The sequence below is a fragment of the Paenibacillus sp. FSL R10-2734 genome (genome assembly GCF_037963865.1).
Classification (GTDB): Bacteria; Bacillota; Bacilli; order Paenibacillales; family Paenibacillaceae; genus Paenibacillus_AQ.
Genome location: NZ_CP150170.1, coordinates 5420823 through 5478493 on the forward strand (window position 1 = coordinate 5420823; position 57671 = coordinate 5478493).

Sequence of the window (57671 nt, forward strand, 5' to 3'; positions counted from 1 at the left end):
TGCTCCAGTTATAATGACGATCTTATCTTTGAGTCGCATCACTTTGCCTCCTTATCCTACTCCTTAGCTTGAAAGTTTCCGGGCAATAGACCACTCACCCCTGGCTTAGCCATAAACAATCCGCCAGCAAACGGATAATCGCGCAGCTCCTTCTCGTGCATCCCAATTCTCGCAGTTGTAATGTAGAGCTCTGTTAAATCACTTCCGCCAAAAGTACATGAGGTCACCAGCGATGCTGGAACTCGGATAAGTCCAATTTGCTCACCCGTATGCGGGTTCCATCGTGATACACAGCCGCCGCCCCAATGAGCAACCCAAAGCATGCCTTCGCCATCTATCGTCATTCCATCTGGATATCCTTTAGTCGTAGGGATTTGGAACGCTACTCTTCGGTTACTTATACTTCCAGACTCTTCATCATAATCAAATACATCTACCTGCCTCGTCGGTGTATCAATGTAATACATCTTGCTTCGCGTATAGTCCCAAGCCATTCCGTTCGAACAGCCGATGCCGGATAACACTTGGCGAGTGAAGCCATCAGGCTCTACAACGTAAAAGCCTCCGGAATCCGGCGCTTCGTCGTTCAGGCTTATCGTTCCCACCCACAGTCGGCCTTGTCGATCACATTTGGCATCATTCAATCGGTTGAGGGGTATCTCCGCTTCTATTGAAGTTAGCTGAACAAGAGAATCATCCGCTTGAGAGAGATAGACTCCATCCTCCATAGCCAATGCAAGTCCCCCCGAAGTAGTTGGAATCACTGCGCTGATCATCCGGTCGAAGGAGCGGACTATTTCATTACCCGTGATCCGGTTGTATATTCTAAGCTTTCTTCTCGTAACATCAACCCAGTAAAGCTGATTGGATTCGGCATCCCAATGCGGCCCTTCACCAAGCTCAGCCTGAGCATCAACAATCAATTCTGCCTGAAATTCTGTACTTTTCAAAACGTTCACTCCTTCTTATTTCTATAGCTCACTACCATTCGCCAAATGTCCACCATCCACACGAATGGTTTCTCCCGTTACATAGGAGGCTTCGTCAGAAGCCAGAAAAAGAAATACATTCGCGGCTTCCCTAATGGTTGCCGCTCGTTTCATCGGTGTATGCTCCGAGTACGCTGGGAGCTTCGAAGCTTCGCGCAGCTTGCGGTCGAGGGGTGTATCCACGAATCCCGGTGCTACTGCGTTTACCCGGATCCCATATGGCGCCAGCTCCACTGCCATAGATTCGGTTAGCAGTACAACAGCAGCCTTAGAAGCATTGTAATGCGCGAGCTCGGAGCTTGCCGCCAGACCATTTTTGGAGCTCATATTAATAATGGCGCCACCGCCACCCTGAGAAATCATTTGTCTTACTGCAAGCTGCCCGATTAAAAACACGGCCCTTACATTGATATCAAATACTGCATTCCAGTGCTCAACCGAGATATCGAGAAAGTGTTCACGAAAGGCGATTCCGGCATTGTTCACTACAATATCTATCCCCCCGAACCTTTCAAAGGCTCGGGCAACGGATTGTTCCAGCTGTGACACATCGCGAAGATCACATATCTCCACTGCAGCCTTTTCACCATAATCCTTCAAGGTTTCAAGGGCAGTAAGAAGTTCACCTTCACTTCGGTCCAGCAAGACCACCTGAGCGCCTTCTTCCAGAAATCGATGGGCGATTCCGAGTCCAATCCCTCTTGCTGCCCCTGTGACCAGCGCTCTTTTACCAGCCAGCCTCATGTTCATCACTCCCTCGGTTCTTGATCAAAGCACTCCGTATTTATCGTAGACCTGTCGCAAGGTATATCCTTCGAGCAGTTCATCCCGTGTATGATTCTCACGAGTCACTTTATCCATCGCCAATTGGAACACTTCATCGATGATAGCGCCTGGGATCACGACGACTCCATCACGATCACCAAAGATCACATCCCCGGGATGCACCATCACGCCACCGCACAGCACTGGAATGTCATAATCGATAACAATTCCGCGCCCTTGAGAATCCACAGGTTTGGTCCCGGTAGCAAAGACAGGAAAGCCGAGCTCCAGAATTTTGGCAGTATCGCGGATTAACCCATCTACAATCGCTCCGCGGCCGCCCCTCATTTTGGAAGCAGTAGACAGTAGCTCTCCCCACAGTCCGTTCTGCCGCGATTCATTCGTACAGCCGATGACAATCTCGCCGGGCTTGACGCTGTCCACCGCCTCAATCTCCTTCGTGTAAGGATCTTCCGGCAAATGATGAATATCCACAGACAGAATAGTCTTTGCTCTTCCGGCGATGATCCAGGCAGGATCTATCGGGTTAATATTTTCACGCATCACTTGATTACGATAGCCCAATTGATCCAGCGTATCAGAGATTACCGCAGAGTAGAGCTTTTCACACATGCTGTCGAACAATTCCTGATCCTTCATAGGCGGTTCCATCCTCCTCAAAGTTAGGTGCTTACAGCTTCCTCATTTATTTAAGCGCACAGGTTGGCCTGCATGAACAGATTGATAAGCGGTAAGTGCAACCTCTGTGGACCTTAGTCCGTCTACTCCTGAAATCGGCACCTCCACTCCTTCTATAAGCGCCTGTACAAAAGCCTTCAGCATCAGTTCATTCATATCATCACCCCAGAAGGACCAGTTCCCTTTACCAGATGCTCTTCCGTATACATTGTTTTTTTGATTAAAAGCATCAATGGAGATGACACCTTTAGTGCCAATGATTTCTAGGGTCACATCCCCCCATGTCGGGAAGCCGGGATTGCGTGACCAGCTCGGATCGAGCACACCGAACACACCATTCTCAAAAGTTACATGCACCATTCCAGCATCATCAATCGTCCGCTTGCGCTCTGGATCGAACAAGGTATCCGCATAGGCATAGACCTGATCTACGGGAGAACCAGCGAACCAGTTCATTAAATCCATTACATGTACGGTGTGATCTAGTACAGCACCACCCCCTGAGAGAGTTTCCTCAGAGAACCATTTCGGTCCCGGAAAAGAACCACGATTTGTTCCTTTAAATGCAATAATCTCACCAATATCGCCGCGATCCAGCGCTTCTTTGGCTCGCACAACCGGAGTCAGGAAGCGACAAGGAAAGGCTGTCATGAGCTGCACTCCCTCTTCAGAGCAGACCGAAATCATACGTTGCATTTCTTCCACCGACAGACCTAGAGGCTTCTCGCATAGTACATGCTTGCCCGCTCGAGCCGAAGCGATCGTTAGCTCGGCATGATAGACATTCTCTGAGCAAATAATTACGGCATCTATATTCGCATCAGCCAGAAGTTCCTTGTAGTCAGTATAATAGGGTATCGAATGACGTTCTGCGAGCGCTTGTGTCCGCTCCGGCACCTCATCAGCAATTCCACCGACCGTCACTTCAGACATGTGCAGTAAACTTGCCAAATAGTCAAAAGCATGCGCATGCGCGAAACTGATCATGCCAATATTCAAACGGCTCATTAAATATCCCCCTTCGCTTCAAGCTTCACGGGTTTATGGGTCATTGCCGATTGCTGAGCGGCTTCAGCCCAGCGTACAGCTTCCAGTGCATCCTGCGCAGTGACTATCGGCTCTTCACCACTTGTTAGACAGCTTAGAAAATGCTCCAGTTCCAAATAATACGGATCCTTCAGCAGCACACTCGAAGGCGTCTCCACAAATCCCGATGTAGAGCCTGTCGTAATCACCTTGCGAATATGCAGACTTTCGCCATCGCCGGTCCCGCCTGAGATGATTCCTTCCGCATCCGCATATTCAAAGGAGGAATGGAACGACCCGGGATAACCCCAAAATGCTTCAAGCTGTGCAATGGTTCCGTTCTTGAAACGGAAAGTAGCTGAGGCATAATTTATATCTTCCGACTGGTGCTGGAACGCATATACTTCACGGGCCTCACCAAAGGCCCCACGAATGTAATCAATATCGTGAATCATTAAATCCATAATGACGCCACCGCTAAGGAGTGGATCTCGAAACCATTCTTGCACGTTTCCAGGATGCGAACCCGCCCGTTTAGCATGGTATATTCCGCCTTGATCACTCCCAAGCTGCTTTATTCCCTCTGCAAGCTGTCTGTAAGAAGGAAAGAAGCGAACGACATGGCCCACAAACAAACTCACACCGCGTTCGCTACAGTAGCGAATAGCTTCTTCCGCTTCCTGCGAACTGAGTGCGATCGGCTTCTCACAGATTACATGCGCGCCATGATCAGCTGCAATCCGTACCAGTGATACATGTAAATAGGTCGGCACAGCAACACTGACCACCTCTGGCTTCACTTGCTCGAGCATCTCTTGTACGGATGTAAAATAGCTAACACCTACTAAATTTCCTAGCACCTCAGCTGCTTTTTCAACGATATCACATACGGCGACAAGCTCCACTTCAGGCATGGACTTGTAACGATCCGCATGAACAGTTCCCATGCCGCCGCATCCGATTACTGCTGTCCTAATCAATTCACTTCACTCCTTCCAGATTGTGCTCTCCTTTACAGACGAACATCAGTCCCACTTACCCGACTTTCGTTGGCCGCTTCAATGAAGCGAATCAGCTCCAGTGTTAGAGAAGGTCGTATCGGTGGTGCATCTCCTCGTGCCATAGCTATAAAGTTCTTCAGCAATTGCTGATGTCCTGCGTTGTAATTTGCTCCGAGCGCGTTAATTCCGTTACTGCCCCGTTCACGGTGCAGTACAATATAGAAATCAGATCCGCCCGTACGGTTCCCGCGAATTGTCCCGATCCTCCCGTCTTTCCACTGACCGACAACCCATTCTTGCGCATCGCTACAGACGGCACGTACAGAATAACAGCCTTCTCCAAGTGCGGCATATAACATCTCAACAGAGTGTATGCCGTACCAGAACAACCCCGGCTGTGTGGGCTGGAGGTCGAGCGGTCCAGAGCAATCCGCTCCTAGAATAGTCCCTGCGGTATCATCCTTCAAAAGTGCCGCTAACGGTTCGCCAAATCGAACCATGGAGCTGGAGAAAAATGGCGTGCCATACCTCTCCGCCAATTCCACAATCGCCTTCGCATCTTCAGAGGTGACAGCTAACGGCTTATCAATAAATACCGGCTTTCCGTAAGGAGCCAGCACCTCGAACTGTTCCTTGTGAACTCTCCCATCTACAGAAGTCAGCAGGATCGCATGGGATCTCTCCGCAACCTCTGCTATAGAATCGAGCAGTTCAACACCATAGCGTTCCTGCAATTCACCGCTAATCGGCTTCACTCGTGAATAGCTTAGCTCGAAATCAGGAGAACCCGCTGGATAACCGTATTTTAGCTTTCCACCCGGAACATGTAACGGGTGAGTAATATCGTTTAGCAGCGCTGCGAAAATCCTGCTATGTGAGGTGTCCATTCCTACCATACCGATCTGCAGTTCTTCCATTTCAACAACACCTCTTATTCGGTTGACAACCTCATAGCGCGATCCACCTACTTAAGAATTAAACGTTCTTCTCTGAAACGCTCAAGTAATTCCATGTATTCTCTTCCCACTTGTTCGATGCTGTAAGTAGTTCTGGCTTTCTCTTCTCCCAATGACTTCAAGCCTTCTCTCAGGCTGTCCTGCTCCAACAATAGGCTCAATTTGTCCACACATTCCGCTTCATTGCCTGATTCGTATAAGGAAACACTTAACGGACCATCCAATAATTCCGGCAACGCCCCTACCTTCGGGACCACTACCGGACATCTGCAGGCCATCGCTTCCAGTACAGTCATGCCAAAAGATTCATTCATTGAGGTACTAACATATAACCCACCACTCTGTGCAACTGATGAATAATAGCTATGCATCTCATCGTAACCCACTTTGGGAATCCACTTAAAATGCTTAATCCCCTGCTGCTCTACCTTTACCATTAGCTGTTTCTTAATCTCTTCGGGAGCTGTGTACCCCCCAACAAGCATGAATCGCAGCTCTGGCATCTTAGCATTCAGCTTTCCAGCAATGTTCAAATAGGACGACCAGTTCTTGTGATCATCCAGTTTACCCACCCACATAATCGTGGCAGGATCCTGCTCAGTACCCGCTTCGTATCGAAACAAATCGGTATCCAGGCAATTATTAATATGATAAGCACCCACTATGCCGATGCTGTCCAAATAATCCTTCATGTAAGCGGATGGAGTGATCACATAGTGAAAAGGCAGACTATCTTTCGTTGCGGCCAGCTTCTGCAGGGGTTCGGAATAGGTGGTATGTACCTCATGAATAATAACCTTTCCCTCCTGTACAGGCCCAAGCGCTTCATACAGTTCGTAAGTATCAATCGTAATAATGACATCGAAATCATAGGCTTCCATGTAGCTCTTAATTTCATCAACCGTCCCCAGAATTCGGACATGCTCATATCCTTCAAAAGCGCTCGCCCCACCATAATCCTCTAGAAAGGCAAAATGCACTTCCAAGCGGTGCCTCAAAAATTTAAGTCTATTCGCAAGTTGAGTGGTTACCCCACCCAGAATACAGAATTTATAAAAATATAAGATTCTCATACTCCCTCCACCCTTCGCCAAGGATAGTGCAGACCTGACTAGCGCATTCGATACAACGCTGTAGTTCTTGCAAAATACAGATCACCCTCACGGTCCATCGTCAGCAGCCGTGCATCGTCATCCAACACCTTAAGCTCCTCACTCAGCACATCAAACTTGAACAAACGATTTATCGACACGCCGTACAATACACCATCCTTGTAAAGCAGTTCATTACCACTACGCCAAAAATGAGTCACTGTCTCCCAATCCATCTTAAACAATGAATAAGTCTTCACAATTTGCTTCAGCTGAGGATCGAACTGAAATAACCGCCCTGCCGTCAAGCCCCATAGCTGCCCTACATCATCCAAAACTAAAGCAGAAATAGCCCGTTCCCCTTGCACCGGAATTCCTTCCCATACTTTGCAGCGACTTTGCATATCCCAAATCATTAGAGATGCATCCTGACGCTGAGGAGCAATCCCAAGTCCACCCCAAACAGACCCACCAGCGAACAACAAGTGATCTCGACTAGCCAAGGACACTACACTCTGCTGCGGCAAAAGATTTCTGAACACCTCATGCGTTCCGCTCGCAGGATGGTACAACGTGAGCGCACCTCCATGCCGTCCATAGGAAGGAACCGTGCCAATGGCCAACTCATCTCCTGCCCAAGCCCAAGCAAAAGGGCGGTCCTGCTCCTCTTCCTGTAGGGAAAAGAGTAGCTTTGGATTCTCACCTGGCTTCCATTCTTCGTACGGGTCGTATTTGAAAATATTCGCTCGCGGATATACACCTAGATAAAGACATTTCCTCCCAGCAAGCATACCTTCCGTCTGGCCAATGCCCCGATATGAAATGATCTCGTCGGTTATCGGGTCGAATCTGGCTAGCCCACCTGCGAAATACCCTCCGATATAAAGAGCATCATCAGGCCCGCTGGTCATGGACTGCAAATGGACCGATTGGCCTTGCAGCTCGAAGTCCTTAATCATATGTCGATCCGTCGCCGGATCGTAAATCCAGCACCTCCCGTCCCTGTACACACCGGTTAAGCATCGGCCATTGGAATTTAGAGGATGATTCTGGAGCCAACCATAATCTCCCGCAGGCTCAGGCATAGCTAATGAGGTAACGAATAAGCTTCCTGTCCGGATATCATAGCGCTGTAAATAGTCATCTTTAATGAAATACACATTTCCCTGCTCATCAGGAGGTGAAATACTAAGTCCACTCACATGATCTAGAATGTTGCCCCACTCCTGCTGTTCCAGATCATAAATGTACAACCGTGCAGATGGTGTGATTCGAGCAAATAGCTGACCATGAATGATATTCAAGTCATAAACCAGCTGCTCGCCTCGACATTCATCTGGTAGCGCAATTTCCGAGCGGCCTCCCGTCTCCGTATCCAGTACTACAATATGCGGAGATTGAGTACCCACACCCACATAGAGCATGCCGTTCCACGCTTCCATTGATCTAGCATACTGTTCTCCACTCACCATGGCGCCGTAATCTCTAAACACTCCTGTCGCTGGATCATACTGGAACACTTTCCCTCCAGGATAACATCCCCCATAGATCCTGCCTTGCTCATCCGCCGCCAATCGCCACGTATAGAATTCGCCGGGAATCATCTCACCCAGGTTCTCCACACCAGCTTCATGAGTGTACCTGTACAAAATGCCACTTCCCCCGATATACACCCCACTTGCTGTTAAGACTACCCCCCAGCAATGATCCGAGCCTTCCAGCTCGTAGCGTTCCACCGCTTTTTTCCCGCTGGGGTCTAGCACAAACAAGATACACGGACTTCCGGAAGAAACCGCGTATATCCAATCTACTCCTTGCCATGTTCCATAAGCCGAGGCCCAAACCGCCAAACCATTCAGTGGCTCACCGATCCGCAGTGCCTTCATCTGCTCCCGCCTTCTTTTGTCAGTCTTTCCTTCACCTTCGGTTCTGCCACTGAGACTGCCGCAGGATACGCTAATACCGCTCCCAACAGATCCACTGGGTCCTCGGCATAACGCCGAAAGGCCTCTTCACAGCGTTCGACTGGGAATATCGCACTAATCAATGGCTTCACCTGAATGTCCCCTTCGGAGATCAACCGAATGTATTCAGCCATATTTCGCCCTTCCGTCCACCGCACGTAGCCGTAAGGGTAGTCAACCCCCTGCCGCTCATAGATAGGATCATATCGTCCGGGACCTCCAGCTCTAGAAATCAGAACTTGAGCTTCCTTGCCGAACATCAGATCACGAGAGAAATCCGGCTTAATATCTCCGACCAACAGTACCTTGCCGCGGTCCCGTACCCACTCCAGTGCTTGATCAATAAGGTCACCAGTTTTGCCGCCTGCACATACGATGACTGCATCTGCACCCATGTCTCCCGTCAGGTTAGCAAGATGCTCCTTTACCTTCTCGGGGCTAGTAGCGATATGTCTAATTCCCAGGGTCTCGGCCACCTCGCAGCGCTCTGCAAGCAAATCATAGACGATCACTCGACAGCCTGCCGCCTTAGCGATCTGCGCAATTAACTGTCCAAGAATTCCGGCACCGATCAACACAATTGTCTCCCCGAACTGGGGTGCAACCTGCCTTACCGCATGGACTGCAATGGCTCCAAGCCCTACTGTCGACGCTTCCTCCGAGCTGATATGGTCAGGAATGGGCACCATCAGATGCTGTGGCATCAACAGCCATTCCGCATGCTTCGCATACGGTCCGCCATAGCAAGCTACCCGCGTTCCTTCCGGCCAGTGCTCCATTCCTTTCCCACGCGTGCGGATTACACCGGCTGCACTGTATCCAAGTACAATCTGTTGCGTACGGTGCAGACCATTCATCATCATTTCCGTTCCGGGGCTAATCGCCGAATATTCAGTCTGGACTAGTACAAATCCATCTTCAATGACTGGTGTCAGAACATCCGACATGCGAATCTGTCCTTCCTGAGATATTACCGCCTTCATATGTCTTCTCCTCCCGACTGCTTCAGAAACAATTCTGTCTCATGCAATGTCTTCTCTATGGCTGTTACTCCTTCAGCGCACCGATCATTACGCCTTTTACGAAATATTTCTGCAAAAATGGATAGATCATCAGAATCGGCACAGTAGCAATGATAATCGTAGCGAATTTAATAGATTCACTAATACGAAACACTTCATCTTGGGTAACGCCAGCCAGCATATTTTGCGCAGAGGATTGAATCAGGATTTCCCTCAAAATCAATTGAAGCGGGAATAAATTCCGATCCTGTAAATAAATCATAGCTGAGAACCAGCTGTTCCAGTGGCCTACCGCATAGAAGAGGGTCATAACCGCCAGAACCGGCATGGAGAGCGGAAGCACGATCCGCAGCAGAATTCTGAAATCATGTGCGCCGTCTATTTTGGCAGATTCAATCAAACTATCAGGAATAGATTGAAAGAAAGTCCGCATCACAATCAAATTGAAAGCACTAACCGCTCCTGGCAAAAGCAGCGACCACCGCGTATCATACAAGCCAAGCTCACGGACATTCAGATACGCTGGAATCAAACCTCCACTGAAAAACATCGTGAACACGATGAAAGCCATAATGATATTTCTCCCCTCCAGATTCTTTCTGGACAGAGGATAAGCGCCGAGTGTAGTTAGCACCAGATTAATCAACGTACCGACAATGACATAAAAGAAGGTATTTCCGTAAGCCGTCCAGACCCGCTCATCCTCAAATACCAGCTTGTAAGCATCCAGATTAAAGCCGATTGGAAAGAAGCTTACCTTCCCCGCAGCAATAGCATGTGCATCACTGAATGAGGAGACCAGCACATACCACATCGGGTACAGGAACAGGAAAGAACACAAGATCAGAAACAGCACATTGCAGCTGTCGAATATAATTTCACCCATACTGCGTTTCACAACCATTGTCTACCCTCCTAAAAGTCATTACATCATTGATTCTGCATCGCACAAAACTCGCATCGGAAGCCCATTTCTACCATAGGCTGCTTTCAGTTGTTTTCCGACTGATGCGGTTCGCTAGAACGAGCAATGTGAAGTTAATTACGGAATTGAATAACCCTACCGCCGCAGAAAAACTGTAATTCGCCTCCATCACACCTCGTCTATAGACAAATGTTGAAATAACATCTGCAGTGACGTAAGTTCCTGGATTGTAAAGCAATATAATTTTGTCCCAGCCCACATTCAGCAGGGTACCCACATTCAGAATCAAGAGGATTAGCACCGTAGGTAGGATCCCGGGCAGCGTTATATTCATTAGCTGCTTCCATCGCCCTGCCCCATCTACAACTGCAGCCTCGTACAGGCTCGGATTGATGCCAGATAACGCTGCTAAGTAGATAATTGAATTCCAGCCTAGGCTCTGCCACATGCCAGAACCCACATAGATCGTTCGAAACCATTCCGGCAGAATCAGGAACTGAATGGGCTCCGAGATCAGGCCGATGCCAAGCAACAAGCTGTTAATAATACCTCCGGGTTTGGTGAAATCAATAATCATCCCGCAGATGACAATCAGAGAAATAAAATGTGGCAAATATGACACGGTCTGTAGAAAGGACTTCAGCTTCTTGAGCCGCAGCTCATTTAGCAGCAGAGCAAAAGCAAGTGAAGCAGGAAAGATGAAGATCAGTGAGTAGAAGCTCATTAAGAAGGTATTTCTAAGCAGTCTGAGAAAATAATAGCTTTCGAAAAACTTCTCGAAATTCTTGAAGCCGACCCAAGGACTATCTGTGATCCCCAAGTAGGGATTGAAATTCTTAAAGGCAATAATCGCCCCATACATTGGCTTGTATTCAAAAATCAGAAAATATAAAACCGTAGGGAGTAGCATGAGATACAGATAGCGATTGGAGGCTATCCGCTTCCAGGGAATCGGACTCCTCTTGACCGGAAGCTTCCTGCTTTCAACTTTAGCGACTTTTACAGGTACAGCCATATAGTTCTCCTCTCCCGGACACTGGCGTTATTCATAGCAGTCATGTGGCGAGCGGTCACAAAGCAATCTCTGAACCGCTCGACCCATGACAACCTACTCACAAGCTGAATCATTTCCCTTTAAAGCGCTCGTATGCTACCTGGTACTCTTTTAGCACATCGTTAATTCCCATCTTCTCTAGCTGCGCAGTTACTTTGTCATAGTCTTCAATCTTTTGACGCCCCATGATCATGGCATTGATTGTTTCGGCTACATAGGTCTGAATATCGGCCATCAACGGAACAACTACATCGTTTTCTTCTGTTGTGAATTGAACTGGAGGCAACTTGCTGTCGAAATCAATATAGTCACTGTATAGCTCAAGTGGATTTTCTGTCTGCCCGTTAGCTTCTCGGATTTGTTCAGCATATCTGGTATCCGCTACCGTAGCCCAGCTTCCACCCCCGATCGTATGGTTCAGCAGCTCTTGCGTATTCGTCAGACCATTGGAAGGATGAGTTACTTCTTTCTTATAAATCGGTTCTCCGTTTACCAGATCATACGACTTGCCTTCAACTCCAAAGTTATTCAGCAAAATGCCTTCTTCTGAGTATTGATAATCCAGCCATTTCATCACTTCCTCAGGATGCTCAGTCCGCGAGGAGACCGCCAATCCATGTGCTGCTGCCTGCCAGCGGAAGGAGACATGTCGTTGATCACCATTTGGTCCTTTAGGTGGAGTTGCCGGAGCAATCTTGAAGGTTGGATGTTTGCCTTCCATTAGAGTAGTAAAGTTCCCCATGTAGGAGCCAGACCAACCAAACCATGCCCCTGCGACATCGGTAGTCACCTTCTCCGTCAGTGTCTGAAATGTGGTATCCACCAGATAGTTCGGGTCGAGCAACTGTTCATCGTAAAGTCGGTGTAGATAGGTTACAACATCCTTGAATCTTGGGTCGTTCGGGCCATATTTTACTTGGCCATTATCCACAAAGAATCCGTAGTCGACGCCAAAGGCAGGCGCGAATAACATCATGATATTTTCCAAGTTGACTGTGACTAGTGGAATTTCATCCTTCTTACCATTTCCATTGGCATCCTGCTCCCTAAATGCCTTGAGCATGTTATACCAATCTTCTGTAGTTTCAGGCATAGATAGACCTAACTTCTCTATCCAGTCTTTCCGCACTTGCGGGAACATTTGAGTGAGATCCTGTGAATCAAGAACGAGATTAGGTAGGTAAAAAATGTGGCCTTCAGGCGAAGTGATTTGTCCCCGGATATCCGGGTTGTCGTCGAGGATTTTCTTGAAGTTTGGCGCATTTTTCTCAATTAAATCTTCCAGAGGAAGCAGCGCTCCTTGTGTACCATATTTTCCGGAATCTGTGCCCCATAGATCATTGTAGATAATGTCGGGCAGCTTACCAGATGACATTAATAGACTGAAGGCTTCCGCACTGGCTTCTGTACTATGTTGAAAGTCGATATGAATGTTAGTGTTCTCTTCCATTTGCTGAAAGGATAATTTCTCATTAAAATTAGTTCCTCTGAAATTGCCGCCGCTTGGTGACCAAAGTGAAAGATCAAGCTTATCTGAGACAATCGGGAGCTGCAGACCGCCTACTGTTTTACCTTCCTTAGCGGGAGCTTCTGTAGCCTTCTGAACCTCCGCAGTTGGTTCTGCGGTTTTGCCCGCATTCGTATTCGAGCCGCCGCAAGCAGATACGAGTGTAACTAGTGACAACAGGACAGGCAGCAGGAGAACTAACTTCCTTTTAGCAACATTCATAATTCAACCCCCTATTAATAACTAAAAAATAAGATAATCATTATGATATATTCACTAACATCAGCCAGAAGGAATCAACTATACATTATTAAGTTTTTAAATGAATAACAATTCTGTAAAAATCCCTTTGTAGGGGATATCCTCCTTTCACCAGCCTTTTTTCTACTCAAATTAGACGAAAACATCTGTTCTGACTTCTTTTTGATTTACATATCAGAGTCTCAGACATTTCTTCACCCCTATCTGATATACATCTGATGTATTTTATTATATTTTCCAGCCTACATGATGTCAATATAATAATAAGAAATATCTCTAGTTAGTGTAATCTTATATAACATGTACCTGTCGCAAAATGTTGAAATCCCTCAAATTTAATAGAAAACGCTTACAAAAAATGCATTGCAAATAAACTAATTCTGATCTTATGAAGATTAAGTATAGTGTACAACTTCTGCTTTCTTTTATTTTAAAAAATACGTAATAATGGCATAACAGCACCATTATTACGCTTTGCATTTATCCTCAAGAGAACATCAAGTTCAGAAAAAAGCACCTTTTAAATCATTTGGACAGTATCATCCTGTTCCGAAATTAGGACACTCAATTCCTCATGAAGTGTAGCCTCATCAATCATCTTTGACCAATAAGCGTTCAGCAATTTACGAAAGCTTTTGAGATCAGCTATCGGAAGACCTAAATCCTTAAGGTATGAGAAGGTGGGAAATAACTCTCTATACATCAGATATCTCGAAGGACGATTCAAATGATCCGTGATGCTCATCTCTGCGATCCGCTTTCGAGCTGGAATACTTACCGTACGTTCCCGGATGATTTTCTGCGCTTCTGCGGAAGCAAGGAAGCTGACGAATTGGCGAGCCGCTTCCTTTTGTCTTGAATTTCCGACCACGGCCGCCCCTATCGTCACAAGCAGCGTCTTCTGTGGATCCTTTGTTTTCAGCCTAGGTAACGGTGCAAGATCATAGTCCAGCTTTAACTCCTTGAATTCGTTTAAATTAAAAAATGTCGTCAGAATCATTGAAACCTGCTCTTGGACAAACAAAGATATCGTCTCATCTTCATGATTTCCAGCAAGGTATTTAGGGAAAATCTGATGGTTGTTCACGAGCCGGCTATACACACTGAGGCTATTCGCCGTCTCTGGACTAAGTGTACGGTGTTCGGCCCCGTCTGCCACAGTTTGAATCCCGCTCTGCAGCAGGAATACGGAATAACGATTCTCGGAAGCAGGTACAAAATAAATCGCATGGCGTCCACGTTTCTCAGCTAACTGACGAGCCGCTTCAATCAAGTCATCCCAGGTCCAGTAGCTATCCGGTTCCGGCAGATCTGCTTCCCGAAAATGGGCCTTGTTGTAACAAAGTACCACAGGGGAGAAGGAAATCGGATAGGCATACAACTGTTCTTCATGATAGAAAGCTTCTGTCGCAATTGGATATAATTCGGGATCGGGATCAAGCGATTCCAACAGTTCCGCCGCTCCATTTTCAGCCATTTCCTGGAATTGTGTACTATTCAGCGATACGGCATCGAGCATCCCATTATTGATCATCTCCACAGCAGAATTCACATGGTCAAAATCATTCAAGGCCAGCGGCAGGATATGGATGCCCGGATGTAGCCGATGAAATTCGCCAATCAGATCATCCAGCAGAAAGTCCTTGGACAACGAGGAACTGCAGCCAAAATGAATGCGGATTCTCTCTTGTACGGATTCCATAACCATGCTTCCGACCCGGTCGATTTTGACAATAAGACCTTCCTGAACGAGTATATCCAGCCCTCTTCTGACCGATTTATTACTTAGCTCAAATTGCTTGGCTAATGTACTTTCTGCTGGAAGATAAGCACCGGGCTGTAGAACTCCACTTAGAATATCCGTACGAAGTTTACCCACCATATGATCCAATCGCTCTCGGAAGGAATGACGACCTGATTTATTATTCATGTACAATTCTCCCCGAAAAATTTAAATTTACATCATCTCCCTCTTATTTTGCGTCAACTCTGATTTGAAGTCAAATGAAAATACCGAATTTTCCCATGTATTCCCTCGTAGAGAGGTTCCACGTACGGACCGTATGGCCCTTATTTTCGGTAAATGAGCACATTTAGTCGGGTTAACGGACTGTATGGACCTCTGTCAAGAAAGTGGACAGTCACGAAACAGATTTTCCAGTAAATTGCTCAGCAAAACGAACGGGGGAAAGATACCCCAGCGCACCATGCATTCGCTTGCGGTTATAGTAAAACTCAATGTATTGAAAAAGCGCCTGGTAGGCTTGCTCCTTGGTTTTGAAGCGTGGATTGCAATAGATAAGTTCCTTCTTCAAAATGCTGTGCCATGACTCGATACAGGCGTTATCGTAACAGTTGCCTCTGCGGCTCATGCTGGATTCCATGCCGTATTCCTTCAATTGCTTAGCGTATTCATGAGAAGTATATTGAGAACCTCGGTCGGAGTGATGCAATAGGCCCTTTTTGGGTCGTTTGGCTGCGTAAGCATCTTGCAAGGCACCCAAAACCAGGCTAGTTTCCATATGGTTCTCCAGACGCCACCCTACAATTTCACGCGTACAAAGATCCATTACACTGGCTAGATACAAGCGTCCACCTCGGCAAGGAATATAGGTAATATCCGTGACCCATACTTTGTTGGGTTTAAGGATCTTAAATTGTTGGTTTAAAGTGTTCGGAGCGATCGGGTGGTCATGATTGGAGTCGGTAGTTTGCACGCGATACGTTTTACACACAACGGAACGAAGCTTCATTTGTCGCATATACACGCTTACAGTACGCTCGGTAATGGTGTAGCCTTCTTGATGTAACAGGACGGTGATCTTCGGACTCCCATACCGCTTATGATGATCCGCAAAATGATACTGAATTCGCTTCATTATGGCAGTCCTACGAAGCTTTTGTGTATTGGTTTTTTCTAACCGCCACTTGTAGTATCCGCTCCTTGACACCTGTAGAGACATGCACATCTTCTCCAAGTGGAACTCGGAGCGATGCTTTTCAATAAACTGGAATCTTAGTTCCTTGGTTTGCTGAAGATGTGCACTGCTTTTTTTACGATCGCTAATTCTTCTTCCACATCAGCGATCTTATTATCTTTTTCTTGAAGTTGGCGACTCATTTCTTTCAACTGCGCCTCAAGTTCTCGTACTCGATCCCTGCTGGCTACCGGTTCATTCTTCAGTTCTCGGTATTGGCTCATCCATTGATGAAGAGTACTTTTAGGGATGTTGAGCTCTTCGGCCAAGTCACCTACCGTCTTCGTTTGATCTTGAATGAATTGCACCGTCTGTTTCTTGAATTCTTCGTTATACCGTTGTCGATGTTCTCCCATGTGAACACACCTCCGTGGACTCATTATCGGTCAGTCTGTTAACTGGTGTCCACTTTTAATTCTAACTCCAGTATCGCACTTATTCCCTAAAAAGAAGCCCATTTTCAGGCGATTCGGCGCGAATAGCGGCGCCGGGGTCCGTTAGTTCGACTAAAACATGTATTTAGAGCATATAGGGTCTGCTGTGTCCGTTACACCCCAAAGTGGTGGGTGGATCATTAAAAATAGGATTTACTGTAGCAGAAAAATAAAAAAACAGCACCCAAACTCGGGTGCCGCTGCTGATCGTCTCTTATTATTTTTTGTCGACAGGCTTACGAATCGCATTGCCTACCTTTACAAGAATATCCGACATCGAAGCCGAATCATTCACATCATAATCATCAATGTTCAAACGGAGCACTGGGCAAGCTGTAAACTCGTTGATCCATTTCGAATATCTGCCATGCATATGCTCCCAGTAGGAAACATCCGTTTGAATTTCCATCTCACGACCACGTTCATTAATTCGTGACAGGATGGAAGGCAGGCTGCCTTCAATATAAATTAGCACATCAGGGTGCGGGAAGTACGGCGTCATGACCATAGCTTCGTACAGGCTTGTGTAGGTTGCATAGTCCGTTTTGGACATCGTACCTTGATCCGCATGCATTTTCGCAAAAATGCCGGTATCTTCATAAATGGAGCGGTCTTGGACAAAACCACCGCCCAGTTCGAACATCTTCTTCTGTTCTTTAAAACGTTCGGCCAGGAAATAGATTTGCAGATGAAAGCTCCATCTCTCAAAATCATGATAGAACTTTTCGAGATATGGATTTTGATCGACCTGCTCTAACGAGGTTTGAAAATTAAGTCTTTTAGCCAAAGCGCCTGTTAAAGTGGATTTCCCCACCCCCACAGTTCCAGCTACGGTAATTATGGCATTTTCCGGGATATGATATGGATTCATTTCATTAGCTCCTTTATATAAGAGACAATTTCAGTGAAGTGTTCTGGATTCTCCACGAAATCAACTGCATTTCCATCAATAGTAATAATTACGGTCGAAGGCTCCTGAATGGCTAGAGAGGTCATAGCGTCATCATAATCTATAATTAATTGCTCCAAATACGCAGTATCCATTCCCTCTTCAAAAGGCCGCCCACGTTTTTCAATTCTTGTTAATAACTTATCTAAATTGGCTTTAATATAGAGAATGATATTTGGCTTTGGCAGATCATCCGTAAGCACATGATAAATTTGCCGATACTTTTCCCGTTTCGTTCCATTCAGCGTTCGTTCTCCAAAGATGAGGTTCTTATAAATATGGTAATCCGAAATGACCGGTTTCCCTTTATCTATGTACTGCGTCACAGTATCTTCAAGCTGCTTATACCGATTACAGAGAAAAAACATCTCCAGCTGAAAGCTCCAATCGTCCATATTCTCATAAAATTTAGCTAGAAACGGATTCTCATCGACAATCTCTTTAATGATCGGTAAATTTAATTCCTCTGCTAGCATAGAAGCTAATGTTGTTTTACCAGCCCCGATTGGGCCTTCCACTGCAATAAACGGCGCATGTTTCATTGACGCTGACTTCCTCCTCAAATACGGACCCTGCTAAAACTAGATTTTTAAAAAACAGACTAAATTATTGTATCACAGGAGACCTTTCTTGTGAGCGGGTAAATATGAAGAAACTTTTCCATTAGTTCCAGCGTCTAATTGTAAGATAATGGATTATAGTGTAAACATATTGAAGTAAACCAATAAAAAAAAGAGAGGTATTCCTATGAAAAAATGGCTCAGCATCGTTAGTGCTTTTCTAGTATTAAGTCTCTCATCTAATGTAAGCGCAGTTGCAGCAGAGAATCCGGCCACGACTACTAACATCGCATCGTATGGAGCGGATTATCTGATTAAAACAGATGGCTCCTTCTGGGTATGGGGAGGCAATCGTTCCGTACCCACTCAAATTCATGACCTGAATGATGTACAGTCATCCTTAAATTCCCAATATGTAATTAAAAAAGATCTTTCAGTCTGGCAATGGAGAACAACAGCATACGCTCAAACAGTTCAAGTGACCCCAGTTCAAGAGCTCGACAATCTAATGGATACGTTCTCGGTTGTAAATAGAACGGTTGCCGCCCTTAAAGGCGATGGAACAATTCTAACCGCCACCTTTTCGTCCGATGGACTAACAACCACCGACTTCACACCGATTTCTGGCATCGATAACGTAGCCGCTATAGATGGTTATTATGAGTCTGGGTTACATAAAGGTTGGACACGATTTATTCTCCTAAAGAAAGACGGAACTGTATCCACTACATACGATGACTTCGAGAGCTTCGAAACGATCCAGAATTTAACGGATATTATTCAAATCAAAAACAATCTGGCACTTAAGAAAGACGGCTCCGTATGGAGTTGGCCTGTCCTAGATTATTACAAAAATCCTGAAGCTCCAATAAATCTATCTGCGACACCCTTCAATGGAATCAGTAATATTCAGCCATGATGCACCGGTTCCAGTGCAAAAGCCTATTTCGATCTCCTTAAACGGACAATCTATTTCTCTCTCAAATGGTGTTATTACTAGAAATGGGTAGAATTTCGTCCCCCTTCGATCTCTATTCGAGAAATTAGGTGCCACAATTACCTATAAAGAGAACATCACAGCAGCGAAAACAGTAGATAAACAAATTATGATCACACGTTCCGCTACAGATAAACCAGCACTCGCCATCCGTATTAACGGTGTAACTGGAGCGACCACAGTGAACAATAAACCCGTGAATCTTCCCACACTTCCTTTCATCGTAAATGGTTCGATGTATCTGCCACTTCGCTTTATTAGTGAACAGCTCGGACAAATGTGGAGTGGCTCCCACAAGAGGAGCGTATCGCCATCACGATGCAATAAAGAGCAAAAAAAGGTGCCCCTAACTTTGATATGCTCCCCATATAGTAGACAGGCGAAATAATAAAAACCTGTTGCTGTATGGGGAGCATTTTTATGGAACAAAAAAAGTTTACGGCACTTGAAAAATTAACGATTCTCCAAGAAATTGAATGCGGCCAAATTAGTTTAAAAGCTGCGGCTCGAAAATACGACTTATCCAAAACATCTGTAGTGAAGTGGCGAAGACGTTATCAATTGTACGGTTACGAAGGCCTGGAGGTGCGATCCCACAATCAAAAGTATTCGCCAGAGCTCAAACTCCAAGCAGTTAGGGATTATCTCGAGGAGAAATTGTCGCAAAGCCAAATCATCTACAAGTATAAGATTGCAAGCACAACCCAACTTGCCAATTGGATTAAGAAGTATAATGGTCATAGCAACAGCTTAACTGCTAATTTAGGAGGAACTAGAGCTATGACCAAAGGACGCGCAACCACTTGGCAGGAGCGGATGGATATTGTGCTGTACTGTCTTTCAAATGGACAAGACTATACGAAGACAGCAACCCATTTTCACGTTTCTTACCAACAAGTATATAGCTGGGTAAAGAAGTACGAAGCAGGTGGTGAAGAGGCGTTACAAGACGGCAGAGGACGCACCAAAGCGCCTGAAGAACTTACCGAAGCAGATCGCCACAAACTCGCGATGCAAAAGCTGGAATACGAGAATGCACGCCTGCGTGCGGAGAATGCTTTTCTAAAAAAGTTAGAGGAACTCGAAAGGAGGAGACGTTAAGTCACGTTCGTCAGGAGGACATCTACCTGGCGATTCAGGCTGTTCAGCAAGAGGAGTCTTGCTCCATTCAGCTTTTGTGTGATATCGCTGGGATTTCGCGGTCAAGCTACTACAAATGGTTGAATCGTGAACCCAGTTCCCGAGAAACCGACAACAAGAAACTGACAGAGGCTATGCTCCTCTTGTATGAGAAGGTGGAACGGACCTTTGGGTATCGTCAATTGACCCTACATTTGCGCAGACAAATGGACAAATCTATTAATGCTAAGCGAGTGTACCGCCTTATGAGACTCCAGGGCATCCAGTCTGTCATCCGCAGAAAGAGAAAGAAGTACATAGGCTCTACGCCTCAGCAGGTCGCAGAGAATGTGCTGAACCGTAACTTTGAGGCGGAAGCTCCAAACCAAAAATGGGTAACGGATGTAACAGAATTCAAATATGGCAACGGCAAGAAGGCGTATTTAAGTGCAATAAAAGATCTGTATGACAAGTCCATTGTTGCTTACGTTCTGGGCCATTCCAATAATAATTCGCTAGTTTTTAACACGCTGGAATTAGCTTTGCAGGCAGCGCCGGAGAGCCGATCCTTACTCCATAGTGACCGTGGTTTCCAGTATACCTCTCTGAATTTTAAGAAGATGCTGGACGATGCACAACTGAAGCAAAGCATGTCCCGAGTGGGCTGTTGCATTGACAATGGGCCGATGGAATCCTTCTGGGGAACATTGAAATGTGAAAAGTTCTACTTACATACCTACCAGACCTTTGAAGAACTTCAAACAGATATTGATAGCTACATTCACTTTTACAATAACGAACGGTTACAGGCAAAACTAAACGGCCTCAGTCCCATTGAATTTAGGACTAAGGCCGCTTAAACTACTTTTATTTATTGTATTGTCTACTTGACGGGGTGCAGTTCACTAAAGGGACACCTTTTTTATATATTAAGATAACCGTCCGCTGAAATCTATATCCACTACTCGCGCTTAGTCAAGCAGCGTTGGCGAGAAATCTTCTTGCCAAGGCAGACCATATTTATTTAGAGCTTCCATGAATGGATCTGGATCGAACTCTTCGACGTTGAATACACCTGGTTTCTTCCAGATTCCTTTTATAATTAACATAGCTCCGATCATTGCAGGAACGCCTGTTGTGTAAGAAATGGCTTGGGAGCCAACCTCTGCATAGCACTCTTCATGATCGCAAACATTGTATACATAATAAGTTTTTGGCTTTCCGTCTTTGGTTCCTTGGATGATACATCCAATGTTAGTTTTACCTTTTGTTCTTGGTCCTAGGGAAGCTGGGTCCGGCAAAATAGCCTTCAAAAATTGAAGAGGAACGATCTCTTTACCTTCATACATGATTGGCTCTATAGAAGTCATGCCGACATTCTCAAGTACTTTCAAGTGAGTCAGGTAGTTCTGTGAGAAGGTCATCCAAAAACGGATCTTCTTCACACCTTTGATGTTAACGGCCAAGGATTCCAATTCTTCATGATACAAAAGATAAATATCCTTAGGGCCAATCTCAGGAAGATCGTATACTTTTTTCTCAGAAAGCGGTGCAGTTTCAATCCACTCACCATTCTCGAAATAGCGGCCATTGGCTGTAATTTCACGAATATTGATTTCAGGATTAAAGTTTGTTGCAAACGGATATCCGTGATCTCCCGCATTAGCATCTACAATATCAATGGTATGAATCTCATCAAAATAGTGCTTTTGAGCGTAAGCCGTGAACACACCCGTTACACCCGGATCAAATCCACTGCCCAGCAACGCGGTAAGACCTGCTTTTTCGAATCTTTCTTTGTAAGCCCACTGCCAAGAGTATTCAAATTTCGCTGTATCTTGTGGTTCATAGTTAGCAGTATCTAAATAGTGCACTCCTGTTGCCAGGCATGCATCCATAATCGTTAGGTCTTGATATGGGAGAGCGACATTAATAACGACATCTGGCTCAAAGCTCTTAATCAATTCAATGACTTCATCCGTATTATCTGCATCAAGCTGAGCGGTAGAAATCTTCGTGCGGCCTCCGGCTAATTTATCTTTCAGAGCGTCACATTTCGCGACAGTTCTGCTAGCGATGCAGATCTCTTCAAATACATCCGGGTTCTGGCAGCATTTGTGAACAACAACACTGGAAACACCACCAGCGCCAATAATTAACGCTTTTCCCAAAATAAAAACCTCCTAAAATTCCATTTGCAAAATCAACAAGGCTGATTATACAGAGTATTTTCGAATAAATCAATAAAAACGGACAAAAAACGACGATTATTGTGTAAAATATTCAATTATTCCTGTTAATACTCTCAAATACTCTCGTTTACTATATTATACACCTATATACCTCACTCCTCTTTCTTCAAATCCGCATAGATGCGCTCGGTCTCAGTGGCATCCTTATTGTTATAAAGCACATATACATCTGGTAATCAATTGATACGGTTCCATTCCCATCTGAAGTTAATGTAGGTGTTGAGAAATCAGCCTGAACGCCCATCCCCCCCCCCCGTCCCGATCAACAGCAGTGCAATGAATACAAAGAGGCCGTAATATATACTCTTACCCGTTTTTGTCCCAATATTAATCGTAGTTCCAATTCCAAGCCGCTTCGGAACCATAACAGAGCGATCATTAGGGTTATTATACGTTGTCCCATTGATCCAATATTCATCATCATCCGTGTATAAGAATCTCATGTTTTACTTTAAGCAAGGCATAAAGATGATTAAAAAAATAAAAAGAGGGCTTTCGCCCTCCAATTAAATTTCAATTTTCAACTCAACTCACTATAGATAGAAGCCAGCTTTCAGGAATATCGCTTGGCTTCAGCAATAATCTATTTATTTATCCGATTAATTTTAATCGAACTGAATTCGGTCGGTATATATATTTTATTCTGGAGAATAACATGGCCAATCGAATCATATAAACTCTCAATTAATAGTGTATATAAATCATTGTTTGAATGGAGTCGATGGGTCGAAGTGGAAATAACGGATTTTGTAAATTTAACTTCTATTGTCGAAGAATGTGCATATTCATAAATTCGTTCTTCAAGCAATTCGAAAAGGCATTCTTTATCATTAAGATTTACTTGGAATTTTGAAGCGATTTCACTTGGCAGTATGGAAAAGGTGTGCGCAACAATTTCATTTTTACTTTTGTACCACCTGTTAAATCCAATACACACTGCCGAATTAATACCGAACAGTTTTTTTATATAATCATAATCGTTGACAAATTCAAGGCGAAAGTCGGAATCAATGTCATCAATAGCTTCCGTACAACAATTAGAAACTGTATCCCCTATTTTCTCTAATCCAACACTTCGTAATTTTGTATTATCTTTAATAAAGTTTCCTTGTCCATGGATCGTCACGATATAGCCATCTTCTTGAAGTAAGCTTAAGGCTTGGCGTAAAGTCATCCTACTAACATTCATCATTTTGGAAAGTTCCAATTCCGCAGGCAACTTACTCCCCACCGGATAAACTCCCTCATTAATTAGTTTTAGTATTTTATCATAAACATCCAAATATAGATGGGACTTGTCTTTATTTTTAATCGGCATTAAGATACTCCTCCTCGATATACATTATATCCCGTCAGTTGGAATGCGCAACCTTAGTCGTTGGGGAAAATAAATAGAACTAAATCCAAATCAATTTCAAACGATTAAAAGAATAGATCTTCGCTGTATAATTTTCACGATTACAAATTATATAAAAAAATAGTTGGGCCGGAATAACGTCCTGTCCAACTATTTTTTTCATGATATTTAAAGTTTTTCAGTAAACCAGTCCGTTGTTATCTTTAACAGACCCTCTGCAATAGATTGATCAGGATTTAATTTGTCACCAACGTATATTTTGAAACCATGATCTGCTCCATCAATAATACGCAAAGTCGCATCGGTACTTCCAGCATGTTGCACTAATTTCCTTGCCAATTTAGGTGGAACGACAGGATCTTCAGAACCTCCAATTGCTAGTAATGGGCCATTATATTTGGCAACCTCATCAAGTGCACGTGAATTTTTCATCGCTGTAAAGAATTTTTCACCAAATTCTAATTGAGTACCCCATGGCATTGTAACGATAACTGAACCTTTCGCATAGGCTTCATCGTCAAGTTTGAAAATAAGCTCTAAATCTTCTACACCGTTTGACGGCGCGGATGACCAGGTAGCAAGTGCTTTAACTTTTGGCACGCGGCCTGCTACTACTTGCGCTATTCGCCCTCCTTGGCTGTAACCCAATACACCGATCCGATTATTATCTATTCCTGAATCATTGGCGATGAATTCGACCGATTTCAGAGTGTCCGCGACTGAATCATCAAAATTATTCTCAACATAAGGTTGAGAACTATCCCCACCTCCTGCAAAGTCGATCCGCAAAGATGCATATCCTCTTGATGCTAATTGAGCAGCTAGTCGTTTGTAGATATCTCCAAGTTCATTTTTATTACCACCCGTACCATGCAACAGCAATACAATAGGAACTGGTTTGTCCTTTGTTGCTCCTGATGGGCTTACCATTATACCAGGAATATTATGACTTCCGTTAGGAATCGATACGAATTGTTCTTTCATGGGTTAATTGCTCTCCTTTTTGCTTATAATGAAAAACAACTACATCTCTTCAATGATCCCGAGCACAAGATTTAGAAATTTCGGCTTAACTTGCTCTGTGGCTTCCATGACTTCCTCATGAGACAATGACTGTTCCAGAATTCCTGCTGCTTTATTAGTTATGCATGAGATGCCTAGCACTTCCATTCCAGCATGACGGGCAACGATCACCTCTGGAACCGTGGACATCCCAACGGCATCAGCACCCATAAGGCGGGCCATTCTTACCTCTGCAGGCGTCTCGTAAGTTGGTCCCAAATTCCCCATGTAAACGCCTTCGCGAAATTCGAATGATTCGCGTTTCGCAACTTCGTGTGCCAATCGAATAAGACGCTTGCTGTAAGCTGCGCTCATATCCGGAAACCTTACTCCTAAATCCTTATCGTTCGGACCCACAAGCGGATTTTTACCCATATTATTAATATGGTCGGCAATGAGCATCAGATCTCCCACTTCATAATCGAAATGAACGCCCCCAGCAGCATTGGTAACGATTATCTGATTAACCCCAATCTCTCTAAGAACACGAACGGGAAATGAGACCGACTGTGCTTCATAACCTTCATAGAGGTGAAAACGTCCCTTCATCATGATCACATGTTTACCTTTAATTTGCCCTGCTACCAGTTCCCCAGCATGGCCTTCCACGGTTGAAATCGGAAAATGTGGAATTGATTCGTAAGGAATCACTTTCACTTCTTCAATTAAATCAGCTAGAACTCCTAAACCCGAACCCAGAATCAGACCGATCTGCGGCCGAAATCCGATCTTTTCCTCGACAAATGAAGCTGCTTCCTTAATCTGCTGTCTCATATTTTGCATTATAAATTTTTCCTCTCCATGCTTTTGAATTCCCTCTATTTCTTAATTAGACGTCCTACCAAAACCCAGTATAGGAATAAGCTAAAAAGCGTAACGAGGGAAAGAACCACTAAAATAGTACTGTATACGGAAGCGACCGGATTATTTATGTTAGGAAGCAATTGTAATGATGGCTTATCCATCATTACCGCCGCATAAGCAATACCGATAGAAGCGCCTACACCCATAATTAAGTTGTAAAATCCAATCGCGGTACCGGACTTTTCCTTCCCAACTGTACCAACGTATGAATCAATTAACGGAGCATACATAAACGCGTAAGAACAAGCGAATAGAATCATTGAACTAATCAGCATAACAGAGCTTTCGATAAAGAATGCACCTACCAACAAACTAACGGTAATACCTGTCATTGCAATCATGATGCATTGCTTGCTCCCTAACATTTTCGCTACTTTTCCGGAAAGCGCACCAACCGTTGCCGCTAAGACAAAAGACGGGATTAGCAGTAACGAAATCGTATCGAGTCTCATATTGAAAATATTCCCCAGAAGAAATGGAAACAAAAAGATATAGGCTAATTGTACAGAGTAAATAACAAAAACTATCAATAACAAAGAAATGAATTGCTTATTTTTGAAAAATGAAAGGCTAATGAAGGCTTTAGAACTTTTGTTGATATAGGTTAAGAACAGGACGAGGGCGACAATAAACGCTATAAGATAAATAGTATTAAAGTTAGTAATATAGAATAATAGAGTTGCTGCAGTTACTCCCACCAGGAATAAACCAGTTATATCGACATTCAGACCTCTTTTCTCTTCTTTTGGCAGATATTTCAGAATAAAAGGAAGAATGAATAGAGTTACCAATGAAACTAAAAACAGGGTCGTCCAATGGAAATAAGTAGAAACAAATCCACCGGTCAAGGATCCTATTACTTGAGACAATGCAAAGCTGCTTGTACTTAATCCTAAAAATTTCTTTTGTTCATTTAGAGGCAATTGTTTAGTCACAAAGATCACATATAAAGTTTCTGCGGATGTCAGCCCCATCGTTTGAATGACTCGTGAAATAACAACCATAATATACGAATGTTGAAAAACAAAACCCATCACTGAACCAACACATATTATTACAATACCTACACTAATAAGTCTTCGGATACTGATGGTATCGGACAAAGCGGCGTATACCACTGCCCCGATCCCAAAAACTAGTCCTGCTAAGGTCGCTTGCCAGGATACCATCGTCGCAGATATATTAAAATCTTTTGCTATATCTACCGAAACAATTTTAAATGAACCGTCAATGACCAAACATAATAAAAATAATAGTAATAGAACAGGTACTGCTTTCTTTATAGTATATTCTTGAGATTTCGCTGCGCTTGCGTTTAGTTCTGTCATGTACTATTCCCCCTCTTCTAGAACAGCTTAGCTTAAGCGAGTTACAATGCAATTTTAATGATTTTGGTAAGTCCGCTCCCCGTTCTTCTGCTGTCGTTTGTTCATCTCGCAGCCTCAATTTTAACGTCTAGAGACTCTTTTTTCGCAATGGACCCGAGATTTGTCAATCTGCTTCTTTACTCATTTCTTTAATTCAATATCGATAAAATCCAAAACACGTCCAATATTCGTTTTCGTTTCAAATATCACCGAGGAATGAATAGCATTTGGAAAAATCTCAACCTTAGCGTGTTCTCTACCGAAAAGGTGATTTACTTTCAATGCGAAATCGATTGATTGTTGCATTGGAGTAATATCATCGCCACCTCCATGTTGCAACAAAATCTTTGGAATATCTTTATTGATATAGCTCATAGGATTCAATCTTTTAACTTGCTGACCCAACTCTTCTATGCGACCTCCAACCAACTTTTCTAAGACACCGTCCTTTGTATGAAAAGGGAATTCGTTGCGCTTTGAGATAGGGAAGACTTCTTCGTATTCGTCACTGATATCCACCGGTTCGTATAGTGAGTTTTCCTGGAGAATATAATTCACCTGTAAATCGTGATCCAAACGAGAAAAGTCGGAAACCGGATACCAAGAAACAACCGCCGATATGTCCGTAGGAATATCTTTGTTGGGATCCTGTTCAGTATCAAACAGAGCTTCATTAGCAAAAACCGCTGTCATAAGGGCTAAATAACCACCTGCGGAACCACCCCAAGTGGCAATTTTTTGCGGATCCAAATGAAATTTGGCAGCATTCTTTTTGATAAAACGGATGGCCATCTTTACGTCTCTTACTGGTTCAGGAAATATCACTTCATCCGTCAGTCTGTAATTTATGGAAACAATGGCATACCCTCTATTTCGGCCTTCAAGCATCGGCTCAATCATATCTTTTTGGCGTTTATCGCACGCTACAAATCCTCCACCATGTATGGAAACAATTACGGGAAAGGGACCATCCCCTTCAGGTAGCCAAATATCTAGCTTTTGAGCGTCAGATGCTGTGCCATAGGGGATATCAAAATAACCTCTCTGATTTTCGGTACTTAAAATGGGTCCGTTTTTTCTCCATTTTCTATTTGTCATTTTCCTTTTCCTTTCTTGCGTTGTCAGTGCTTATGTTTTTTGGTCTTGTTGAACGCAAAGATGTATTCGCTTACAGAGAATAGCAATTAAATTTTGAGAAGTGAATGCCTCCTTCTTGATGACTTTGTCTTCATACGCTACAAATAAAAAAATAAACAACGGTAGTACGTGGTATATATAGTTGTCTAATTAATTGCAACTTCACTATAAATCATTAAAACCAGTTAAGTCAATACTGATTAAAAAACAGATCATTATAATGATAAAGAGCTCCCGTCGTTTGGGAGCTCCAGGCTGTCGAGAAAGTCTCGACAGCCTTCTTTGTGTCACAATTATTTAAAGCGACACCGCGTTAATGTTGTATAATATAGGTAACTATTTATAGAACGGATGGTGTTTTAAATGTTGCGTGCCAATCGAGAAAAACAACAAGCGTACGAGTTTGTTTCCATTGAAGAATTGGTTCCTAAAGATCATTTGCTACGCAAAGTAGATAAGTATATTGATTTCTCCTTCATCGATGATATGGTTCGTCCGTTGTACTGTGCAGATAATGGACGTCCTGCTATTGACCCTGTCATTTTATTTAAGATGATTTTTCTCGGATACTTATACGGTATTCGTTCCGAACGTCAATTGGAGCGAGAGATCCAAACCAATTTGGCCTATCGTTGGTTTTTAGGACTGGGACTAACCGACAAGGTGCCAGACCATACGACTATTAGTTGGAACCGGCGAACCCGATTTAAAGACACGAACATCTTTCAGGATATTTTCGATGAAATTGTGTTGCAGGCCATCTCTCACCGGATGGTTGGTGGACGTGTTTTGGTGAGCGACTCGACGCATGTTAAAGCGAATGCCAATAAACACCAATATACCAAACAACAAGTGCTGCAAAATACTAAAGATTACGTCGATGAACTTAACACTGCTGTAGCAGCAGATCGAAAAGAGCATGGAAAAAAGTCCTAAAACCTAGAGAGGAAGTGAACGAAGAAAAAGAAATTAAAGTAAGCAAGACGGATCCAGACAGTGGATATATGATCCGGGATGGAAAACCAGAAGGCTTCTTTTATCTGGACCACCGCACGGTGGATACCAAATACAATCTCATAACCGATGTGCATGTCACGCCCGGAAATGTCCATGATTCCGTGCCTTATTTGTCGCGTTTAGATCGTCAGCGGGAACGTTTTGGATTTAAGGTTGAAGCTGTTGCTTTGGATTCTGGTTATTTAACGACACCGATTTGCCGAGGTTTACAAAGCCGAAAGATTTTTGCCGTGATAGCTCACCGGAGGTTTCACCCAAGACAAGGCTTGTTTCCAAAGTGGAGATTCTCATTTGATAGGGAGCGAAATATATACGTTTGTCCGGCAAGTCATGAACTGAACTACCGAACCACAGACCGCAAAGGCTACCGACACTATGCTTCCGATCCGGAGCATTGTAAGAGTTGTCCTCTGCTGGACCAGTGTACACAATCCAGAAACCACCGGAAAGTGGTGACCCGACATGTTTGGGAGGATAGTAAGGATTGGGTACGAAATAACCGATTGAGTAAGTCCGGTAAGCATTTATACCGAAAACGAAAAGAAACGATAGAGCGAAGCTTTGCGGATGCTAAAGAGCTCCATGGGTTTCGCTATTGCCGTTTGCGGGGGCTGCCAAATGTTAGAGAACAGGCACTGATGACGGCGGCTGTGCAGAACATGAAGAAGATGGCGATCCATCTAGATCGCCTAGAAAAACGAGGGTAACCCCCTCGTTTTCCTGTTTTACGATGTCTAAATACAAAAAGAGAAACCCATGGTCATGAAAATGACTGGGTTTCTCGACACTCTGGAGCTCCCGTCGTTTGGGAGCTCTTTTCTGAAGTATCACTTTTAAAATAAAGCGTAATGATCATTTTATCCTTCCATTCAAAAAAAGTATTGTTTGTATTAGTTACACCAATACAAACAATACTTAATGTCAAAACACCCCTCTTTAATTGGAATGGATTCGAACTGCATAAGCTTCTGCATCCCATTCCACCTTAGCACCTAGCATTTCGCTTATCAGTCTTAGCGGTACGTATACACTATCATTAATGAAGACTGGTTTTTGATCTGTGGCTATTCCTTTTCCATCCACAGTCGTTTGTCCATTTACCGAATTTAAGATTAGCGTTGTAGATCCCTTCACCGCAACGACTGATCTCGATGGAACGTCCCAACGTACATTCACGCCCATTTGCTGAAATACTCCCCTTAACGGGACGTACGTAGAATTGTTAATCAGTAAAGGAGCCATGGTCAGTTCCATTTCATTATTGTTCAACTGCACCTGAATCCATTTTTTCACTGGCTTAGGTGTATCAATCATAAAATCCCTAACCCCCAAGCCTGTCTGCCCGAATTCATTCGTCCCCCAGGCGAGGACGTGACCGTCTTTTAAGAGCACATAATGATTTCTGTTCCCGCTGGTTATTGAAACTGCATTTTGTATACCACTGGTCTGCGTAACATTAATCTTATTCTTATCGCCAATCGACCACTGCCAAACGGTCCCGTCGGCCTTTACCGCGGAGTCTGTTGTCATTGATACGACATCTGTGAGTCCCGGAATCTGAATCGGCTTTAAAGCTTCTCCCTGATTCATATCTGTGTAATTACTCCATAACCAAACAGTACCATCCCATCTCAAAGCTACTCCATACTGTCCATCAATATCAACAGCTCTATACTCCCCACTCCCTTCAATTAGAGTAGGCTTTAAGACCATGTCCTTTTTAATTCCTATAGATTTAGACGATCCCCACACCCATACCTCTCCGCCGTTACCAAGTGCTACTGAATTATTTGATCCCGCAGCTATAGATAAAATAGAGGGTAGTCCTTTCACCTGCACCGGTGTTAGCCCATTTTTCCCAGAATTGTCACCGAGTTCTCCTTGCTCATTGCCCCCCCACGCCCAGACGGTTCCGTCTTTTCGGAGCGCTAAGCTATGTGTGCCTCCTGCCGAAACAGAAATCACTTCCGTTAACCCCTTCACTTGAACCGGCTCTACAAGAACCGTCAATGACTGCGTTCCAGTGCCAAGTTGTCCATGTTCGTTCCCTCCCACAGCCCACACGGTTCCATCCTCTTTCAATATCAAATTATGACGATAGCCACCTGAAACCTGCTTTACATGATCGATATGCATTTTGACTGGAGTATACGCCGGCGTGGTTGCCCCATTACCAATTGACCCGTATCCACCACCCCAAGCCCAGGCTGTTCCATCTGCAGTGATGGCATAAGCACTTCTATCTCCCGCATCCAGCCCTGTGATGCCAGACAATAACTTCTTTTCATCTGGGAAATTCACGGCACTGTCCGCCTTAACTATTAATGGAGAGACTGTAGCTAGGATAATAGCTATCCCAACAACTGCACAACAAATCCGTCTTACCTGAACGTTAAAGCCTGAAATTTCCCTTCCCACTTAAGATCACTCCTTTAGAATTGTAGGAACCAAACTGTTGACTAGCACCAACTAAACCTCCGCTGTATTCCCTCTCCTTGTTTAGACTGTGAAATATTATGTAAAGTTGCGAGAGCTGTATTTTTTAAAATCAAATTATACAGATATAACCTGTAGTTTAGGATTGAAGCTGATTTTACCTGTTTATGTGGCTTAAATCGCTTGTTGTTGCGCTCTAGGTCTCTCGTCCGTCTTTTGACACACGAATACATCAAGAGCATAATAAGCATCGGCATATTGCAACGGATTCCCACAACATACAGGGTTATGCAGGGTTTTAGTGTGTTTTGCACCAGAGAGGATGATAACGAGTGAAAAAAGATTTTCAGATTAAAAACAAGCCCTTTCTAATCTTTAGCTTCATCCTGCTCTTAAAATGCGCAGTGGCCTGGTTCGTGGTATTTAATGACGGCCCTAATTGGAGCATGCTGCTCACAGAGATTCCTTTCTTCTTTATCGTATTTGGACTCATTGAGTGGATGGCTTCCAAGCGGAAGTTTCTGTATTACATGATTGCGAACTTATTAATCTCAGTGATTTATTTTGCCGTCCTAATGTATTACAAATATTACGGTGTGATTGCTACTTACCATGCCTTGGAACAAGCGGATAAAGTAACCAAAGTAGGAGAAAGCACGTACTCCTTGCTGGACCCTTACTATTTGTTCATTTTTGTAGATATTGTAGTCTTCATGTTCTTTATGTTCCGTCCGAAATATATTGCAATTTGGAAAGAAAGAGGCATGAAGCGACGCATGAACCGGACTGCTTTGCTTGGGATTATCAGCGTTTCTCTTGCGATCTGTGTCTTTAATATTTGGCCAAATCACGCCAGTATGAACGAGACTAAAAAGGCGGAGAGTATGGGGATTCTCAATTACGAGGTATATACCCTTTTTGCCGACACCACGGAAAAGGAAGAAATGATCGACAGCAAAGAAATTACGCAACAGGCAGTGGACGCTACTAAAGGAATTACGGAGCCAGTCTCACCAAAGTACTGGGCAGCGGCTCAAGGTAAGAATCTAATTGTGGTGCAAATGGAGTCATTTCAGAACTTTCTGCTGGGCTTAAGCATTGATGGACAGGAAGTGACTCCAAATCTAAATAAACTTATAGCTAGCGAACATTATTTCAATAACTTCTATACGAACGCGGGGCAAGGAACAACATCAGATGCAGAATTTGTAGTGAACACCTCGCTATATGTTCCTCATCACGAAGTAGCCACTTCCTCCAACTATATGACCAAGGAGCTTCCGAGCCTGCCTAAACTGATGAAAGCTAATGGATACAATACGGCCACCTTTCACACCAACAGCGTGGAATTCTGGAATCGCAAAACCTTATACAAGGTGCTGGGCTTTGATAAATACTACGATCAGTCCTTTTATGGAGATGATGATCATATCGCATTTGGATCTTCCGATGAGGTGCTGTATGCCAAGACCGTTCCTGAATTAGTCAAAATGGATGCGGAAGACGATCCTTTTTACGCGATGGTCATTTCTATGAGCGCTCATCACCCTTATAAAATGCCAGAATCTAAATTTAAAATGACGTTGCCTAAACGGTACGAAGGGACCTTAGTCGGCGACTATATTTTAGCCCAAAATTATGCGGATTACGCCATGGGACAATTTCTAGACGAACTGAAGTTCAGCGGGTTATGGGACGATAGCGTGATTGTCTTCTACGGAGATCATCAAGGTGTATCCCTGTATTCCCTTGACGGCAATGAGAAATCATTAATGGAGGAAATGGTTGGACACGAGTATGGCTATACAGATATGTTCAACGTTCCTTTCATTGTTCATGCTCCAGGCATAGGCCAACCTACTGTCTACACCCAGACCGGTGGTCAGATCGACATTTTACCGACTGTAGCTAATCTGTTAGGTATCTCTATGAAGGACCAGCTCCACTTCGGAGAAGACCTGATGAATCAACAGACTAATCTACTACCAGTCAGACACTTTCTTCCTACTGGTTCTTTTATTAATGACACAAGTTTGTACTTGACTGGTGTCGATTACGAGGATGGAAATAACTATAACCTAATCGATGGCTCTGAAACTGAGGGCGGTTCGACCCAAGCACAATTTAATGCCGTTCAGCGACTCCTCAATATGTCTAAAAGTTATATCCTGCAACGGTCAGATTTACCTGTTAATTGAACTATAGTTCACCGTTAGCGCAACGACCTCCTAGTTGTAGCTGAATTATCCAGTATGGTATAATTTTAAAAAATGGAAGAAGGAATAAACAATGAATGCAAAAGCACACCTTCGCCACCAACGTTTCAACACAGCTCATTACAAGCATAATCAACGAGTAGCGGAGTTTCATAAACGTCATGCTGCTCAAATCGCGAACGGTGAGAATGGAAATAGTTTACTATCGAGATGGGAAAGATTTATTTATAATAAAGCATTGGGAATTATGAAAGTAATAAAAAAATAACTCAATTAGAGGCTGCCCGTTAGTTCAGCAAGTAGAAGCCTTTCGTCGAAGATTAATGTTTGTCTCATTTACAGTAAACAGGCACGAAGCGACCAGCATATTTTTTTCAATTATCAACATTAGGAAATAACATAGCCATTTTATAAAAAAATGCCCCTCTGCCATAGGCTTTGGGGCATTCTTGCATTTATTAAAATGATTAAACGGTAGCAGGCACAGTCTCAAGAGTTGCCTCTTGCTCTACAGGTGCGCTAACCAGCATATACACACGAGATTCGTAAGGACGTAACGCCACAGTTTCGATCTTCTCGGCAGGGTCAACCTCATAGTTATTCAGCAGCAACTCACTGGAGTCAAATTCCAAATCAAACGGAAGGTCGAACAGTGCTTCCTCTGAAGTCAGGTTAGACATAACCAGCAATTTCTCATTGCCAAGTGTCCGAGTATAAGCGTAGATTCGTTCGTCTTCAGGCAAAATCAAATCATAGGTTCCATAGACGGTCACCGGATTGGCAGCCCGTAGTGCGATTAGCTTTTTATAATGATGATAGATGGAATCAGGGTCCTGCTTCGCACGCTCCACATTGATCTCCGTGAAATTCGGATTGACCTTCATCCAAGGCTTACCACTGCTGAAACCAGCGTTCTCAGTGTCATTCCATTGCATTGGCGTTCTGGAGTTGTCGCGACCGTTCTTCCAAATCACCTCCATGACTTCTTCATGTGATTTTCCGGCTTCAGTCTCTAAACGATACAGGTTCTTCATCGCTACATCATCATAATCATCCATCGAATCAAATCTTACATTAGTCATACCAATTTCTTGGCCCTGATAAATAAACGGTGTTCCCTGCATCAGGAAGTACATCGTAGCCAGCGATTTGGCCGACTCCTTCCAGTACTCGCCATCATTGCCCCAAGTAGAAACGGAACGCGGCTGATCGTGATTTTCGATAAAGAGTGCATTCCAGCCTCTACCCTCAAGACCTTTTTGCCAACGAGAAAGTGCTGACTTCAGCTGCAGAACATCCAAGCCACCAGTAACACTCTTATTCCAAAGGGCTAAATGCTCGAACTGAAAAATCATATTGAATTTACCCTGTTCCTCGCCTACCCACATTTCCGCTTGATCGACACTTACTCCGCTCGCTTCACCAACAGTCATAATGTCATAACGATCAAATGTTTCCTTTTTCAACTCCTGTAGAAAATCATGAATTCCTTCCCGATTCATATGACCCTCACCGGACGAAACGTACGGTAGATTCTCTGGATTCGGTAGATCAGGAAGACCTGCAATTTTCTTGATATGTGATATAGCATCCACTCGGAAGCCGTCGATCCCTTTATCCAGCCACCAATTGACCATACCATATAATTCCTGACGCACTTCAGGATTCTCCCAGTTGAGGTCAGGCTGTCTTTTGGAGAACACATGCATGAAATATTGCTCTGTAGCAGGGTCGAACTCCCAGATTGAACCGCTAAAAATACTCTCCCAGTTATTCGGTTCCTTTCCATCCTTAGGATCTCTCCAAATATAATAATCTCGCTTCGGGTTGTCCTTACTGGAACGCGCTTCAACAAACCAAGGATGTTCGTCAGAAGTATGGTTAATGACAAGATCCAGAATCAGCTTCATACCCCGTGCATGAACCTCGCTTAATAACTGATCGAAATCAGCCATACTCCCGAATTCCGCCATAATATCCTGGTAATCCGAAATATCATATCCATTATCATCGTTCGGGGATTTATAAATAGGACAGATCCAAATGACATTAATGCCAAGGTCCTGTAAATAATCGAGTTTAGAGATAACTCCCTGTAAGTCTCCAACGCCATCGCCATTACTGTCCATAAAGCTCCGTGGGTAAATTTGATACGCTGTGGCTTCTTTCCACCATGTTCTGTTCAATGTATGCAGCTCCTTCGTATTCATATACCCGCTCAGGAAAATATTTTCCTAGTTAATTCGCGAATTAGTGATTTTCATAATAAAACTTAATATAACCGTCTAAAAACCTATCTTTTTATGATTTATATTAGGAAATTATTTTCCTATGCGCTCATTATATGATCTTTTATTTTCCCGGTCAACAATAATCTTTTGGATTCTTGAAGCTATCCGTGATATGCTTGCGATATATTCTAGAACGAATACAAGCCTGGAAAGTTATGGTGATATTCTTGAAGGTAAAAATTAAAGATATAGCCAAAATGGCTGACGTTTCGATAGCGACCGTATCAAGGGTTGTCAATAACAGCAAACCGGTGAACGAAGAAGTCCGTAAGCGTGTATTGGAAGCCATGAAACAACTGAATTACCGTCCAAATATTATTGGTTCAGAAGCAGGTAGATCGGATACCCCTCTGATTGGTGTCATTATTCCACAGAATAGTAATACCGTGCTGGATGATTTCAATATTGGCATACGTGATCTTGCCGAACTATATGGTTATGATGTTTTGGTCGGATTAACAGACGGCAGTGTTGAAAGTGAACTTCATTATTTGAACTTATTCCACCACATGGGGGCTGAGGGATATATATATGTTGGCTCGGTTCCGAATAAGGAGCATCTGGAGATTATCCAGAAATCCGGGTCACCTTGCGTGTTAGTAGGAGAACAATCTCAGATTGATTCAATCCCTTCTGTTCATCTGGATAATGTTACCGCTTCCTACGAAGCCGTTACTTATCTGATTCAAAAAGGACATAGAAGTATCGCCATGATCCGCGTATCTGGTGATAATGCGGTGGGCGGCGATCGTTATCGTGGATATCGACAAGCATTGATGGATGCTGCTATTACCTTTAGGGAAGAATGGGTTGTAGAAAGTGGAATGGCCGTAGAAGATGGAAGCGACGCTATGCGTCGGATTAAGGATAGCGGGGAGCTGCCTACTGCGGTTTTTTGCTCCACAGATTGGATGGCTGTTGGGGCGATGAATTACTTGATCGATAACGGTATTCGGGTGCCAGAGGATGTAGCCGTGTTCGGATTCGATAATAGCTTCATCGCTTCTGTCGTCCGGCCCAAGCTGTCCTCGGTGGAATATTCCGGAACGGAGATTGGAATGACCGCTACTCGAACCTTGATCAAAATGATTAAGGGCGAGACAGGTATTCAGCATCATGCAAATGTAGCTCATTATTTGGCAATTCGCGAAAGTACGGGTTAGGGGAACCATCCCCTAACCCTATTTTCATACTCTGATGATGTTATTGTGCAAATCCTACACGGGCGCGTTCCCGTCCTTTAGTATCTAGTGTGATGGAACAGACGGAAGTAATGGGAATATACATCTCCTCGAATTCTGTTCGATATTTGATGAACTTCTCACTTACCGATTCCAATATGCCTTTTCTAGCGTTAGAGCCATCTACAAAATAAATAGTTACCTCTTTACCCTGCAAAGCTTCCAGCATCACTCGCTTCACTCCTTCGTCTTACAGATTTGTGATGACTTTGTCGATAATCCCGTACTCCACCGCTTCATCAGCTGACATGAAATAATCCCGATCCATATCCTGTAGCACCTTCTCCACCGTCTGTCCGGTTCGGTCCGCTGTAATTTGGACAAGGACTTCCCTTAGCTTCAAAATACGTTTGGCTCTAATCGCAATATCACTAGCCTGACCCTGTGCCCCACCATGCGGCTGATGGATCATGATCTCGCTGTTCGGCAGCGCATAACGTTTACCTTTGGCCCCTGCTAACAATAGTAGAGAACCAAAGGAAGCCGCCATACCAGTGCAAATCGTATTCACCTGCGGCTTAATGAGCTGCATCGTGTCATAAATACTGAATCCCGCCGTGATGGAGCCCCCCGGACTATTGATATACATGTGTATATCTTTATCTGGATCCTCTGCCGATAAGAAAAGCAGCTGGGCAACAATACTGTTAGCCAATTGATCCTCAATCTCCGCCCCTACAAACACAATTCGATCCTTCAACAGCCGCGAATAAATATCGTAGGATCTCTCCCCTTGATTCGTTTGTTCAATGACATAAGGAATGTACGCCATGCGTATACGACCTCCATCCGTTAATATATTTTGAAAGCTACCCTGTAAACGGATTAGTCTTTGGATAGGATACGTTAGGCGAGCAAAATATTATTTTTATTATTGCGTATCTTAATTTGAAGCTCATTCGTTTATTATTAGAAGTAACCGAAATCACTTTACCGGAAAAGAGGTTATGCAGAGTGATCATCCTTGAAAAGCTTATCGCCGGCCATGAACCGGATGAGAATAATACCAAGTCTTTGCAAATGGCCCTGAAGCGGTACTGCCTTGCATTGACACATTCCCCTTGGGAAGCCGAAGACTTAGCTCAGGATACGTGGGTCAAGGTGCTGGGTTATATGCAAAATTCGAAACAAATAAATCAAATGAACAATACAAATCAAATGAATCATCCGAATCCTGAGGCACTGCTCCTGCGGATTGCCAGAAATACCTGGATAGATATGATGCGGCGAAAAACGACGTTGTCGCGATTGCTGGAAATGGATCAATCTCGGGTAGAGGAAGCCGCAGGTCACGGTTCATTTGAGATTGAGGCTGCTTTTCAAGCTTTGAGGGAGCATTTATCTCCTCTGCAGCAAGCAGTGTTCCTACTTCGAGATGTATTCGGACACTCCGGAATGGAAGCTGCCGAAATTCTCGGCACCACGGAGGGAGCCGTCAAAGCTGCTTTGCATCGAGCACGGCAAGCTCTCCCTGCCGTAAGGCAAGAGCTTCTTCAAGCCGATGGCCCCGCCTTATCGCAGGATACAGAATTACAGATTACCTTGGGTCGTCTATCAGTTGCGTATGAACAAGGGCAAATTGCTGAGCTGATTGAGCTTGTCCTTGCAGATGAAGAACAGGAAGCAGTAATGGCCGTGTCTAGCCAAAGCTTCCAGAGCTTCCAGAGCTTCCAGAGCGTTCAATCTTTGCAGTGTGGCGGATTCAGCTCCACGGGCTGGAGTTTTGCCGAGCCTGGAATGCGGATGGCGGCTTAGTTTTTTTGTAAAGCTATCTCGTAATGCTGGAGAACGCTTAGCTAAATGCAGCAGGTTACGTAATAAGCGAACAAAAATAAGTTTTGAAAAGCGTAAATTAGGTTTGCTGTGGTGAGATAGGTGTGTTGGGTTGGATGAGTTGAATGGTTGTGTGTGAGTTTGGTGGGTTGGTGAGTCGCTAAAAAACGAATCTGCTGCACTATCTGCAATAGATTCTTAAGAAAAGTATGTTTAAAGTAAATTCCTCATCGTTTGATTGTATAAAGTGCAATAGAATCAAATATTGTCCATTGTAGTTTGATTTCTATTGCACAAAGTACAATCACACGAATTAAGTCTCCTTACATATCTTATGCGACGCTCTTCAAAGCACAATCTCCCGGCTTTCTAACGGAAGCCTTTTATAGACTTATTAATAACCATTAATCTTAGTTAGGAGTGGCATAATATGAGGAAGATTCTTATCATAGGCGGCACGCGCTTTTTTGGAAAAAGGTTAGTCGAACGTTTGCAACAGGATTCCGCGAATGATGTAACGATACTGACACGCGGGGAAACTAGCGATCCCTTTGGAGACCGCGTCCAACGAATCCATGCGGACCGTTTCCAACGAAGCGAGCTCGCTCAGGCGGTAGGAGATACACTATGGGATATCATTTACGATAATATTTGTTATTCACCAGATGAAGCGGATCAGGCATCCCGTATTTTTGACGGTAAAACAAAACGGTACATTCTCACCTCAAGCCTATCCGTATACGATTCCAGCGAAGAAGCACTAACCGAGGACATTTTTGATCCTGAAACATACCCCATCCACTACGGAGGACGAAATGATTTCACCTATCAGGAGGGAAAAAGACTTGCAGAAGCCGTCTTCATGCAGCAAGCCACCTTCCCAGTCGCCGCCGTTCGCTTTCCTATTGTACTGGGAACAGATGACTATACGCGAAGACTTCATTTTCATATTGAACATGTCCGTAACGTGTTACCTATCGGGATTCCAAATCCCGAAGCTCATATCTCCTTTATCCGTTCGGACGAAGCCGCTGATTTCCTGTATTGGCTCGGCTGTAGCTCCACTGTGACAGGACCTTTCAACGCTTGCTCAGACGGCACGGTTAGAATTAAGGATATTCTCACAATGATTGAAGCAGAAACAGAGAAACAAGCCATCATCCAGACCCAAACCGAAGACGAGCATATGTCACCATTCGGGATTGAACAATCCTGGTATATGAATACGAACAAAGCCCAGTCGGAGGGGTACAAGTTTCTCATTTTAAAAGACTGGCTCCCAGAGCTAGTCCGCTCCCTAAACAAAACCTACGAGGAATAACTCACACTACACACCTCATCCTTCCTCATTTACTTATGCAAAAAAAGCTGCCCCTAAGTAGAAGTCCCACTAGACTTTTCTACGAAGGCGGCAGCTTTTTTCGATTCAAATGCTAACCTAAAAAGTTCAGATAACTGCAATCTATACAACTATATCGAGTCAACTCAGCTTATGCTCGACTTTAGTTGTATTCAGTGCAATTAAAAAACTAGCTAAACACCGCTAATAGCCATTTCTCGTAGAAATAACTGCACTAAGTACAATTAAACACTCATTGAGGTAAACACAAACATTTATAGTTGCATTAAGTACACTTAACGCGCAAAAAAGGTAGTAAGATGGCCGACCCTCTAAGCTACCTTTTTACGTTACGGAATTAGTAAATCAAGTCGATCCCTATGTGCGAGCGAGCATTCATTCAACCCTCACCTTATGCGGAGATTGTTAAATAAGCACGCTCCTCAGGCGTTTCATCGCCAGATGAGTCACTGTCATCTCCAGCGATATTCTCATCCACTATATCCGAATTAATCTTAAAAACGTTGATTTCCTTGAACAATTTTTGCGAAATCTCATTAATCTCAACAGCTTGACGGGCAATGTCGCGGATCGCGTTGTCCTGCTGCACGCTAGAGGCATTCACTTCCTGGACCCCTGCCGCAGTTTCCTCCGCAATAGCAGCCACGTTGTGAACGGACTCCGCAAGCCTACGATTCATAGTCTGTGTCATATCTACCTTGTCATGGATTTGCCCAATTTGCTTGCTGATCTCAACAATCGACAGGTCTATCGCTTCAAATGATGACAACGTTTCTTCCACTTTTTGATCCTGCTCTTCAAGGTTTCCTTTGGTCTCCAGCATATATTGCTGAAATTCATCCATCCCGGCTTGCAGCTCATTAATAATCTGACTGATATGGACAGAGGACTCTTTGGTCTGATCCGATAATTGTCTCACTTCATCAGCTATAACAGCAAATCCCTTCCCATAGGCGCCCGCCCGTGCCGCTTCAATCGCTGCATTTAGAGAGAGAATATTGGTCTGGTTAGAAATGTCTGTAATCGATTTGGTTATTCTGGAGATATCCTTCGACTGGTCGCTCAATTTGGTTAAAGCGAGATACACCTTATTCACAGATTCACGTGAGTGTTCCGATACCTCGCGTAAGGCGATGACGGATTCGGAGCCTTTTCGAGTATTGTGATTAGCCGTTTGACTGGTCGACAGCATAACCTCGGTATATTCCGTAATTTCATAAACTTCCCGTTCCAATTCCTGAATCAAGCTTGCGCTCTGCTCAGATTGTCCAGCCTGCTGCTCAGCCCCTACAGAGATTTCCTGTATGGTGCTTACGATTTCTTGATTGGTATGGGCAGTAATAGATGAGGATTGTTGAAAAGAGTGCGAATAAGTCGCGAGCGAAGAAGCTACAGATTGCGTCTGCTGAAGCATCTCCCGTACCCGCAATACCATATGGTCAAAATGATGACTCAGACTCCCTAGCTCATCGTTATAAGGCGAATTAATCTGCTGCCGCAAGTCTCCCTCAGCAATTTTTCGTAGAGCCACTTGCAGCTTATTTATAGGGTTGAGAAAAGAACGTATAAGCATAACAGCAATAACAAGCGTGAAAATGAATACTAGTACTGCTGCATAAGCACCCATAGAGCTTGTCAGATTTAATAAATCAAAAGAATAATCTTGGGCCTTCTCTGCGTTCTCTGCTGCTGCGGCATTTAGTTTCTCATTGGTCTCCAGCATGGATTTACTCATAGCCACTGCCTTCGTATGTAATTCATCTATTCGTTCCAAAACGGCCATAGGATCAAGCTGCTCGTTCTTTATGGTATTTACTAATCCGTCAAAATAGCCTGTATATGCTCCAAGTTGATTATGTAACTGTTCTAACTCCTTAGATGCTGGCGAATCGGCATCAAATTTCACTTTTCCCAATTGTTCCATTAACTTTGTCTGTTTGTCTTTAAAAGGTTGGGTAAACTCTAAATCGCTAGAGCCCGCTAGAGAGCTCTCCACACCGTTCATTTCTTGAAGCAGTTGAGTAATGGTTGATACTGTAATTCTTTTTTCCATCTCCATTTTTTGCGTTTCCATAGAGATTTCTACTTGTTTGATTTTATAGTTTTGGTATAGCGCTACTCCTAAAAAGAATAGTACCACGGCAGAAAAACTCAAGATCAACTTCCATTTCATTGATAGATGCATAGACCTAGCCTTCAACAATATCATCCTCCGTATAAAGCCTCATATGGCAATAGGTACTTTTTACTAATATCTAAATTGTAGAAGCTGGATATTAAATACCGGGCACAGTTTTGTATGAGAAATGTAAAATTATATCGAATATTCAGACACAATTAAGTCCTTGCAATTGACGCAACGTTAAGTGCTAAAATACTTCTCATAGGGCGCCTTATCAATCTATAGAACGGGAGTTGTCTATGAGTGGATTTGTGACCATTGATAAGCTTTCTACGCAAATAGGGCTGACGAGTCGGACGTTGCGTCACTGGGAAGCACAAGGATTGTTTGAAAGTCACCGAGAGGCTAGCTCGGGTTGGCGAATTTATGATGAGCACGCAATCCTCGCCATTCGAATCACCGCATTATTAAGAAAGCTGGATATTAGTATTAAGGATATCGGAACCGTCCTGCAGAACATGTCCGTTCACTCCTTGTATGAAACACTCCTTCAGCAGTCCGCTTCAATTCATAATGAGAAATCTGAACTTACACTAAAGGAACGCGAGATCCACTTTTTTTTACAATTAATATCTGCACGTATGGAGGAACCCATAACTAACCATTTGTTATTAGCGTTGAACGCAGAGTCATGCAATACATTGGATGATATGAATGAGAATGAGGAGGTTGTATCTATGACAACGATTAAACACTCTCCACCTATCCATGTAAGATTCATTACACTTCCACCTATGAGATTTGCCTATAATGTTGCGGTCAGTACCTCACCAGAGGATGAAGCTATGGTACCCATCGTGGAATGGTTGGAAACTAATCATCTCTTGGGGACAGCACGTCTATTTGGTGGGAATACGAATCCGCACCCTAGCGGAGAGAATAAGCCTTATGGCTACGGATTCTGTGCCTCCATTCCTGAAAATGTTGAAATACCAGCCCACCTTAAAGAGATACGTTTCGACGGCGGTCTCTATGCCATGACCGAAAGCAGTGATGATATCTTTGGCTCATGGCAAGCACTAATGAGTTTTTTGGATAATAACATGGATTATCAAGCTGACCACAATTCAAGATTATGTCTCGAGGAGCATATCCGAAACGATAATCCCAAAGGCAACGGAAATCAGTATGTATTAAATCTGCTCGAACCTGTAAAAAAGCGGTCATAGAACAAAACGCTCTCCTTTGCCCATAATGGCATTGGAGAGCGTTTGTATTATCATCAAGAAATCTGATGATAGCTTATGATTGACTGAGCTTTAACAGTTTCGCTAGCATTTGAGCTATTTCTTCACGAGTCGCTTTTTCTTTTGGAGCAAAATTAAGCGCCGAACTACCTGCAGCGGGCTTTCCTGAAATAATTCCTGCCTGCTGAGCAGCTGTGGCTGCTTCCAGAGCATAAGAGCTTATCAACTTCTGATCCGCAAAAGCTGAACCGTCGCCACTTACAGGCAATGTCCAGTTCATAGCTTTTGCTAATCGTACGATCATAACAGAAAGCTGCTCGCGAGTTACATTTGCCCGAGGATCAAATTGTCCTTCACTCACACCGGTAACAATTCCCTCGCGATTAGCCCAAGCTACCGCTGCCGCATAATAATCGTCAGCTTTAACATCTGTAAAGTTTCCTGCTCCTTCTGCGCTAAGATCAGCACCAGCCAAGCGAGCTAAGAGCAAGGTAACATCTGCTCTGGTTAGTTGACTCTTAGATCCGAATTTACCTTCACCGATGCCAGTGATTACATCACGAGCGGCCAAATAAGTAATAGAATCCTTAGCAAAGCTGCTTCCAATATCAGAGAAGCTCACTTTGTTGTACCCTACTGCATACGTGGAGAATTGGGAAGTTCGGAAAATCAATTGTCCCGTTGCTGCGTTATAACTGCTGCCTGCCAGTACAACCGCTTGACCCGCATTCGTCAAATCATAAGCTACGACTGCGTTAGCATCCTCATTTGCTGCTAGTGTATAAGGCACTGTTATTGTCGCAAAACCAGCACCTAGATTAGAAATAGGCTGGCTTCCTGCGACAATCCCTAGACTTAAGACTGGTCGGCTGCCAATCACAGCCTGAGCTTTGCCTTTCCCATCAGTGTCTGCACTACTAATGGACAGTTTAATGTCCTCACCCTTTGCTGCTGTGTTCACAGCTGAGAGTGCATTACGATCCAACGTTATCGTACCGATTCCTGCTTCGAACACTACCGACTTTGCAGCACTACCTGCAAGTGCCGTAAAAGTATTCGATGGGATGTTCAATGTAACTCCACCCGCAGCCGTATCTACCTTAGCGCGGAATACCAACTGACCGTTGGCATTATTCGCCAGAGACTTAAGTGCCTCAGTAACCATATCCGAAGTTATGGAAGCCACTAACTTGCCTTCTGCATCCTTAGAAGCCTTAATCTCTACAATAATCTTATTACCTTCTGTGGTTACAGCTGGTGTTGTTACCTCTTTAACTGGATCTTTAGGCGTTACCGTAGTACCTGGCCCCGGATTTGTAGTGACCGGATCAGCCGCAGCTACCGTTACCGTCGATTCAGCTACACCATAGCCATCTGCGCTGAATGCAGAGATAACCGCCGTTCCTTTTGTCAAAGGGTTTACCTTACCGTTGCTATCAACGGAAGCAACACTCGGATTCGAAGAACTCCAAGTCACCGCATTCGATCCACCTTCAGCAGGAGCAACGCTAGCCTCAAGCATTGCCGAAGCTTCACCAACCTTCAATGACAGAGAAGTCTGGTTCAGTGTAATCTTCGTTACATTCAACTGATAGATAGCCACAGTACCACCAACTTCATTCGCAACGAGAACTAAAGGAAGTCCTGTCGGGCTTGACGTCGCCGGGATAAATTCGATTCCTTCTGGAGCAGTGTCCGTCTCCAGGGTGTTCGCAGATGTAAAATCACGTGTATTGATATAGTTCACAAAACTCGGCTCCAGTGGATTCGTCACTTCATAAGTCATTAGACCGCCGATTCGCTCAAGACCAATGAAGGCCAGCGCCTTTTGTCCAACCTTACCTACCTTGACATACTCAGGTTCAGGTCCCTTTTTCGTACTGCGGTTATCCATAGTCGTGTTACTATTGCTTGCATTGAAATATTCTGGCAAACGTTCACCGGTAATCTTTTCAAAGTCGCTTCCACTATCGTAAACCTGGTTCATAGAATCTGCTTCCCAAATGGAAAACGAACGGCCACCGTATAAGTAAATCCCATCATTGCCCATGTCAGACATTACTTCTACGCTATCGTATTTATCTTTATTTTCATTCAGAAATTTTGCCGCATCTGATTCCGGGTTTAGCGAGCCCTTCATTTTTTTGACCGTGCTCACGTTCACTTTACTATCCCATTCCGTTGCGTCACCTTCGTTGGCCGTGAACAGATAAGTCTTGCCTCCGACCGTGTACTGATCTATACCATCAGGCATAAACGTACCGAAGAATGGAACATTTTCTAAATTCACTTTATTATCTTTTACCAGGTCCAGAGCATTTTTTGGAAGACTCACACTCAAATCCTTGAAGCCTAATCCTTTGACCCAAAGAACCTTCTTGGAGGCAATATCGATGGCGGCAATCGCATTATTTTCTTGTAGTGCTACATAGGCAATGGTCTGGTCATCAGAGAGCACCACAAATTCCGGCTCCAGATCACGTACCACATCCTTCTTTTCTCCTTTGCCCGTAATCTGTTTGTTTATCGGATCAGCTGCTCCACGAATATGGACAAGATCGTCAATTACATCGGGATTATCGAACTTAACCTGAATCGAAGTGTTCTTAAGCGTATCAATGATCGTTACACTACCTTCAGGATCGCCTGCTGTAGTGCGTGGTTCCGCTTCGTCGGCTGTCAAAATGTAACGGCCATCATCGGTATACTTCACCATGTCCGGTTGAACTCCCGATTCATATGAAGCTAACAATTTTCCATCATAGTCAAGTACAAGAACTTTACCATTCTTCATGGCGTCTTCTTCTTGAATGGCTACGGCGATCCGCTTAGTAGTTGTATTGATATCTACACTCGTTAGGTCACCGTATGTAAATCCATCCACTTCAGATAGCTGCTCTACGTTAATACTATATTCTTTTTGCGGATTAGAAGGGTTCTTGAGATTCACAATATCGACTGTGGCAGGATGAGATGAACCATTAACGAGATAGAACTTGCCATTATCGCGGTTAAATATCACGATCTCCGCCACGCCGCCATCTTTGTTGGTCACTCCTACAGAATAACCACCGATCTTAGTTACGCTAAGCAGATCCGGAGTTACCGGACCTCCAGCTTCCGCCACATTTAGAGAGAGTACAGCTTCAGTCTTCATGCGAGGCGTCGAGCTATCATACACGGCGATACTGACGGTAGCCGCTCCTACTTTCGAAGGCGTTCCGCTAATATTCCCGGATGTAGCATCTATCGATAATCCGTCCGGTAGACCAGCAGCTTCATAAGAATAAGGCTGTACACCCCCATAAACAGATAATGTCACCGAATAAGGAGATCCAGCTTTTGCCTCTGAAAGACTCTTGGTCGAGATGCCTAGTTCAGACACTTTCACACTCCATTGTCCATCTGCACTGTTATGTGGCTTAGCCAATGCCAGAGTTGAAGCATCAAGGGAATCAAAGCTAATTTGTTTGAAATCTACTTTGTTGTTGTCTGTATCCACAAAATCAACACGACGAACGGACTTTTTCTTGGAGGTACCTCCGGTATCGCCAGTCGGGTAATCCACTTCATATCCATCAATCGTTGCATTTTTATTGTTAGACGCTGTACCAATCATGTCCACGTAGCTGCTTGGTTTCGTTTGAAATGGATTCACAACCTGCAACAATTCTGTACTACTTAGCAGTACAACCTTCATGCCACTATTATTAAAATACATCCCCGGCCAAGACTGATCACCTTTAGTACTGATATCGTTTTTGTGATCCTGGTTATTGGCATCATCGGTAATGAGATAAGAGGAATGAGCCTTAATCGTTCCGTTCAAATCCAGCTTACTCCATTGTCCAGCGAGCTTAGGATCCGAATATTGTACAGACCACCCCGCCAGACTCACATCTGAATCCGTCGGATTATATAGCTCAACGTAACCTTTCGAGAAATATCCACCTGATGCATCGGCAGTATTTCCCCCACCGTACACTTGATTAACAACAATATGGGGAATGCTAACATCGTATTTACCGTCCGCAGTATAAGGTGTACCTGATTGAACGGATGCTGCCACTGCTGGACCTGCCATCCAAGCGGAGCCTAACAATATCTCAGCTGTAAGCATAAGGGATACAATTGCTTTACCTGTGGGTTTCAAGTAGATTTTCACTCCTATTAATAGTTTCTATCAATATAGAGTAATAGTATTATCAAACCTGTAGATTTACGTAATGGTGATGTAAACATTCTCTATGCAGTAACAGCTGGCGTAATCTTTACAAATATAAATCGTGTGAGCGGCCCAACTAGAATAATTTGCAACGGAAGTGCAACAATGAAATTCTTACCTACGGCAGACAGATAAGCCATCGGTAATTCTGAGGAGAATCCGACATGTAGAACTGCGCCATAGAAGGACATAAACAGTACCATTCCAGTTACCATAAAAAAGGATATGAACATGATTCTTTTAATCATCGGATCATTCTCTTTAACTAGCTTATGCGCGATTCCCTTCGCAACCTTACCAACAACAAATATATCTAGAATGAATGCGACTATAAATGCCGGTAAGTAACCGATGATCACATCAGTAATTACAGATCCTGACCACCCCTCCATCAGCACTACATTGTAAATACTCATTCCAAGTACCATCAATGCACACATGATGAACGTAAATAATAATGCTTCTTTTTTGTTTCTTCCCATCATCAAGCTCCTTTTATCTGTATATTGTCAACTTGGATTACAATAACACAGCGTTTTAAATTAAGTCAACCAAGTTGACAATAAACACAAATGACTTATACTTGGATTAATGAGCGATGATTTAGGAGTGTTCACATGGACAACCATCTGCAAGAAATGAATCTAATTGATTTACTTAGTGAGAAGCATCTAGTCTTACGTAAAATAGTGACCGACCAAGATCCTGATCAAATCAACAAAACTGAATCTCATATCCTAGCCGTTCTTGAAGCACATCAAATGCTCTCGATCTCGGAAATCAGTAGAATTATTAATATTTCTAGGCAGGGTACACATAAAAGCATTCAAGGACTGTTATCCCGTGACTATGTAGAGGCGGTTGAAGTTGAAGGAAATCAGCGTGACAAAAATATCATCCTTACCCAGAAGGGGATCGAATGCAATCAAAGAATGATGATCACCAAAATCGAATTAGAGCAGAGAATTGCTGACAAGCTTGGGGCAGCTAACGTAGAGCTTCTCAAAGCTTTGTTAAAAGAAGAATGGCTGTAGCCCACAGCAAAAAAAGACGCAGAGTTCTCCACCCTGCGTCTTTAAAAAGATTCAATTATTTTCCGGGAAATGGTCACTTAGATTTCTCTAATGCAATGCTAGCTTCGCTCTCCCCGCCAAGTCGAAACGTCATCATTTTCACAAATGTAATTATTCATCAATAATGAAATCTATCAGGCCACAATTGATAAAGAGGAGGAATGCGAATACATGCTTATAATCATGCCAATGCTAACAAGTGAACTAACATAAATCCAAGTAATGATAATAAGACCGAACCTATCAGCCCCGCTGCAAAAGACTTCATCCCGAGCCGTCTAAATGCCGCCAAATCTACGTTTAAGCCAAGACCAGCCATAGCCATAGCGATTAACATATAAGCCATCGTAACAATTCCATTTGCCACTGATGCGGATACGATCCCTAAGGAATTCACACCACTGACAAGTAGAAATCCTAATATAAACCAAGGGATCGGAATGCTTTTCCACGATGTTTTGGACTGTCCGCCCTGCGCTTTTCTTTCTGCGCGATTCGTCCAAATCCCAATTAAGATAGCGACAGGAACGAGCAAGGCAACCCGAGTCAATTTAACGATTACCGCCATATCCACCGCTGCATTCCCTCCTGCATCAGCAGCCGCGATGACGTGAGCAATTTCGTGTAAAGTCGCTCCCGAGAATACCCCGTAACCAAGATCCGATAAGCCCAGAAAAGGATACAGAAAAGTGTAAAGCAGCGTGAATATTGTACCTAAAATAGCTACTATTGCAGCACCAATGGCCGTTTCGTCATCTTTGGCTTTGATTTGTGGAGCAATCGCCACCACTGCCGCCGCACCGCAAATCGCTGTTCCGCAGGCGGTTAAGATGCTGAGTCTCTTATCAACTTTGAACAGTCGAGCAAGTCCGTATACAACAGAGATCGTAAATACGATCACGATAACAGCCATTAGAAATACCCGCGGACCTGCAGCAACGATATCCATTAGATTAAGCCGCATACCAAGTAGGATAATCCCCAGACGAAGCAGCTTTTTGCTGGAAAAATCAGTCCCTTGAGTGAGTGTGCACGGCACCCCGACGGTTGCCCGCCAAATAATTCCGATTAAGATGGCAATGACCAATTGGCCCATAATAGAGAGAAATGGAAAGCCTGCTAAATATTTTGCAACTAATGCAATGATTAAGGTTAATCCAATACCAAGTGCAAAACCAACTTGTTTCTTACTGTTCGATTGGTACAATCGCTGTGATTCCCCCATGTTGCATACACCCCTTGTTTAAATCTCTAGTTGATGGAAGTATGTACCCCCATGACTCAACAATAATACGCCATGGCTCGAAAGTTAAATACCAATATACTATCCGTAAGATTAGTAATCCTTATGCTTGAATTTGTACACACAAAAATTAATGAGCTCCAATCCATGTACGAATCAGAATTCCTGCAAAAGTGCAGCTATCAATGCATAATTCATCTTTATATAGTCGAAAACTGCGAATATACAGGTATTCCCATGCATTCAGTTTAAAAAGTGTTTCTGAAGCAAGAATACCTGCAGATTCGCAGGAATGAGTCAGTTAGCGATATTTATCTCATACAAAAATGTATTTTTGCAGGTATATCCTCACAATCACGAAAAAAAGCTCTTCAAGTGAAAAGGAACTGCCAGAGCAGCCACTTCACTGAAAGAGCGATTGTGTTTCTAAATTAACTTTAAACTTCAAGTTTCTGTAGCTTAGTACCCTTCGGTAGTACAGAAGTTATATATTCATGAACTGGATGTTCTCCTTCTGCTTCCGCAAGTACGGTCACAATTCCTTCGTCCGTACCGGTTCTGATCAGGCGCCCCATCCCTTGTTTAAGTCTTAGCAGCATGTAAGGCAAATCCACATCTTCAAAAGGAGTGGATGTTTCCGCCCGTTTCGCCATAAATACTGGGTCAAGCGGAGGATAAGGCAGCGACCAAATGATCACATTAGATAGTGAGGGTCCTGGTATATCTAGTCCTTCCCATAGCGTCACCGCACAAAGCACACTATGCTCATCCCGTTGGAAAGCCGAGATCAAATAGCTGATCTCTTGGTCTCCTTCATAGAGGAAAGAATAGCTGCTGGATTCTGCTCTCAGCGAGTTGAGCTGCTTGAACTGCAGGAGCTCCTCACGAGTACGGAACAGCAGCAGGGCTCTTCCTTCCGTCTGCTGGATCAGCTTCATGGAGATCTCCATTTTTTCAGCAAAATCACCCCTCCGAAGCTCTGGCACATAGACGTTCATCTGGTGCTCGTAATCATAAGGTGAGTCTACAGAGAAAGACAGAAAGTCGTGTATCCCAAGACTATCCTTCAAGTACTGGAATGATTTATCCACGGACAATGTAGCCGAAGAGAATACGATTGGTATTTTTTGCGTGAACAAGCTGTCTTGGAGCACTTCTTTAACATTTCGCGGCATAACGGACAGCGTTAGACCATCACTATCTTCCGTCGCCCAGCAGATCAGTGCACCAGAATCCTCAAACAATCGCAGAGCGATCTCTATAGTCTCCAACCGTTCTTCCACAATTCGCAATTGATATTCGTCAATCGTATAGAGTCCACTTTCGAATACTAGCTCTTCCTCAATAGCGGCGATTACACTACGCATACGGTGTACCTCTCGGATTAGCGGTGCATTCAGCTCAATGCTTTTTCGATCGGATCCAGGGATACTACGGCATTGACGACGAATGTATTTAAACATCTGCTCACTTTGCATAATCGCTTCATCGATAAGTACAGCGAGCGACTCTCGAATCTCATTCTGTAGAAGGCGAGAGATCAGTTCTTCAAAGACGACATGCTTCATTTTATATCCGAGCGCCTTCATGGCAGCAGATTCTAGCAAATGTCCTTCGTCAAAAACAACTGCACAATGCTCAGGAAGCAGAGGAATTTGACCCTCACGCTTACGCGCTTCATAAGTCCAAATATGCTCCATATAATAATCATGAGAACAAATGATCAGGTCACTAGACTTCCGATAATGCTCACGAGACAACGTCTGCCCACAGCGATGACGCATATCGCAAGTAAAACAATCCTGAAACGTATCCCAGTTAATCTTATTCCATTGTTCGTCATTCAAATCTGGATAATCCCTACGGTCTCCATAGGCATGGAACTGCTGCATCGGAGCATGTGAGTGTACAAAATCAGGCAAAGTACCATATAAACTCTCAAGCGGCAAGCTCCCATCATCATTGTTGCGAGCATGATCCAGCTTCTTCAGACACATATATTTATCAGGCGATTTCGCTAGTCTGGCATCAATATTCATATTCAGATGCTTCGCAAGCTTGGCAATATCACCCTCTGGCTTTACAAGCTGCTCGATCAACGACTCGTCCGCACAAGCAATTATCGCAGGTTTGCCCCTATAACGCGCATAACAAATGCTATACAACAAATACACTAAAGTCTTACCCGTTCCGACCCCTGCCTCAGCAAAAATCGTCTTTTTTTCAGCAAAAGCTCGCTCCACCTGAAAAGCCATGTAGATCTGTTCATCACGAACTTCAAATCCTGCTTCAGGAAGAATTTCATAGAATACATCTCCGACCCATTCCCCCACTTGCTCCATAAAAGGTCTAGTCCGATCATATTCAAAAGGATACTGTGTCGCCAACAAGCCTACCTCCAATATTTAATCAGGCATATCTCGTATACCATGAAAAAAGAATCAACGGAAAAACTTTATTATCTCATAAGATTGGAATAATTACAAAGTAGTTCTTTCGGAAAAAAACTTCTGCAATAAGAAAAATACTCGAAGCGCACATTCACGGGTGTCTATAAGCACTCAGTATGCATGGTCTTCCAAGTATCTTCATAGAGATAACTATAAGTGAATCGAAGAATTGAATTCCATACTGTACTCGAAAAGGTCCGTTGAAGGAGGAAATTAAATTTGTGGTTTGAGCAGCTAGCTAGTAGTAAACAATTATCCTTTCAAATTGGTACATTTGCCGGTATTACAGGGAAGGCAGTATTCGATATAAATGGCACACGACGTTATTTTTTAGAAAAGAGATGGGCACAAGGAGGAGATATTCTTACCGCCGTTATGATGAATCCTAGTAATGCAGCACATAATCAAACGGATGAGACAGTAGAGCAGTTAATCGATGTTGCAAAGGTTCAATGTTGTAATGCCTTATACGTTGTGAATATTTCTAGTTTTATTGATGGTTCAAGTAGCAATTTAAATAACGCGAAATTTACTTATGAAGATATTAATTGGGCTTTTGTTTCTGGAGCCATTTCAGAGGCAAATATCGTTTTTCTCGGATGGGGAATGAAGGGACAATTAGGTATGCTTAAACAGCAAAAAAGCAATTCCAATGTAGTAAATGCATTTAAAGAAAGAAGAATATTTTGCTATGAAGTGTTGAAATCAAATGATAAAAGGTATGCAAAGCGTCCGGTATATTATGTTCCTCACCCACGACCACTGTATGATAAAAAAAAATATAGTTATGTACCTATACGGGAAATAAATGAGCATGAAGTCAAGCAGATATTTATTAGATGAGGATTTAATGCCAATTACATCTAGCATGGTGCCAAGTTTAAACTAAGAGGAATACGTTAGCATACATAAAAGCGGCAGTTTAGGACCTTTACTCCCGTCCAGGACTGCCGCTTTTTTACTTATACGATTTGTCTAATTCACCTGACCCCTACCTCCAAAAATCCGTTCCAGCAAAAACATGTTCTTTTTCCAGCGCCTCTTCCCCATTTTCCAAGCAATCTACCCAGGGAACACGTTGCTTACGCACCACAGAGGCATCCTTCACACCATATTCCTGATAACAAACGGTTTGCTCATTGGCGGCGTTATTCCAGTCGTCCCAGCCCAAAGGATGAATATGCGTGCCCATCTCGCAACCCACGAATGCTGTCTTTGCGAACTCACGCCAAGGGCGTCCTAGAAACACTGGAGCAATATCAGGGACGGCTGTTAAGAAGCAATTTTTAAAAATATAACCATGTGGCTGTCCCTCGGGCGTGGAAGCTGCTGTTACATAACCTGTTTGATTCTCATTATGACGTATACTTCTGATTTCACACCGATCAAAATAAGCCGTTGCACCGCCAAAAATAAAATCGACCGTTCCTTCTATATAGCAATGCTGATACAACTGGCGATAATGGGTATGATGTTCTCTCAGCGGAATACCTCCGAATGCCCCTCGTTCTCTTGGCGCAGGCGGTAAAGGCCCAGTGAACAACGTGTCCTGATGCCCTTTAAAGGTGCAAGTTCTGAACACAGTTTGGTCGCAATGGGCATAGACAGCTACCGCTTGACCTATATGGTCTCCCTGCCCTGCACTATTCGTAATAATAAGGTTCTCCAAAACGAGATGGCTACCTCCCAGAAATAACGTTGGTGTAGCAAACGTATTGATTTCTTCGCCAGAATCATCAAGCTCTTTCGCATAACGATTCATGGTTATTTCCACGGTGCCCATTCCTATGATCGTTAGATAAGAACGATAAATCCTAATAGTCTCATTATAGACACCTGACAAAATATACAGCGTATCCGCATGGCTAGATGGCTCACGTTCTAGCGAATCTATTGCCTCTTGGATGGTGTGATAATCACAAAAAGATTCTTTGCCTACTACAAGCATCGTGGTTCTGTTCCCTTCTATGAATTTTAGAGATGCTTCGTCAAAAATTGCTGCCATAAGGTCCGCATTTCCAAGGTCTCCATATGCCCGCCACTGGCAATGATAGGTTGCCAATGTTCTGATTTCCCTGCCGTTTGGTAAGCTTCGGACAGCCCCTTATCCAAGAGTTCTACTCCTTCAATGGGACATAGCCGATCGTTTCTGCCTACTAGGCTCATTCGCGGGCGAGGAACGATCCTCTTTTGTACATCGAGCGTTGTAAAATGCTTTAATAACCCCGGCACATAAGAATAGTAACCATGATGATCTAGTCCTCTTACAGCAATTAAGGTATGCGCATCTACTTGACCACAGATGTCTACGATCACCCCGACCCGTTCATCTAATGCAGCCATCCACCATGCCATCAAACCACCCATGGACATGCCGATTGTTGCGATGTGAGACGCGTCAACATCCTTACGCTGGCACATGTAATCTAGCATTCGAATATTGTCATACAGCATCATGCCCCACATGACTTGCCCCTGCCATAGCATTTCCTTGACTAGCTCACTTTCGGTTTTGCCGCCACGCTCATTAAAGCCCCACATATCGATACAGCATGCAGCATACCCCATCTCCGTTAGGGCTTTAGCAAAAGAGGGCTGTTGCAAATATGAACTACTCCGAACAAACTCATTCCGTCCATTCGCATAATTCCCTCCATGAGAATGATTAAAGACAACCAGCGGAAACGGCCCTTCTCTATCCAAAGGAATGGCTACATAAGCAGGCACCCATTCAATTCCATTGAGATCAAGCATCAGGGATTCGAGGCGATAGCCGTCCCGCTCTTCTTGCTTCATTACAGTTACCGTAATCGGCTTATCCGTCGGAAGATCCCCTAACAATTCCTTCAGTTTAACAGACTCCATGCTGCTCTCCCCTACGTATACACATTCTGTTCTGAAGGTGAGACTGTAACTTGTTCTACTAGCTGTTCTGGCTTGCTCGTATTCTTCGATCGACAATTCATGATCTCTATGGCTTCGCCATTTTCAATGTAAAATGCAGGCCCTTCATGATTCTCAATCGTCACTTGCTGAAATTGAACATCCCTCGCATTGCCTAGGAAAAATCCGCGATTGTTCATGTTTTCGATTCCTGTCATCATGTCTGGATGCCCGGGAGTCGCATTGCTCGCCATGGAGATATCAACATTTGTAAAAGTAATCTCTGATACATACTGCTCCGCAAGTCCGTATAAGAAACCCGCGGCAGCATGCACATTACGTGCGGTGATATTTGCAAAATGGATTCTTCTAAAACACGGCGTTTCATCTGTAATCGGATAAGGATTTTTGTCCCACACATACTTCTCTTTCCCACGTGGTCCACAGAAATAGTATAGATTTAGTGTAAACGGACAAATGACGTCTTCCATAACAATATTACTGATCCGAATATCTTCAATCGTACCTCCGCGTCCACGTCTTGATTTCATACGTATGCCACGATCGGTTTGTTTAAAGACACAGTTGCTGATGGTTACATTACGAATATCACCGCTCATTTCACTACCAAGCACAACTCCCCCATGACCATGAACCATGGTGCAGTTCGTAATCGTGATATTCTCGCAGGGAATGCGCTCTTTCGTATCTTCAGTTCCCGCTTTGATAGCAATACAGTCATCGCCCACATCGATATTACAGTTGCTAATCCGAACATTCGTACAAGACTCAGGATTAATACCATCTGTATTCGGAGAATCAGCCGGGTTCAGAATAGACAGATTATCGATCGTAACATTGTAGCAATTGACTGGATTAACGGTCCAACTTGGAGAATTCAGCAACGTAACATCCTTAATGGTTACCCGCTGGCAGCTATCAAAACCAATCAAAGTCGGTCGGGGATACTGAAGCTCTTCGCGTCGTTTCCGAAATACATCCCACCATGCTTTACCATTACCATTAATAGTTCCGCTTCCGGTAATCGATATATTAACTAAACCTTTACCATGAATACAAGGAGTATGAACCTGCTGCTTCACCCCTTCCCATCTACATTCCACCGCAGGGTAATCTTCTGGATTTGTGCTAAAGGAAAGGATTGCGCCAGGGCTTAGATTCAATTCTATATTGCTGCTCATAACAATCGCACCGGTAAAGTAAGTACCCGCTGGCACATAAACGGTTCCTCCACCTGCTTCACTTGCCGCTTCAATCGCACGCGCAATCGCTTCTGTCGCTATCTTCCCGCTATTCTTAAGCGCTCCAAAATCCTCAATATTATATACGGACATTCTATAGCACTCCTATTCTATATCAGATCCAGCCTCTTAATTGTTCGTACTCCACACAAGCTTGCAAGAAAGCACCGATACCCTTTTGGTCGTTAGTTACAATAGGCTCGCTAATGTAATAAGCGAAAGTACCGTCGCGTTGATCTGCTCCACCTAAGCCTGCTACTTGGCAATTTTTATTTAGATTGACCCAGCCTTCTTTGGTCTCAAGAACAAACTCTGAGATAAGTCCTTGATAGGCTGAATCTAGCGTTCCATACCAACTAGCCTCTAATACGCCTAGACGAATGCCCTTAGCCATAGCATATACAATCATGCTGGAAGCAGAAGCCTCGAGATAATTCCCTTTGCGTTCCCCCAGGTTCACCACTTGATACCAGACTCCGGATTCAGCATCCTGATA

General features: G+C 43.8%; 49 protein-coding genes and 1 pseudogene (2 of these 50 cut by a window edge). 12 read left to right on the plus strand and 38 right to left on the minus strand.

Features of this window, described 5'->3' with window-relative positions; genetic code table 11:
• The 18 genes from NSS67_RS23765 to NSS67_RS23850 all read right to left on the minus strand — a co-directional run.
• Positions 1-39 carry the 5' end (the start) of an SDR family NAD(P)-dependent oxidoreductase gene (locus NSS67_RS23765; protein ID WP_339316095.1) on the minus strand. The gene continues 732 nt to the left of window position 1, outside the view, so the window shows 39 of its 771 coding nt (coding positions 1-39); the start codon lies at positions 37-39; its stop codon lies off the left edge, out of view.
• 17 nt (positions 40-56) lie between these two features.
• Positions 57-950, minus strand: a complete 894-nt coding sequence (locus NSS67_RS23770) for an SMP-30/gluconolactonase/LRE family protein (RefSeq protein ID WP_339316096.1) — start codon at positions 948-950, stop codon at positions 57-59.
• 21 nt (positions 951-971) lie between these two features.
• A complete protein-coding gene (locus NSS67_RS23775) occupies positions 972-1739 on the minus strand; it encodes an SDR family oxidoreductase (RefSeq protein ID WP_339316097.1) in 768 nt (255 codons plus the stop codon).
• Positions 1740-1757: 18 nt separating this feature from the next.
• Positions 1758-2414 (minus strand): RraA family protein, encoded by a 657-nt coding sequence (locus tag NSS67_RS23780; RefSeq protein ID WP_339316098.1) that lies wholly within the window; start codon positions 2412-2414, stop codon positions 1758-1760.
• Positions 2415-2456: 42 nt separating this feature from the next.
• The gene (locus tag NSS67_RS23785; RefSeq protein WP_339316099.1) at positions 2457-3461 is read right to left on the minus strand and encodes a Gfo/Idh/MocA family oxidoreductase; all 1005 of its coding nucleotides are present in this window, start codon (positions 3459-3461) and stop codon (positions 2457-2459) included.
• Positions 3461-4459 (minus strand): Gfo/Idh/MocA family oxidoreductase, encoded by a 999-nt coding sequence (locus NSS67_RS23790; RefSeq protein ID WP_339316100.1) that lies wholly within the window; start codon positions 4457-4459, stop codon positions 3461-3463. Before NSS67_RS23790 ends, NSS67_RS23785 begins: the two co-directional genes overlap by 1 nt.
• A gap of 32 nt (positions 4460-4491) precedes the next feature.
• The gene (locus NSS67_RS23795) at positions 4492-5397 is read right to left on the minus strand and encodes a Gfo/Idh/MocA family oxidoreductase (protein WP_339316101.1); all 906 of its coding nucleotides are present in this window, start codon (positions 5395-5397) and stop codon (positions 4492-4494) included.
• A 47-nt stretch (positions 5398-5444) separates the two neighbouring features.
• Positions 5445-6509, minus strand: a complete 1065-nt coding sequence (locus tag NSS67_RS23800) for a glycosyltransferase family 4 protein (protein ID WP_339316102.1) — start codon at positions 6507-6509, stop codon at positions 5445-5447.
• A 38-nt stretch (positions 6510-6547) separates the two neighbouring features.
• Entirely contained in the window at positions 6548-8413 is a 1866-nt protein-coding gene (locus NSS67_RS23805) for a WD40 repeat domain-containing protein (protein WP_339316103.1), read from the minus strand.
• Complete coding sequence (locus NSS67_RS23810) at positions 8410-9474, minus strand: zinc-binding alcohol dehydrogenase (protein ID WP_339316104.1); 1065 nt, start codon at positions 9472-9474, stop codon at positions 8410-8412. Before NSS67_RS23810 ends, NSS67_RS23805 begins: the two co-directional genes overlap by 4 nt.
• Positions 9475-9538: 64 nt before the next feature.
• On the minus strand, positions 9539-10417 hold the full coding sequence (locus NSS67_RS23815; RefSeq protein WP_339316105.1) for a carbohydrate ABC transporter permease: 879 nt from the start codon (positions 10415-10417) through the stop codon (positions 9539-9541).
• Positions 10418-10487: 70 nt separating this feature from the next.
• Positions 10488-11348, minus strand: coding sequence for an ABC transporter permease subunit (locus NSS67_RS23820; RefSeq protein ID WP_339320684.1), 861 nt, complete (start codon positions 11346-11348; stop codon positions 10488-10490).
• Positions 11349-11562: 214 nt separating this feature from the next.
• A complete protein-coding gene (locus NSS67_RS23825; protein ID WP_339316106.1) occupies positions 11563-13221 on the minus strand; it encodes an extracellular solute-binding protein in 1659 nt (552 codons plus the stop codon).
• A 559-nt stretch (positions 13222-13780) separates the two neighbouring features.
• Entirely contained in the window at positions 13781-15190 is a 1410-nt protein-coding gene (locus tag NSS67_RS23830) for an extracellular solute-binding protein (protein ID WP_339316107.1), read from the minus strand.
• Positions 15191-15401: 211 nt separating this feature from the next.
• On the minus strand, positions 15402-16328 hold the full coding sequence (locus tag NSS67_RS23835; RefSeq protein WP_339320580.1) for an IS3 family transposase: 927 nt from the start codon (positions 16326-16328) through the stop codon (positions 15402-15404).
• Positions 16277-16594, minus strand: a complete 318-nt coding sequence (locus NSS67_RS23840) for a transposase (RefSeq protein WP_339314317.1) — start codon at positions 16592-16594, stop codon at positions 16277-16279. The genes NSS67_RS23835 and NSS67_RS23840 overlap by 52 nt, the downstream gene beginning before the upstream one ends.
• Positions 16595-16889: 295 nt before the next feature.
• Entirely contained in the window at positions 16890-17543 is a 654-nt protein-coding gene (locus NSS67_RS23845) for a deoxynucleoside kinase (protein WP_339316108.1), read from the minus strand.
• Positions 17540-18163 carry a deoxynucleoside kinase gene (locus tag NSS67_RS23850; RefSeq protein ID WP_339316109.1) on the minus strand — a complete coding sequence of 208 codons (624 nt, stop codon included), beginning with the start codon at positions 18161-18163 and terminating at the stop codon, positions 17540-17542. The genes NSS67_RS23845 and NSS67_RS23850 overlap by 4 nt, the downstream gene beginning before the upstream one ends.
• A 205-nt stretch (positions 18164-18368) precedes the next feature.
• Here NSS67_RS23850 and NSS67_RS23855 point away from each other — a divergent pair, with 205 nt between their 5' ends.
• The 3 genes and pseudogenes from NSS67_RS23855 (at position 18369) to NSS67_RS23865 (ending at position 21157) form a co-directional block, all read left to right on the plus strand.
• Positions 18369-19100, plus strand: coding sequence for a hypothetical protein (locus NSS67_RS23855; protein WP_339316110.1), 732 nt, complete (start codon positions 18369-18371; stop codon positions 19098-19100).
• 106 nt (positions 19101-19206) lie between these two features.
• Positions 19207-19566 (plus strand): annotated as a pseudogene (locus NSS67_RS23860) (copper amine oxidase N-terminal domain-containing protein); the annotation flags it as partial.
• A gap of 32 nt (positions 19567-19598) precedes the next feature.
• Positions 19599-21157, plus strand: a protein-coding gene (locus NSS67_RS23865; RefSeq protein ID WP_339316111.1) for an IS3 family transposase whose coding sequence is annotated in 2 segments (ribosomal slippage) — positions 19599-20232 and positions 20232-21157 — 1560 coding nt in all. Because the reading frame shifts where the segments join, the coding sequence is not laid out codon by codon here.
• Positions 21158-21268: 111 nt separating this feature from the next.
• Here the strand turns inward: NSS67_RS23865 and NSS67_RS23870 are convergent.
• From NSS67_RS23870 to NSS67_RS23900, 7 genes are all read right to left on the minus strand, one after another.
• Positions 21269-22468 carry a saccharopine dehydrogenase family protein gene (locus tag NSS67_RS23870; RefSeq protein WP_339316112.1) on the minus strand — a complete coding sequence of 400 codons (1200 nt, stop codon included), beginning with the start codon at positions 22466-22468 and terminating at the stop codon, positions 21269-21271.
• A 308-nt stretch (positions 22469-22776) separates the two neighbouring features.
• On the minus strand, positions 22777-22992 hold the full coding sequence (locus tag NSS67_RS23875; RefSeq protein WP_339316113.1) for a DUF5808 domain-containing protein: 216 nt from the start codon (positions 22990-22992) through the stop codon (positions 22777-22779).
• Positions 22993-23132: 140 nt separating this feature from the next.
• Positions 23133-23867 (minus strand): GntR family transcriptional regulator, encoded by a 735-nt coding sequence (locus tag NSS67_RS23880; protein WP_339316114.1) that lies wholly within the window; start codon positions 23865-23867, stop codon positions 23133-23135.
• 207 nt (positions 23868-24074) lie between these two features.
• Positions 24075-24890 carry an alpha/beta fold hydrolase gene (locus NSS67_RS23885; protein ID WP_339316115.1) on the minus strand — a complete coding sequence of 272 codons (816 nt, stop codon included), beginning with the start codon at positions 24888-24890 and terminating at the stop codon, positions 24075-24077.
• A 39-nt stretch (positions 24891-24929) separates the two neighbouring features.
• Positions 24930-25751 carry a purine-nucleoside phosphorylase gene (locus tag NSS67_RS23890; RefSeq protein WP_339316116.1) on the minus strand — a complete coding sequence of 274 codons (822 nt, stop codon included), beginning with the start codon at positions 25749-25751 and terminating at the stop codon, positions 24930-24932.
• 35 nt (positions 25752-25786) lie between these two features.
• Positions 25787-27160, minus strand: coding sequence for an MFS transporter (locus tag NSS67_RS23895; RefSeq protein WP_339316117.1), 1374 nt, complete (start codon positions 27158-27160; stop codon positions 25787-25789).
• 180 nt (positions 27161-27340) lie between these two features.
• A complete protein-coding gene (locus NSS67_RS23900) occupies positions 27341-28297 on the minus strand; it encodes an alpha/beta hydrolase (RefSeq protein ID WP_339316118.1) in 957 nt (318 codons plus the stop codon).
• A 402-nt stretch (positions 28298-28699) separates the two neighbouring features.
• On the opposite strand from NSS67_RS23900, the gene NSS67_RS23905 reads away from it, so the two are divergent.
• Positions 28700-30060 (plus strand): IS1182 family transposase gene (locus NSS67_RS23905; protein ID WP_339316119.1). Its coding sequence is split into 2 segments (ribosomal slippage): positions 28700-29267 and positions 29267-30060, totalling 1362 coding nucleotides; the frame shifts between segments, so codons are not numbered across the junction.
• 229 nt (positions 30061-30289) lie between these two features.
• Here the strand turns inward: NSS67_RS23905 and NSS67_RS23910 are convergent.
• Positions 30290-31771: a stalk domain-containing protein gene (locus NSS67_RS23910; RefSeq protein ID WP_339316120.1), complete on the minus strand. Its 1482-nt coding sequence runs from the start codon at positions 31769-31771 to the stop codon at positions 30290-30292.
• 350 nt (positions 31772-32121) lie between these two features.
• Here NSS67_RS23910 and NSS67_RS23915 point away from each other — a divergent pair, with 350 nt between their 5' ends.
• Entirely contained in the window at positions 32122-33987 is a 1866-nt protein-coding gene (locus NSS67_RS23915; protein WP_339316121.1) for an LTA synthase family protein, read from the plus strand.
• A gap of 91 nt (positions 33988-34078) precedes the next feature.
• On the plus strand, positions 34079-34273 hold the full coding sequence (locus tag NSS67_RS23920) for a hypothetical protein (protein WP_339316122.1): 195 nt from the start codon (positions 34079-34081) through the stop codon (positions 34271-34273).
• Between the two features lie 199 nt (positions 34274-34472).
• Here NSS67_RS23920 and NSS67_RS23925 read toward each other — a convergent pair whose 3' ends face one another.
• Complete coding sequence (locus NSS67_RS23925) at positions 34473-36191, minus strand: alpha-glucosidase (RefSeq protein ID WP_339316123.1); 1719 nt, start codon at positions 36189-36191, stop codon at positions 34473-34475.
• A 260-nt stretch (positions 36192-36451) separates the two neighbouring features.
• Here NSS67_RS23925 and NSS67_RS23930 point away from each other — a divergent pair, with 260 nt between their 5' ends.
• Positions 36452-37459 carry a LacI family DNA-binding transcriptional regulator gene (locus NSS67_RS23930; RefSeq protein ID WP_339316124.1) on the plus strand — a complete coding sequence of 336 codons (1008 nt, stop codon included), beginning with the start codon at positions 36452-36454 and terminating at the stop codon, positions 37457-37459.
• A gap of 40 nt (positions 37460-37499) precedes the next feature.
• Here the strand turns inward: NSS67_RS23930 and NSS67_RS23935 are convergent, their stop codons facing one another.
• Positions 37500-37706, minus strand: a complete 207-nt coding sequence (locus NSS67_RS23935) for a hypothetical protein (RefSeq protein WP_339320685.1) — start codon at positions 37704-37706, stop codon at positions 37500-37502.
• 21 nt (positions 37707-37727) lie between these two features.
• Complete coding sequence (gene clpP, locus NSS67_RS23940; RefSeq protein WP_339316126.1) at positions 37728-38309, minus strand: ATP-dependent Clp endopeptidase proteolytic subunit ClpP; 582 nt, start codon at positions 38307-38309, stop codon at positions 37728-37730.
• Positions 38310-38491: 182 nt separating this feature from the next.
• On the opposite strand from clpP, the gene NSS67_RS23945 reads away from it, so the two are divergent.
• Complete coding sequence (locus tag NSS67_RS23945) at positions 38492-39292, plus strand: RNA polymerase sigma factor (RefSeq protein WP_339316127.1); 801 nt, start codon at positions 38492-38494, stop codon at positions 39290-39292.
• Positions 39293-39740: 448 nt separating this feature from the next.
• Positions 39741-40631, plus strand: a complete 891-nt coding sequence (locus tag NSS67_RS23950; RefSeq protein WP_339316128.1) for an NAD-dependent epimerase/dehydratase family protein — start codon at positions 39741-39743, stop codon at positions 40629-40631.
• Between the two features lie 430 nt (positions 40632-41061).
• Here the strand turns inward: NSS67_RS23950 and NSS67_RS23955 are convergent, their stop codons facing one another.
• Positions 41062-42843 (minus strand): methyl-accepting chemotaxis protein, encoded by a 1782-nt coding sequence (locus tag NSS67_RS23955; RefSeq protein WP_339316129.1) that lies wholly within the window; start codon positions 42841-42843, stop codon positions 41062-41064.
• A 248-nt stretch (positions 42844-43091) separates the two neighbouring features.
• Here NSS67_RS23955 and NSS67_RS23960 point away from each other — a divergent pair, with 248 nt between their 5' ends.
• Complete coding sequence (locus NSS67_RS23960) at positions 43092-44021, plus strand: MerR family transcriptional regulator (RefSeq protein WP_339316130.1); 930 nt, start codon at positions 43092-43094, stop codon at positions 44019-44021.
• 73 nt (positions 44022-44094) lie between these two features.
• On the opposite strand, the gene NSS67_RS23965 is transcribed toward NSS67_RS23960, so the two are convergent.
• Both NSS67_RS23965 and NSS67_RS23970 read right to left on the minus strand, forming a co-directional pair.
• Positions 44095-48192, minus strand: coding sequence for a choice-of-anchor I family protein (locus NSS67_RS23965; protein ID WP_339316131.1), 4098 nt, complete (start codon positions 48190-48192; stop codon positions 44095-44097).
• A gap of 92 nt (positions 48193-48284) precedes the next feature.
• Positions 48285-48749, minus strand: a complete 465-nt coding sequence (locus tag NSS67_RS23970; protein ID WP_339316132.1) for a DUF2798 domain-containing protein — start codon at positions 48747-48749, stop codon at positions 48285-48287.
• 132 nt (positions 48750-48881) lie between these two features.
• Here NSS67_RS23970 and NSS67_RS23975 point away from each other — a divergent pair, with 132 nt between their 5' ends.
• Positions 48882-49298 carry a helix-turn-helix domain-containing protein gene (locus tag NSS67_RS23975; RefSeq protein ID WP_339316133.1) on the plus strand — a complete coding sequence of 139 codons (417 nt, stop codon included), beginning with the start codon at positions 48882-48884 and terminating at the stop codon, positions 49296-49298.
• Positions 49299-49518: 220 nt separating this feature from the next.
• Here the strand turns inward: NSS67_RS23975 and NSS67_RS23980 are convergent, their stop codons facing one another.
• Both NSS67_RS23980 and NSS67_RS23985 read right to left on the minus strand, forming a co-directional pair.
• Positions 49519-50562: a YeiH family protein gene (locus NSS67_RS23980; protein ID WP_339316134.1), complete on the minus strand. Its 1044-nt coding sequence runs from the start codon at positions 50560-50562 to the stop codon at positions 49519-49521.
• 455 nt (positions 50563-51017) lie between these two features.
• A complete protein-coding gene (locus NSS67_RS23985) occupies positions 51018-52922 on the minus strand; it encodes an ATP-dependent DNA helicase (protein WP_339320686.1) in 1905 nt (634 codons plus the stop codon).
• 327 nt (positions 52923-53249) lie between these two features.
• Between NSS67_RS23985 and NSS67_RS23990 the strand changes: the two genes are divergently transcribed.
• On the plus strand, positions 53250-53873 hold the full coding sequence (locus NSS67_RS23990) for a DUF1643 domain-containing protein (protein WP_339316135.1): 624 nt from the start codon (positions 53250-53252) through the stop codon (positions 53871-53873).
• Between the two features lie 148 nt (positions 53874-54021).
• Here NSS67_RS23990 and NSS67_RS23995 read toward each other — a convergent pair whose 3' ends face one another.
• The 4 genes in view from NSS67_RS23995 to NSS67_RS24010 are tightly spaced (at most 22 nt apart) and all read right to left on the minus strand, a layout consistent with a single transcriptional unit that may run on beyond the window.
• Positions 54022-55035, minus strand: coding sequence for a pectinesterase family protein (locus tag NSS67_RS23995; protein WP_339316136.1), 1014 nt, complete (start codon positions 55033-55035; stop codon positions 54022-54024).
• Complete coding sequence (locus NSS67_RS24000; RefSeq protein WP_339316137.1) at positions 55005-55895, minus strand: prolyl oligopeptidase family serine peptidase; 891 nt, start codon at positions 55893-55895, stop codon at positions 55005-55007. The genes NSS67_RS23995 and NSS67_RS24000 overlap by 31 nt, the downstream gene beginning before the upstream one ends.
• A gap of 11 nt (positions 55896-55906) precedes the next feature.
• Positions 55907-57268, minus strand: a complete 1362-nt coding sequence (locus NSS67_RS24005; RefSeq protein ID WP_339316138.1) for a glycoside hydrolase family 28 protein — start codon at positions 57266-57268, stop codon at positions 55907-55909.
• A 22-nt stretch (positions 57269-57290) separates the two neighbouring features.
• Positions 57291-57671 carry the final stretch of a glycoside hydrolase family 88 protein gene (locus tag NSS67_RS24010; RefSeq protein WP_339316140.1) on the minus strand. Its footprint extends 741 nt past the window's final position, so only the last 381 of its 1122 coding nucleotides appear in the window; its start codon lies off the right edge, out of view — the gene reads right to left on this strand; its stop codon occupies positions 57291-57293.

Excerpts from the sequence above, each read along its gene's own strand:
- NSS67_RS23850 (WP_339316109.1), bottom strand. The coding sequence starts at position 18,163 with ATGAAACATGCGCCGTTTATTGCAGTGGAAGGCCCAATCGGGGCTGGT.
- NSS67_RS23895 (WP_339316117.1), bottom strand. The coding sequence starts at position 27,160 with ATGACAGAACTAAACGCAAGCGCAGCGAAATCTCAAGAATATACTATA.
- NSS67_RS23845 (WP_339316108.1), bottom strand. The coding sequence starts at position 17,543 with ATGAATCCATATCATATCCCGGAAAATGCCATAATTACCGTAGCTGGA.
- NSS67_RS23890 (WP_339316116.1), bottom strand. The coding sequence starts at position 25,751 with ATGCAAAATATGAGACAGCAGATTAAGGAAGCAGCTTCATTTGTCGAG.
- NSS67_RS23995 (WP_339316136.1), bottom strand. The coding sequence starts at position 55,035 with ATGGCAGCAATTTTTGACGAAGCATCTCTAAAATTCATAGAAGGGAAC.
- NSS67_RS23980 (WP_339316134.1), bottom strand. The coding sequence starts at position 50,562 with ATGGGGGAATCACAGCGATTGTACCAATCGAACAGTAAGAAACAAGTT.
- NSS67_RS24005 (WP_339316138.1), bottom strand. The coding sequence starts at position 57,268 with ATGTCCGTATATAATATTGAGGATTTTGGAGCGCTTAAGAATAGCGGG.
- NSS67_RS23825 (WP_339316106.1), bottom strand. The coding sequence starts at position 13,221 with ATGAATGTTGCTAAAAGGAAGTTAGTTCTCCTGCTGCCTGTCCTGTTG.
- NSS67_RS23780 (WP_339316098.1), bottom strand. The coding sequence starts at position 2,414 with ATGAAGGATCAGGAATTGTTCGACAGCATGTGTGAAAAGCTCTACTCT.
- NSS67_RS23785 (WP_339316099.1), bottom strand. The coding sequence starts at position 3,461 with ATGAGCCGTTTGAATATTGGCATGATCAGTTTCGCGCATGCGCATGCT.
- NSS67_RS23955 (WP_339316129.1), bottom strand. The coding sequence starts at position 42,843 with ATGAAATGGAAGTTGATCTTGAGTTTTTCTGCCGTGGTACTATTCTTT.
- clpP (WP_339316126.1), bottom strand. The coding sequence starts at position 38,309 with ATGGCGTACATTCCTTATGTCATTGAACAAACGAATCAAGGGGAGAGA.
- NSS67_RS23810 (WP_339316104.1), bottom strand. The coding sequence starts at position 9,474 with ATGAAGGCGGTAATATCTCAGGAAGGACAGATTCGCATGTCGGATGTT.
- NSS67_RS23840 (WP_339314317.1), bottom strand. The coding sequence starts at position 16,594 with ATGGGAGAACATCGACAACGGTATAACGAAGAATTCAAGAAACAGACG.
- NSS67_RS23885 (WP_339316115.1), bottom strand. The coding sequence starts at position 24,890 with ATGAAAGAACAATTCGTATCGATTCCTAACGGAAGTCATAATATTCCT.
- NSS67_RS23815 (WP_339316105.1), bottom strand. The coding sequence starts at position 10,417 with ATGGTTGTGAAACGCAGTATGGGTGAAATTATATTCGACAGCTGCAAT.
- NSS67_RS23830 (WP_339316107.1), bottom strand. The coding sequence starts at position 15,190 with ATGAATAATAAATCAGGTCGTCATTCCTTCCGAGAGCGATTGGATCAT.
- NSS67_RS23950 (WP_339316128.1), top strand. The coding sequence starts at position 39,741 with ATGAGGAAGATTCTTATCATAGGCGGCACGCGCTTTTTTGGAAAAAGG.
- NSS67_RS23855 (WP_339316110.1), top strand. The coding sequence starts at position 18,369 with ATGAAAAAATGGCTCAGCATCGTTAGTGCTTTTCTAGTATTAAGTCTC.
- NSS67_RS23920 (WP_339316122.1), top strand. The coding sequence starts at position 34,079 with ATGAATGCAAAAGCACACCTTCGCCACCAACGTTTCAACACAGCTCAT.
- NSS67_RS23775 (WP_339316097.1), bottom strand. The coding sequence starts at position 1,739 with ATGAACATGAGGCTGGCTGGTAAAAGAGCGCTGGTCACAGGGGCAGCA.
- NSS67_RS23930 (WP_339316124.1), top strand. The coding sequence starts at position 36,452 with ATGGTGATATTCTTGAAGGTAAAAATTAAAGATATAGCCAAAATGGCT.
- NSS67_RS23800 (WP_339316102.1), bottom strand. The coding sequence starts at position 6,509 with ATGAGAATCTTATATTTTTATAAATTCTGTATTCTGGGTGGGGTAACC.
- NSS67_RS23875 (WP_339316113.1), bottom strand. The coding sequence starts at position 22,992 with ATGAGATTCTTATACACGGATGATGATGAATATTGGATCAATGGGACA.
- NSS67_RS23880 (WP_339316114.1), bottom strand. The coding sequence starts at position 23,867 with ATGCCGATTAAAAATAAAGACAAGTCCCATCTATATTTGGATGTTTAT.
- NSS67_RS23795 (WP_339316101.1), bottom strand. The coding sequence starts at position 5,397 with ATGGAAGAACTGCAGATCGGTATGGTAGGAATGGACACCTCACATAGC.
- NSS67_RS23975 (WP_339316133.1), top strand. The coding sequence starts at position 48,882 with ATGGACAACCATCTGCAAGAAATGAATCTAATTGATTTACTTAGTGAG.
- NSS67_RS23935 (WP_339320685.1), bottom strand. The coding sequence starts at position 37,706 with ATGCTGGAAGCTTTGCAGGGTAAAGAGGTAACTATTTATTTTGTAGAT.
- NSS67_RS23900 (WP_339316118.1), bottom strand. The coding sequence starts at position 28,297 with ATGACAAATAGAAAATGGAGAAAAAACGGACCCATTTTAAGTACCGAA.
- NSS67_RS23805 (WP_339316103.1), bottom strand. The coding sequence starts at position 8,413 with ATGAAGGCACTGCGGATCGGTGAGCCACTGAATGGTTTGGCGGTTTGG.
- NSS67_RS23970 (WP_339316132.1), bottom strand. The coding sequence starts at position 48,749 with ATGATGGGAAGAAACAAAAAAGAAGCATTATTATTTACGTTCATCATG.
- NSS67_RS24000 (WP_339316137.1), bottom strand. The coding sequence starts at position 55,895 with ATGGAGTCTGTTAAACTGAAGGAATTGTTAGGGGATCTTCCGACGGAT.
- NSS67_RS23820 (WP_339320684.1), bottom strand. The coding sequence starts at position 11,348 with ATGCTACTCCCTACGGTTTTATATTTTCTGATTTTTGAATACAAGCCA.
- NSS67_RS23960 (WP_339316130.1), top strand. The coding sequence starts at position 43,092 with ATGAGTGGATTTGTGACCATTGATAAGCTTTCTACGCAAATAGGGCTG.
- NSS67_RS23985 (WP_339320686.1), bottom strand. The coding sequence starts at position 52,922 with ATGGAGCAAGTGGGGGAATGGGTCGGAGATGTATTCTATGAAATTCTT.